We start from the raw sequence: 55,048 nt of genomic DNA on the forward strand, positions 1-55,048 counted from the left end.
CTGGCGCGGGAAAACTTCGGTTGCGGCTCCAGCCGTGAACACGCGCCGTGGGCCCTGGAAGAATATGGCTTTCGCAGCATCATCGCGCCGAGCTACGCCGACATCTTCTTCAACAACAGCTTCAAGAACGGCTTGCTGCCGATCATCTTGAGCGATGCCGAAGTGGACGAGTTGTTCAAGCAGGTCGAAGCCAATGTGGGCTACCAGCTGACCGTCGACCTGGCGGCGCAAACCGTGACCCGTCCGGATGGCAAGGTCTATCACTTTGAAGTGGATGCGTTCCGTAAGCACTGCCTGATCAACGGCCTGGACGACATCGGCCTGACCTTGCAGGACGGCGATGCGATTGCCGCGTTTGAAACCAAGCACCGGGCCAGCCAGCCTTGGTTGTTTCGCGATGCCTGATTTGCGGTAGGCCGTGCGGGCCCCATCGCGGGCAAGCCCGGCTCCCACATTGGAATGCATTCCAACTGTGGGAGCTGGCTTGCCTGCGATAGCGCCCGTACAACCACCCCAAAACTGAAGGAAAGCCACCATGACCAACACCGCCCACACCCAAGTCGTGCAAAAACAATTCGGCGAGCAAGCCTCGGCCTACCTGAGCAGTGCCGTGCACGCCCAGGGCACCGAGTTTGCGCTGCTCCAGGCCGAACTGGCCGGGCAGGGCGCTGCGCGGCTGCTGGATTTGGGCTGCGGTGCCGGGCATGTGAGTTTCCAGGTTGCGCCGCTGGTTAACGAAGTGGTGGCTTACGACCTGTCCCAGCAGATGCTCGACGTGGTCGCCGCTGCGGCGGCGGATCGCGACCTGAACAACATTCGCACCGTAAACGGCGCCGCCGAACGCCTGCCGTTTGCCGATGGCGAGTTTGACTTCGTGTTCAGTCGTTACTCGGCCCACCACTGGAGTGACCTGGGTGTGGCCCTGCGCGAAGTGCGCCGCGTGCTCAAACCGGGCGGCGTGGCGGCATTTGTGGATGTGTTGTCACCGGGCAGCCCACTGTTGGACACTTACCTGCAAACCGTCGAAGTGCTGCGCGACACCAGCCACGTGCGCGATTATTCCGCCGCCGAGTGGATGCAGCAGCTCAGCGAGTCCGGTTTGCACGTGCGCACCAGCAGTCGCCAGCGCCTGCGCCTGGAATACACCTCCTGGGTCGAGCGCATGCGCACGCCAGAAGTATTGCGCGCTGCCATCCTCGAGCTGCAAAAGGCGATGGGCCAGGAAGTACGCGATTATTACGAGATTCAAGCCGACGGCACCTTCAGCACTGACGTGCTGGTGGTGTTTGCCGAACGCTGATTAACTTTTCCCGACCTGCCCACGGGCAGGTCGCTTGATGAAATGAGGAACCCATGAGCAAGCAGATTCTGATTCTCCCTGGCGACGGTATTGGTCCGGAAATCATGGCCGAAGCGGTCAAAGTCCTGGAACTGGCCAACACCAAGTACAGCCTGGGCTTCGAATTGAGCCACGACGTGATCGGCGGCGCCGCCATCGACAAACACGGCGTGCCGCTGGCTGACGAAACCCTCGACCGCGCCCGTGCCGCCGACGCCGTGCTGCTCGGCGCCGTGGGTGGCCCGAAGTGGGACAAGATCGACCGCGACATTCGCCCTGAGCGCGGCCTGCTGAAAATCCGCGCGCAACTGGGCCTGTTCGGCAACCTGCGCCCGGCCATCCTCTACCCGCAACTGGCCGATGCGTCGAGCCTCAAGCCGGAAGTGGTCGCGGGCCTGGACATCCTGATCGTGCGTGAGCTGACCGGCGGTATCTATTTCGGCTCGCCACGCGGCGTGCGTGAATTGGAGAATGGTGAGCGCCAGGCCTACGACACCCTGCCGTACAGCGAGAGCGAAATCCGCCGTATCGCCCGTGTCGGTTTCGACATGGCCCGTGTGCGTGGCAAAAAAGTCTGCTCGGTGGATAAAGCCAACGTATTGGCCTCCAGCCAACTGTGGCGCGAAATCGTTGAAGAAGTGGCCAAGGACTACCCGGATGTCGAACTGAGCCACATGTACGTCGACAACGCCGCCATGCAGCTGGTGCGCGCACCCAAGCAGTTCGATGTGATCGTTACCGACAACCTGTTCGGCGACATCCTGTCCGACCAGGCGTCGATGCTCACCGGTTCCATCGGCATGCTGCCGTCGGCGTCGTTGGACACCAATAACAAGGGCATGTACGAGCCGTGCCACGGTTCGGCGCCGGACATCGCAGGGCAGGGCATTGCCAACCCGTTGGCGACGATTTTGTCGGTGTCGATGATGCTGCGTTACAGCTTCAATCTGAGCGAAGCCGCCGATGCCATCGAGAAGGCCGTGAGCCTGGTGCTGGATCAAGGTTTACGCACCGGTGACATTTGGTCACAGGGTTGTACCCGAATCGGCACGCAAGAAATGGGCGACGCAGTAGTCGCCGCGCTGCGGAATCTGTAATCTCTCGGGCCCGCTTGCAGTTGTTGCTGCAAGGCGGCCCACTTTTTAACAAGGTGTAGTTGCGATGAAACGTGTAGGTCTGATCGGTTGGCGCGGTATGGTCGGTTCCGTGCTCATGCAGCGGATGCTGGAAGAGCAGGATTTCGATCTTATTGAGCCGGTGTTTTTCACCACTTCGAACGTAGGTGGCCAAGGGCCGTCCGTGGGCAAGGATATTGCTCCGCTCAAGGACGCCTACAGCATTGAAGAGCTGAAAACCCTCGACGTGATTCTGACCTGTCAGGGTGGCGACTACACCAGCGAAGTCTTCCCCAAGCTGCGCGAAGCCGGCTGGCAGGGTTACTGGATCGACGCCGCCTCGAGCCTGCGCATGCAGGACGACGCGGTGATCATCCTCGACCCGGTGAACCGCAAGGTCATCGACCAGCAGCTGGATGCCGGCACCAAGAACTACGTGGGCGGCAACTGCACCGTCAGCCTGATGTTGATGGGCCTGGGCGGCTTGTTCGAAGCCGGCCTGGTCGAGTGGATGAGCGCCATGACTTATCAGGCGGCCTCCGGTGCCGGCGCGCAGAACATGCGTGAACTGATCAAGCAGATGGGCGCGACTCACGCCGCTGTTGCCGATCAACTGGCCGACCCGGCCAGCGCGATCCTCGACATCGACCGCCGGGTGGCCGAAGCCATGCGCAGCGATGCCTACCCGACCGAGAACTTCGGCGTGCCATTGGCCGGTAGCCTGATCCCGTGGATCGATAAAGAGCTGCCGAACGGCCAGAGCCGCGAAGAGTGGAAGGCCCAGGCCGAAACCAACAAGATTCTGGGTCGTTTCAAGAACCCGATTCCGGTGGACGGTATCTGCGTGCGTATCGGCGCCATGCGCTGCCACAGCCAGGCGCTGACCATCAAGCTGAACAAAGACGTGCCGATCGCCGATATCGAAGGGCTGATCAGCCAGCACAACCCATGGGTCAAGCTGGTGCCGAACAACCGTGATATCAGCATGCAGGAGCTGAGCCCGACCAAGGTCACCGGCACCCTGAATGTGCCGGTCGGCCGCCTGCGCAAGCTGAACATGGGTACTCAGTACCTGGGCGCGTTCACCGTTGGCGACCAACTGCTGTGGGGCGCGGCTGAACCGCTGCGTCGCATGCTGCGGATTTTGCTGGAGCGTTGATCGCTTAGCGCTGTACGAAAAACCCGCGACTGGTGACAGGCGCGGGTTTTTTATTGCGCGCTTATGATCGTTCCCGCGCTCTGCGTGGGAATGCCTCGCTGGACGCTCTGCGTCCGCTTTTTGGACGCGGAGCGTCCCTGGCTGCATTCCCACGCAGAGCGTGGGAACGATCAGCGATCCCAAGGTTAATTGCCTCACCCCCAGCCACCCGGTAAAGTGCCGCTCCCCCCGCAATGCCCGAGGCAGCCACCATGACCCAGACCTTTGAAATCGCCGTGATCGGCGCCACCGGCACCGTGGGTGAAACCCTGGTGCAGATTCTCGAAGAGCTGGATTTCCCGGTCGGCACCCTGTACCTGCTGGCGGGCAGTAACTCGGCCGGCGCCTCAGTGCCGTTTCGCGGCAAGAACGTGCGGGTCAAGGAAGTCGATGAGTTCGACTTCAAAAAAGCCCAGTTGGCCTTCTTCGCGGCCGGCCCGGCGGTCACCCTGAGTTTCGCCCCGCGCGCCACGGCGGCGGGTTGCTCGGTGATCGACCTGTCGGGCGCCTTGCCGGCCGATCAGGCCCCCCAAGTGGTGCCGGAAGCCAATGCGCACATTCTCAAGGGGCTGAAAAAACCCTTCCAGCTGGGCAGCCCAAGCCCATCCGCGACCAACCTGGCGGTGGTCCTGGCGCCGTTGCGCGGGTTGCTGGACATCCAGCGCGTCAGCGTTACAGCCAACCTGGCTGTGTCTGCCCAGGGCCGCGAGGCCGTCAGCGAGCTGGCTCGGCAGACTGCCGAGTTGTTAAACGTGCGCCCGCTGGAGCCAAAGTTCTTTGATCGGCAAATGGCCTTCAACTTGCTGGCACAAGTCGGCACACCAGACGCCCAAGGTCATACAGCCTTGGAGAAACGTCTCGTACACGAACTGCGCGCAGTGCTGGAAAAGCCTTTGCTAAAGATTTCCGCAACCTGCGTTCAAGCCCCAGTGTTTTTTGGCGATAGCCTGACTGTGTCATTGCAGTTGGGCGCGCCGGTCGACCTCGTTGCGGTCAACCGCGCACTCGAGGCGGCGCCGGGTATCGAGCTGGTGGAAGAGGGCGACTACCCCACGGCCGTTGGGGATGCGGTCGGTCAGGATGTAGTCTACGTCGGCCGAGTGCGTGCGGGCGTGGACGACCCGGCGGAACTAAATCTGTGGCTGACGTCAGATAACGTACGCAAAGGCGCGGCACTCAACGCAGTGCAACTGGCGCAGTTGTTGATAAAAGGCCTTGCGTAAAAGATACTTGGCGCCAATTTGTAGATTGATTCTAGCCAAGCGCTATGCTTGGCCCCAAGCGGAACAGAAGCGCGTCGGTAACCTATCGGCTCGCCATGCCTTATGGCAGCGGTTACCAACCTTCTCGCAGGCCGGGGAGTGTTCAAACAAAGGATGAGGCTATGGTTCAAGTTCGCAAACTGGTGTTAGCAATAGCGGCCGCCTCGGCGCTGTCCTCCGGTATGGCGCAGGCGCTGCAGCTTGGGGAGATGACCCTCAAGTCGAAGTTGAACCAGCCGTTGTCGGTGGAAATCGAATTGCTCGATGTCGGTGGCCTCACGGCTTCCGAGATTACCCCGAGCCTGGCGTCTGACCAGGCGTTTGTGGACGCGGGCGTGGATCGCCAGGCGTTCCTCAATGACCTGACGTTTACCCCGGTGGTCAACCCGAGCGGGCGCAGTGTGGTGCGCGTTACGTCCAGCAAGCCGCTGCCCGATTCCTACGTCCGTTTCCTGTTGCAGGTGCAATGGCCCAATGGTCGCCTGATGCGCGACTACAGCGTGCTGCTCGACCCGGCCAAGTTCGAGCAACCGGCGCCGACCGCTGCCGCGCCGGCACCGCGCTTGAGTGCGCCGACTAAAAACGCGCCTGCCAGCACGGCGCCCACTGTCGGCAAGCCTGCCCAGCACACCACGACCTCGCGCGATACCTTGTGGGAAATTGCCGCGAAGAATCGCAACGGGGCTTCGGTCCAGCAAACCATGCTGGCTATCCAGGCGCTCAACCCTGACGCGTTTATCGACGGCAATATCAACCGCCTGAAAACCGGCCAGGTTCTGCGCCTTCCGGATCGCCAGCAAGCCACCAGTTTGCCGCAGCCCGAGGCGATTGCCGAAGTGACCGCGCAAAACAACGCCTGGCGCGAGGGGCGTCGCACCGCGAATAACCAGGCCGCGGGCAAGCAGCAGTTGGATGCGACCAAGCGCACCCAGGCCGGCGATGCGCCGTCGAGCACCAATGCCAAGGACAACTTGAGCCTGGTCTCGGCCGAATCCGCCAGGAAAGGCGCGAAGGGCAAGGTCGGTGACAGTAATGCGCTGAGCGACAAGCTGGCGATGACCCAGGAAGAATTGGATACCACGCGCCGCGACAATGCTGAGCTGAAAAGCCGGGCGGCGGACCTGCAAAGCCAGTTGGATAAATTGCAGAAGCTGATTCAACTGAAAAACGATCAGCTGGCCAAACTGCAGGCGGCGAACGGAAGCCCGGCAACGGCGGCAATGCCCGCACAGTTGGCAGGTGAGCCTGCGACCACCGCGCCTGCCTCCGACGCGGCGGCGCCTGCCGTGGTGGCGCCTGCGCCCGAGCCGGTCACGCCAGAGGCCGCGCCTGCCAGCACCACCGAAGGTAAATTCAACGATCTGCTGACCAATCCGATTGTTCTCGGCGTGATCGGCGGTGCTGCCGGCTTGCTGGTGTTGCTGCTCCTGTTGCTGTGGGCGCGTCATCGCAATGCGCGCCTTGAAGAGGAAAAGCACCTGCGTATGGCGCGGGCGCTGGCTGAAGAGCCGCCATTTTCGCCGAACATTGATCACGACTTGCCAGCGGACAGCTTCGAAGGCCTCGAAGTGGCGCCGCCGAACGTCAAGTTGGCGGCCGCACCTGCCCCGGCTGCGGTTGCTGAGCCGGTCGTGGTGCCGTCGGTCGCTTCCGTGTTGTCGCCACTGGCCGCTGCCGTGGCCCCGCAGAATTCCAGCGATGCGCTGGCGCAAGCCCAATCCCATATTGATCGCGGTCACCTGAACCAGGCGGCCGACGTCCTTCAGCAGGCCATCAAGCATGAGCCAAAGCGCAGCGACCTGCGTTTGAAACTGATGGAAGTGTACGGCCTGCAAGGCGACAAAGACGGGTTCGTTTCCCAGGAGCGTCAACTGGTGGCCAATGGTGAAAACCATGCCCAGGTCGAGCAGCTCAAAAGCCGCTTCCCGGCCATGGCCGTGTTAGCGGCGGGCGTCAGTGCCGCTGTCGCCGCTGCAGCGCTGGACGCGCAATACGTCAAGGACTTGCTAGAAGACAAACCGGCCGCGCCAGTGGCGGAACCCGATGCCTTCGACACCGATTTCGACCTGAGCCTGGACGATCTGGAAGCAGCTTCGCCTGCCGTGGTTCGCCCGGAAGATGAGCCGAGCTTTGAGTCTGTCCTTCAGCGCCAGACCGAAGCCAAGGCCAGCCCGGATGACCTGTCGGACTTCGATCTGGACCTGCAGTTGGAAGCGCCGTCTTCCACGCACTCTGACGACGACTTCCTCTCGGGCCTTGAAGAGCAGATGAAGGACGTGCCGCCGGTTGAGCCGCCGACCCTCACGCCTGCCGCGCTGGATGATTTCGACTTGCCGGAGGACTTCGACCTGTCCCTGGCGGAAGAACCGGCCGCGCCGGCGTCGGCCAAGCCGGATGCCTTCGCCTCCGAGCTGGACGACGTCAATGCCGAGCTGGATCGTCTGTCCCAGAGCCTGGAACATCCGCCAATCGAGCCTTCCTTCACCGCTGAAGATGCAGCGTTGGGCGCTGATGAACCGGAATTCGACTTCCTCTCCGGCACCGATGAGGTCGCCACCAAGCTGGACCTGGCCCAGGCCTACATCGACATGGGTGATACAGACGGCGCGCGGGACATCCTGTCCGAAGTGCTGACCGAAGGCGACGAAACCCAGCGTGGCGAAGCCAAGGAAATGCTCGGCAAGATCTAAAGGTGCAACGCAGAACCAATGTGGGAGCTGGCCTTCACATGGCCACAACAAAAGCGCCCCACCTACGGCTGCCGCCTTTATAATGGCCGCCTTTGCGCAACTCATCGGGCTCTCAGTTCTTGGCAAATATAGATAACGCGGCCGCCGAAATGGCGGCCGCAGGCTTTAACCGCATCGCCCTGGGCGTGGAATACAAAGGCTCGCGCTACCGTGGCTGGCAGCGCCAGGCTTCCGGCGTGCTGACCGTGCAGGAAACCCTCGAAAACGCGCTGTCGAAGGTCGCCGACTCGCCGGTGTCGCTGATGTGTGCCGGGCGTACCGACGCCGGTGTGCATGCCTGTGGCCAGGTAGTGCACTTTGACACTCAGGCCGAGCGCACGATGAAAGCCTGGGTGATGGGCGCCAATATCAATTTGCCCCATGACGTCAGTGTCACCTGGGCCAAGGTCATGCCCGCGCATTTTCATGCGCGCTTCAAGGCCATCGCCCGTCGCTACCGCTACGTGATCTACAACGATCAAATCCGACCGGCGCACCTCAATCAAGAAATCACCTGGAACCACCGCCCACTGGATGCCGAGCGCATGGCTGAGGCCGCGCAGCATTTGGTCGGCGTGCATGACTTCAGTGCCTTCCGTGCCGGCCAGTGCCAGGCCAAGTCGCCGATCAAGGAAGTCCATCACCTGCGGGTGACCCGTCACGGCAAAATGATCGTGCTGGATATCCGTGCCGGGGCCTTCCTGCACCATATGGTGCGCAACATTGCTGGCGTGTTGATGACCATCGGCACCGGCGAACGGCCGGTGGAGTGGGCCAGGGAAGTGCTGGAAAGCCGCATTCGCCGTACCGGCGGCGTTACCGCGCATCCGTTCGGCCTGTACCTGGTGGATGTGGAGTACCGCGACGAGTTCGAATTGCCGGATCGCTTCATCGGGCCACACTTCCTCACAGGTTTCAGCGAACTTGGCGGCTGACGCCCGGAAAAGCTTTTGTTACCATCCGGGACTTTCTCGGTTCAACCCCTGAGGTTTTTACGACATGCCAGCCGTTCGCAGCAAGATTTGCGGGATTACCCGCATAGAAGACGCGCTGGCGGCAGTCGAGGCGGGGGCGGATGCGATTGGTTTCGTGTTCTATGCCAAGAGCCCGCGGGCGGTGAATGTGCTGCAGGCACGGGCGATCATCGCCGCGCTGCCGCCGTTCGTGACTACCGTAGGCTTGTTCGTCAACGCCAGCCGCTGTGAACTCAACGAAACCCTGGATGCCGTACAGCTCGACATGCTGCAGTTTCACGGTGACGAAAGCCCTGACGAATGTGAAAGCTATCAACGCCCGTATATCAAGGCGTTGCGCGTCAAGGCTGGGGATGACATCGCCGCCGCGTGCGCGGCCTACACTGGCGCTCGCGGGATTCTGCTGGACACCTATGTCGAAGGTGTTCCCGGTGGCACGGGCGAGGCGTTTGACTGGTCGTTGATTCCCGAGGGGCTGAGCAAGCCGATCATCCTGGCGGGTGGGCTCACCCCCACGAATGTCGGGGCGGCCATCGAGCAGGTCAGGCCCTATGCCGTGGACGTCAGTGGTGGGGTGGAGCAGGGCAAGGGCATCAAGGATCACCACAAGATTCGCGCATTCATGCAGGCCGTGCGCAACAGCAGCGGTGCGATGTGACGGCTGGCAGTCTGCCGCCGTCAGTAACTACCACTGTGTAAAACAGCACCGGCGCCGCCTGCGGGAGGCCCGGAAATGAAGTGGCAACCCTGCGCTGGCAGGTTGTCTGGAAGGCTGAGGATACAGGCAGGAAATGGCCGGTCGAACGTCTGACCCCGTCCAGCCTGTGTCATCGCCACATATGAATTTAGCTCAAGGGCATACGCGGGGCTGTGTTCAAGCCACCGGTACTGGAGAAAGAAAGCATGAGCAACTGGTTAGTAGACAAACTGATCCCTTCGATCATGCGTTCCGAGGTGAAGAAAAGCTCGGTTCCTGAAGGTCTGTGGCACAAGTGCCCATCCTGCGACGCGGTGCTGTACCGCCCCGAGCTGGAAAAGACCCTGGACGTTTGCCCCAAGTGCAACCACCACATGCGTATCGGCGCCCGCGCCCGCATCGACATCTTCCTTGACGCCGATGGCCGCGCCGAGCTGGGCGCTGACCTGGAGCCGGTTGACCGTCTCAAGTTCCGCGACGGCAAGAAGTACAAGGACCGCCTCACCGCTGCGCAGAAGCAGACCGGCGAGAAAGACGCGCTGATTTCCGTCAGCGGCAAGCTGCTGGGCATGCCAGTGGTGGTGTCGGCGTTTGAGTTCTCCTTTATGGGCGGCTCCATGGGCGCCATCGTCGGTGAGCGTTTTGTACGTGCCGCCAACTACGCCCTGGAAAACCGTTGCCCGATGATCTGCTTCGCCGCCTCCGGTGGCGCGCGCATGCAGGAAGCCTTGATTTCCCTGATGCAAATGGCCAAGACCTCCGCGGTACTGGCGCGTCTGCGCGAAGAAGGTATCCCGTTCATCTCCGTGCTGACCGACCCGGTCTACGGCGGCGTTTCCGCCAGCCTGGCAATGCTGGGTGACGTGATCGTCGGCGAGCCAAAAGCCCTGATCGGCTTTGCCGGCCCGCGCGTGATCGAGCAGACCGTGCGCGAAAAACTGCCGGAAGGCTTCCAGCGCAGCGAGTTCCTGCTGGAGCACGGTGCAATTGACATGATCATCGCCCGTGGCGAGCTGCGCCCACGCCTGGGTAGCCTGCTGGCGCAAATGATGGGCCTGCCGACACCTGTGTACGTCGCGCCTAAAATCGAGCCGATCGTCGTGCCGCCGGTGCCTGCAAACCTATGACCCAACGTACCCTTGGCGAATGGCTCGCCTACCTTGAGCAGTTGCATCCGTCAGCCATCGACATGGGCCTGGAGCGCTCGCAACAGGTAGCGGCCCGCCTTGGGTTGGGCCGGCCGGCGCCGCGCGTGATCACGGTGACCGGCACCAACGGCAAAGGCTCTACCTGTGCCTTTGTCGCGGCGCTGCTGCAGGCCCAAGGGCTGAAAGTGGGCGTCTACAATTCCCCGCACCTGCTGCGTTATAACGAGCGGGTGCAGCTCAATGGCGTCGAAGCCACAGACGAGCAACTCTGCGAAGCCTTCGCCGCCCTGGATGTGGGGCGCGGCGAGATTTCCCTGACTTATTTCGAGATGGGCACCCTGGCGGCGTTCTGGTTGTTCGAGCGTGCGCAATTGGACGTGGTCGTCCTCGAAGTCGGCCTGGGTGGGCGTCTGGACACGGTCAACGTCGTGGATGCCGACATGGCGCTGGTCACCAGCATTGGCGTTGACCACGCTGACTATCTGGGCAACACCCGTGAGTCGGTGGCCTATGAAAAGGCCGGGATCTTCCGCCAGGGCAAGCCTGCGCTGTGTGGTGACCTGGACCCGCCGCAACCCTTGCTCGACAAGGTGCGTGAGCTGGATTGCGCGTTTTTCCTGCGTGGTCGTGAATTCAATCTGGAAATCGGCACTCAGCATTGGCAATGGCGCGGGCGTGATGCACGTGGCCAGGTGGTCGAATTGCGCGACCTGCCGCTGCTGAACCTGCCGATGGAGAACGCTGCGCTCGCGCTGCAAGCCTATCTGTTGCTGGATCTGCCCTGGCAGGCCGAGCAGATTGCTGCCACCTTGCTGGCGACTCGGGTGGTGGGGCGTCTGGATCGTCGCACCTTCGAGTGGGAGGGCAAGCGCCTGAACCTGCTGCTGGATGTGGGGCACAACCCTCACGCCGCCGAATACCTGGCGCAACGCCTGTCGCGTACGCCTCCGGCCGGGCGTCGCCTGGCGGTGTTCGGGCTGCTGGCCGATAAAGACCTGGACGGCGTGGTTGCGCCGTTGCTCGGCGATGTCCAATCATGGGCCGTTGCGCCGCTGGACACGCCGCGCAGCCGCCCGGCCGCCGAGTTGGAAGTGGCCTTGCAGAACCTTGGTGCAGCGGTGGCGTCGTATGCAAGCGTCACCGCCGCACTTGAAGCCCAATGTGCGGTGGCCACGGCCGAGGACGAGATTCTGTTGTTCGGATCATTTTATTGTGTTGCCGAGGCGCTAGAGTGGTTGGCCCGGCGCTCCACGGAGGAAGCTGCACATGGCATTACTGGATAGCGCATACAAGCAGCGAATGGTTGGAGCCCTGGTGTTGGTGGCGTTGGCGGTGATTTTTCTGCCGATGCTGTTTTCCCGCCAGGACGAGCAGCGCCAGGTAGTCGTCGAGGCGCCCGCTGCGCCCCAGGCGCCAACGGTGCCTCATGTTCAGATTGAGCCGGTGGTGGTGCCTGAGCCGCAGGCGTTGCCGCAAGAGCCAGTGCCGGCCGACGAGGAAGTCGCCCAGCAACAGGCGCCGACTCAGCCCGTGCAGCCGAGTGTTCCGGTGGTCAAGCCGGCTCCAGCTGCGCCAGTTGTGGCTGCCAAGCCTGCTGCGCCAGCGCCTGCGCCCAAGCCGGTCGCGCCGCAGCCTGCCGCGCCAGGCAAGCCGGACGTGGGCCAAAGCCGCATCGACCCGAACGGCTTGCCGATCACTTGGTCGATCCAGCTTGCCAGCCTGGCCAATCGCGAAAGCGCCGAAGCCTTGCAGAAAAAGCTGCGCACTCAAGGTTATAACGCCTATATCCGCAGTGCCGATGGCAAGAACCGCGTATTTATCGGGCCGCTGATCGAGCGCGCCGAGGCGGATCGCCTGCGGGATTTGCTGGGTCGCCAGCAGAACCTGAATGGGTTTGTGGTGCGTTTCCAGCCTGAGCGCGGTTGAGTAACCGCCAGCTCTGGCTGGAATACAGGCCAAATGTGGGAGCTGGCTTGCCTGCGATAGCGGTGGCTCAGTCAACAGTGATGTTGAATGGGCCTGCCTCATCGCAGGCAAGCCAGCTCCCACAGTGGTTTTTGGTGGTCTTGAAAGGGCGTTCACTCTGCACAACCCATTGATTTGCAAAGCACCCGCAATCACAGCTTACCGATAGCCCGACGCTCTGCTAAAATGCGCCGCCTTATCCGTACGTAGGCTGCACTGTGCCATTTACCTGGGTTGATTGGGCGATCGTTGCAATCGTCGCCATCTCCGCTTTGATCAGTCTAAGCCGCGGCTTCGTAAAAGAAGCACTGTCGTTGCTGACCTGGATCATCGCAGGAGTCGTAGCCTGGATGTTCGGTGGTTCACTGTCGGTTTACCTGGCCGGGTACATCGAAACACCTTCGGCTCGCGTCATTGCGGGCTGCGCCATCATGTTCATCGCCACGCTGCTGGTGGGAGCAATGGTCAATTATCTTATTGGCGAGTTGATACGTGTCACCGGCCTCTCCGGGACCGATCGATTTCTCGGCATGGCCTTCGGCGCCGCGCGTGGCGGCTTGCTGGTGGTTGTGGCGGTCGGGCTGTTGAGCCTGGGGCCGGTACAGCAGGATTCGTGGTGGCAGGAGTCGGTACTCGTGCCAAAATTTCTATTGGTTGCAGACTGGTCCAAAAACCTCATTTTGGGGTGGAGCAGTCAGTGGCTGGCCAGCGGAATCAGCGTACCCGCTGATCTTCCGTTCAAGGAGCACCTCTTACCGGCCAAAACGCCTCAGTAAGTTGTGTTCAGTCAAGATTCATTAAGTAGGGGTTGCGTCGCATGTGTGGCATCGTCGGTATCGTCGGTAAGTCGAACGTGAATCAGGCGCTGTATGACGCGCTAACCGTCCTCCAGCACCGCGGCCAGGACGCTGCCGGTATTGTGACCAGCCACGACGGCCGGTTATTCCTGCGCAAGGACAATGGCCTTGTACGTGACGTGTTCCATCAGCGTCACATGCAGCGCCTCGTCGGGCACATGGGTATTGGCCATGTGCGTTACCCGACTGCCGGTAGCTCGACATCGGCCGAAGCTCAGCCGTTCTACGTCAACTCGCCTTACGGCATCACCCTGGCGCATAACGGTAACCTGACCAACGTTGAACAGCTGGCCAAGGAGATTTACGAATCTGACCTGCGCCACGTCAACACCAGTTCCGACTCGGAAGTGCTGCTCAACGTGTTCGCTCACGAGCTGGCCCAGCGCGGCAAGCTGCAGCCGACCGAAGAAGACGTTTTCGCTGCCGTGACTGACGTGCACAACCGTTGCGTCGGTGGTTACGCGGTCGTGGCCATGGTCACCGGTTATGGCATCGTTGGTTTCCGTGACCCGCACGGCATCCGCCCGATCGTGTTCGGCCAGCGTCACACCGACGAAGGCGTCGAGTACATGATCGCCTCCGAAAGCGTGTCCCTGGACGTGCTGGGCTTCACCCTGATTCGCGACCTCGCGCCGGGCGAAGCGGTGTACATCACCGAAGATGGCAAGCTGCACACCCGCCAGTGCGCGGTGGCGCCGAAACTTACCCCGTGCATCTTCGAACACGTCTACCTGGCGCGTCCTGATTCGATCATCGACGGCGTTTCGGTGTACAAGGCGCGTCTGCGCATGGGTGAGAAGCTCGCCGAGAAGATCCTGCGTGAACGTCCTGAGCACGACATCGACGTGGTGATCCCGATTCCGGACACCAGCCGTACCGCCGCGCTGGAACTGGCCAACCACTTGGGCGTCAAGTTCCGCGAAGGCTTCGTAAAAAACCGTTACATCGGCCGTACCTTCATCATGCCGGGCCAGGCGGCGCGCAAGAAGTCGGTACGCCAGAAGCTCAACGCCATCGAGCTGGAATTCCGCGGCAAGAACGTGATGCTGGTGGACGACTCCATCGTGCGTGGCACCACGTGCAAGCAGATCATCCAGATGGCCCGCGAAGCCGGTGCGAAGAACGTGTATTTCTGTTCCGCAGCACCTGCCGTGCGTTACCCGAACGTGTACGGTATCGACATGCCGAGCGCTCACGAACTGATCGCTCACAACCGTTCCACCCAGGACGTGGCCGACCTGATCGGCGCCGACTGGCTGATCTATCAGGACCTGCCTGACCTGATCGAAGCGGTGGGCGGTGGCAAGATCAAGATCGAGCAGTTCGACTGCGCGGTGTTCGACGGCAAATACGTGACCGGTGATGTCGACGAGGCTTACCTGAACAAGATCGAGCAGGCGCGTAATGACTCGTCGAAGATCAAGACCCAGGCGGTCAGCGCGATCATCGACCTGTACAACAACTGAGTAAACACCGGCCCTGAGGGGCCGGTTTTGTATCTTAAATAAAGAATTGAGTAAGGAGTCGCAGCATGAGTCAGGAATGGGATGCCGGTCGCTTGGACAGCGACCTCGATGGCGTAGCTTTCGATACCCTGGCTGTGCGCGCCGGCCAGCACCGCACCCCGGAAGGTGAACACGGTGACCCGATGTTCTTCACCTCCAGCTATGTGTTCCGCACCGCCGCCGATGCCGCCGCGCGCTTTGCCGGTGAAGTGCCGGGCAACGTCTATTCGCGCTATACCAACCCGACCGTGCGTGCATTCGAAGAGCGCATCGCGGCACTGGAAGGCGCTGAGCAGGCGGTGGCCACGGCAACCGGCATGGCCGCCATCCTCGCGGTGGTCATGAGCCTGTGCAGCGCTGGCGACCACGTGCTGGTATCGCGCAGCGTGTTCGGTTCGACCATCAGCTTGTTCGAGAAGTATTTCAAGCGCTTCGGTATTGAAGTGGACTACGTGCCCCTGGCGGACCTGTCCGGCTGGGATGCGGCGATCAAGGCCAATACCAAGCTGTTGTTCGTAGAATCGCCGTCCAACCCGTTGGCCGAATTGGTGGATATCGCCGCATTGTCTGAAGTGGCGCACGCCAAGGGTGCGATGCTGGTGGTCGACAACTGCTTCTGCACGCCTGCATTGCAGCAACCGTTGAAGCTGGGCGCTGACATTGTTGTGCACTCGGCCACCAAGTTCATCGACGGCCAGGGCCGTTGCATGGGCGGTGTGGTTGCCGGGCGTAGCGAACAAATGAAAGAAGTGGTGGGTTTCCTGCGCACTGCCGGCCCGACCCTGAGCCCGTTCAATGCCTGGATCTTCCTCAAAGGCCTGGAAACCCTCAGCCTGCGGATGAAAGCCCATTGCGCCAACGCCCAGGCACTGGCCGAGTGGCTGGAGCAGCAGGATGGTATCGAGAAGGTCCACTACGCCGGCCTCAAGAGCCATCCGCAACACGCGTTGGCCCAGCGCCAGCAGCGCGGTTTCGGCGCCGTGGTCAGCTTTGAAGTGAAGGGCGGCAAAGAGGGCGCCTGGCGCTTTATCGATGCGACGCGCCTGATTTCCATCACTGCCAACCTGGGTGACAGCAAGACCACCATCACCCACCCGAGCACTACGTCCCACGGCCGTCTGGCGCCGCAAGAGCGTGAAGCGGCCGGCATCCGTGACAGCCTGATCCGCATCGCGGTGGGCCTGGAAGATGTGGCTGACTTGCAGGCCGACCTGGCCCGCGGGCTGGCGGCCTTGTGATCGAGTGGTCCATGGAAGCTGCAGCGGTCGGTAACGGCCGCGTCGCACTGGTCACCGGCGCCGCGCGGGGCATTGGCCTTGGAATTGCTGCGTGGCTGATCAGCGAAGGCTGGCAGGTGGTGTTGACCGACCTGGACCGCGAGCGCGGTTCCAAGGTGTCCAAGGTGCTGGGCGACAACGCCTGGTTTATCACCATGGACGTGGCCGATGAGAAACAAGTCGCCCAAGGCGTTGCCGAGGTGCTGGGGCAATTCGGGCGTTTGGATGCGTTGGTGTGCAATGCGGCCGTGGCCGACCCGCGCAATATCACTCTGGAAAGCCTCGATCTGGCGTACTGGAACCGCGTGCTGGCGGTGAACCTCAGTGGGCCGATGCTGCTGGCCAAGCACTGTGCGCCGTACCTGCGTGCCCATGGCGGTGCCATCGTCAACCTGGCGTCGACCCGGGCGCGTCAGTCGGAGCCCGACACCGAGGCCTATGCCGCGAGCAAGGGCGGCCTGCTGGCGCTGACGCACGCATTGGCCATGAGCCTGGGGCCGGAGGTGCGGGTGAATGCCGTGAGCCCTGGCTGGATCGATGCGCGGGATCCTGCCGCGCGGCGTGCCGAGCCGTTGACCGATGCCGACCATGCCCAGCATCCGGCGGGCAGGGTGGGCACGGTTGAGGACGTGGCGGCGATGGTGGCGTGGCTGCTGTCGCGTCAGGCGGGGTTTGTCACCGGGCAGGAGTTCGTGGTGGACGGTGGCATGAGCAAGAAGATGATTTACAGCGAGTAGGGCGGATAGCCGTCTTGAAGCCATTTTGTCTTTTTCAGAAAAACTTCAAGCAGGCTATTGACTTAGGTCCGCTACCTGCGTAAATTTCGCGGCCTCAACGAAGCAAAGGGTGATTAGCTCAGCTGGGAGAGCATCTGCCTTACAAGCAGAGGGTCGGCGGTTCGATCCCGTCATCACCCACCACTTCTTGAGAGTTTTGCCTTAGGGCAAGACGCAACGTTAAAGGTTGCACCGACGCGCAGCGGTAGTTCAGTCGGTTAGAATACCGGCCTGTCACGCCGGGGGTCGCGGGTTCGAGTCCCGTCCGCTGCGCCATATTTTCCAGGTTCGACATGTCGGGCTTGAGATTGAACAGCCAAGGCTGATCGATCAGATGTTTAAAGACGGTTGAGGGTTTACGCTCAACTGGTCAAGCGATACGCAGCGGTAGTTCAGTCGGTTAGAATACCGGCCTGTCACGCCGGGGGTCGCGGGTTCGAGTCCCGTCCGCTGCGCCATATCTGCCTTAAGGCCCACTGAACGCCTTGAAGCACAAAGAAAGCCTCAGGTTTACTTTGATCCGATAGCAATGACCCTGGTCGAAAGACCGGGGTTTTTTGTTTCTGCGATTTGGCTTTATGTGGGAGCGAGCAAGCCCGCTCCCACAATTAGATTGTGGTCAGAACCCCAACTTATCTCGCAACCCGTAATACCACGCGCCCAGCGCGGCAAATGGCGTGCGCAAGAGTTGCCCGCCCGGGAACGGGTAGTGCGGCAGGTCGGCAAACGCATCAAAACGCTCTGCCTGGCCTCTTAACGCCTCCGCCAGTACCTTGCCTGCCAGGTGCGTGTACGTCACGCCGTGGCCGCTGCAGCCTTGCGAGTAATAGATGTTGTCGCCCAGTCGGCCAACCTGTGGCAGGCGCGACAGGGTCAGCAGGAAATTGCCGGTCCAGGCGTAATCGATTTTCACATCCTTGAGCTGCGGGAAGGCCTTGAGCATCTTCGGACGGATGATCGCCTCAATGTTCGCCGGGTCGCGCGCGCCATATACCACGCCGCCGCCGAAAATCAGGCGCTTGTCGCTGGTGAGGCGGTAGTAGTCGAGCAGGTAGTTGCAGTCTTCGACGCAGTAATCCTGCGGCAGCAGCGTCTTGGCCAGCTCATCGCCCAGCGGTGACGTGGTGATGACCTGCGTGCCGCACGGCATCGATTTGGCTGCGAGCTCCGGCACCAGGTTGCCCAGGTAGGCGTTCCCCGCGACGATGATGAACTTGGCCCTGACCTTGCCTTCGGCAGTGTGCACCACCGGGTTGGCGCCGCGCTCAATGCGCGCTGCTGCGGATTGCTCGTAGATCGTGCCGCCCAGGGATTCCACGGCAGCCGCTTCGCCCAGCGCCAGGTTGAGCGGATGAATGTGCCCGCCGCTCATGTCCAGCAGGCCACCGACGTAGTTGTCACAGGCCACCACTTCGCGGATGCGACGCTCATCCAGCAACTCAAGCTGCGTATGGCCATAACGTTCCCACAGGCGCTTCTGCGACTCCATGTGGCCCATGTGCTTGCTGTTGAGAGCAGCGAACACACCGCCGTCCTTCAAATCGCACTGGATCTGATACTTGGCCACCCGCTCGCGAATGATCTTGCCGCCCTCAAATGCCATTTGCCCCAGCAACTGCGCCTGCTTGGGACCGACACTGCGCTCGATCACGTCTATATCGCGGCTGTAGCTGTTGACGATCTGCCCACCATTACGGCCTGATGCGCCAAACCCCACCTTGGCAGCTTCCAGCACGGTGACGCGAAAACCGTTTTCCAGCAGAAACAGCGCGCTGGAAAGGCCGGTGTAGCCGGCGCCAATCACGCACACATCGGTTTCGACTTCGCCTTGCAGCACCGGGCGAGGCGGAACCGCATTCGCGGACGCGGCGTAATACGACTGGGGGTAGGGGGTGTTCGCCATCCTGGAACCTCTGTTTTATATTTTTTACGAGTGCCCAGATCCTACCTGAGTTAAAAATTGCCTGCCAGCCACCCGAAAATCCCGGGTGTACCCGTCGCAAATAAATAATTCGCATATTCATAGGGTTAGGTGCAAAAAAGATGTTGACACCCCTCCGGAATTCCGTAGAATGCCGCCTCACAGCAGGCACGTAGCTCAGTTGGTTAGAGCACCACCTTGACATGGTGGGGGTCGTTGGTTCGAGTCCAATCGCGCCTACCAAACAAAATCCGCTCTGCTGGGCGGTGTGAAGGGGAATCCGAAAGGGTTCCCCTTTTTCTTTGCCTAAGAAAACGTTCACAAATTATAGGCTTCGTTCACACAAGGCAATGTGAACGTGGATTCATGCCTGCCTCTGTTCACACTCAGATTTGTGAACGGCTCCATCTAACCCATTGATATACATGGCTCGTTCACTATCTTGTCTAGGTGGTGGTACGTTCGCAGGCTCACTCCCTTGCCCGTTGCTCGTGCCTCGCAAGGGCAGGCTTCTAACCAACTGAGCTATGTGCCTGCTGTGAGGCGGGTACGCCTGTCGGCCACGCTCAACGCCCTACGCTCTGTGGTGAATCCTGAACGCTCTGTGTGCTGCTGTAGGGCTGGCGGGGGTGTCTCTCTAGGGGTGGGGCAGGGGGGCGGGGTGGGGTGCTTATATATGCAATGGTGCTGCTGAATTTCTAGGGGAAACTCACGTTGTTTGAGTGCTGAGTTCATCAGCTAATTTCAAAGCGTCTTCAAGAAATAGGATGACTTCACTATAGTCCTCAACTGAGCCCCTAGAGCCGAGTGTGCCTTCTAGCTTTGCATCTAAAATAACTGATTCTATTAGACTGTAAAAATTTACAATTTTATATAGTTTTTTGCTTTCTATCATCCCAAGCTTGTCTAGGTTTGCCTTGTAGATTTTACAATAATCACTTGCAACGGTTACAACATATGTTTGGGTTACTTCGGACGGGTAAGTCTCGTCGTCATTGTGGGTGCTTGCAATCTAATTGTTGATCTCCGTAAGTTGAGATCGTATCAGTTTAAGGTGGTTCAGATAGTCTCGTTTTCTAATCATCGAAGCTATGTTTACAATTTCAACTTGTATCGATATTTGAACTGATTTGCGTGTTGAGTGTGACCTGAACAAAGCACCTATGGTCGCTGGTATTGTCGCAATCAAACCACCTACTATAGCTGACCACACAGGAATCCATGGATTGCTTACTGTTGTTAGCTCTTTGAGTTGCTTTAGAGCCTGGACATAGTGAGTGAAATCTTGAGGCGTAGGGTTATCCACTGTAGCGCTCCACTTTAAGCATCGAATGCGAGGGGCTTACCTCGTCTTGATATTGTAGTGGCTTTACGCTATAAGTCCATTGGGCAAACGGGCCTAGCAGATGCTGAACTGTACGTCTCAGAGAGCGAGACGCCTCAATGTCAGTAGGGTCATAGCGAACCTTCGATGGTGTAGTGGTGGCGTGAACGCTGAGAGGACAGTGCCGGTGGTTTGAAGACCGGTGGGAGTAGCCACGCTCAGGCGTGGAACGCTTACCCCTTCTGGCGTAGTTAGAAGGGCAGGTGACTGGTAGCTGAACTATCAGGCATAGAGGGCCGCTAGCCCCTGTGAAGAACGGCCAGTGTGGTAACGCATTGAGCACCCCTGAGGGGCATCTAGGTACGCCTAGAATCTGAGCATCACGCTCTATCTGCCTTTGCTATGTCCAATGCCCACTGTTTTAAATTGAACGCTAGCCTCCAGGGTCAATGCACCTCTCTTGTCTTAATAAATAATTATCTTGGTTTGCTGTCTACGAGCTTCATTCGTCGAATGTCTGCGTCATATTCTTCTTTAATGCGCTTGTCGATTGCAATTTCACGCTCAGCCTCTAATTTACGTGGGCGTCCTACAGGTCTTACGCCTCCTGTTACCTTTAGCATCTCCTTAACGGCAGCAATGTTTCCATTGACTAACTCTTGCTTCAATATCTCAATTGATTTGTCATGCCAATAGATACGGTGTTCCTCTTTCCATCCTTGTTCTTCTGCGTAGGTGTCGAGTGTAATCATGCTAACGCCCAAGCGCTTGGCTAGGGCGCAGTGTGAGTTTGTTTCAATGTATTCTGTCTTGTCTGTGTCTGTAAGGTTCATGGCTTGTCTCTGTATTTGATTGTTATCATAAGCGTAAGTAAATAACAGATGATGTTAAGTGTTATAGCTATGAAGCTATAGTCATGCATAATCTGAAGCACTACTAGCTGGGTATATTGTATGAGGAGTAGGGCGCTTAGGAGAAAGGTCACGTTCTGATAGCTGACGCTCTCTCTATTTCCTCTAGCGTACACCTTGATAGATAGCCTACTGCTTGAAGGGAGATGCCATGATTATATGATATGTAATACAGCGCTTGGTGGTCCTCATGCTTAGCAATAATCTCTTTGGCTAGGCCCCTTCGTATGGTGATGCTATGAATTACGAAAGAGGTTAGATCAGGTATTCTAATATTATCATTGTCTGACATTGTGTTGTCCTGGGTAAGTTGTCTTAACGTCACTGCGTGACAGAAGCAAAAGCAAGAGCACGCCACGGAGTGGCATACGCATAAAGAAAAGATCAAGAGCAATACACTGGTACATGCTCTGCTTTTGATTCTTCTTTAATGCGTGCTCTTTGTCAGCTTGCTGACGTTGCTCTTGATTTTCAGAGGGTAGAAGAAAGTGTGTAAAATCCCTTAAGACTCTCTAAGGAAAATTACACAGTCTGCTTAAGCCACAAGCTGACAGTTCGATTACTCACGCCCATAGCTTGAGCGATCCTCCTAGCAGACAAGCCTTCAGATGATAGTGCCTTAGCGGTAAGGATATTACTTTGAGTCTTGCCCTTCGCGTTGCTAGTTGGAGCGTGTCTAGTCAAATCTTTGAGGATGTAGTGACAACCCGTCAAGTCGAACGCTAGGTCTCGTCCCGATTCTTCTGTTGGTACAAAATGAATCGTAGGTCTGTCATTGCTGAAAGTCCTGATGCTGCTTCGTGTTGCCGCTTGGAATATGTATTCTCTGTAACGTTCATTACGTAATGCTTGTTTGCCTACAGTAATATCTACGGCCATCTTTGCTAGCATCTCAGAGTTATTCTGATCTTCGATAGGGTTGGGGTTGCCATGGATCAGTGAGAGCGTATGGTGTACGCCTGAGTATCCATTCAATCCCCTAGCATCAAAGGGCATGCGTATTACGTTGGGATAGTCTTCAAAGGGGAACTTGCACCAGTCATGTACCTGAGCAAGGAGGGGCTCCCCTTGAACGAACTGGATAGCATCACGTAACAGAGCATGCCCGTACACTTGTTCATTCCATTCCTCTGCTACATCACCATTGGGGAGCGTCAGTAGCATTGTCTTGCTTACCTTGCATCCCCCAATCAGTGGATATATGTAGCTCGGAAATTTGTAGCCTCTGTATTCTGGTGTGAACTTGGAGACTTCAAGCGTATATCCCTTGCTCAGAGCGTGTTGGTAAGCTAACGTGCCTGTGACGTTGGCACCTAGGATGTGTGTTTCCTGAGCGGTCTCATAGATCCCGCTTAAGTCAAAGTAATCAATTACCCTGACTTGCCACTTCCATCTGCTGTCTTTCTTGTCTACGTATTCTTTGATGAATACATCAGCCTTGCCCCTTAGAAGGGCGCCTAGGCAAGTGCAGATGGTTGACATGCCCTTGTCGTTTACCACGTCAGAGTAGGTGGCTCTGGCTTCCTTCGTCATTCCTAGTTTGATAGACGCTCTGGTGGATACGCTATCAATCTCAATGAATTTCTCTAGGAAGTTAGTGTAAGCGTGGTCGCCAATATCTTTGGTAAGATTATTAGCGACTGAGGGCACTTCATCAATGACTACAATCCAGTCTTGTAGGTAGCAAGGATCAAGGTCTAGCAAGGTTTTATGCGTAATGATAAGAACCTTGGGGTCATCTTCAAGGAGTGAGCATTCCACTGTATCAGTTACGTTTTTGTGGGTGTCGCTATTGATCACGTAGGCATGGATTATTCCGATTGCATGAATGCGCCTTACAACGTCTTTGGTAAGTACCTTGGTGGGTACAGCGTATACGTATCGCTTGTAGGGTGCTGCATCCAGTTCCTTGATGAACTGTTCCGTCTTGCCTGTGCCTGGGGTAGCTTCTGCTACGTATATGAACTTTGGATTATTTGGGCTCAATCAGTTTCCCTTCTGTGATTAAGTTATCTATCGTCCGGGTGATATGTCTAGCGTCTGTGAAGATGCCTTGAAGCTCTACAGGGAGTGAGTTGCTACCATGAACAGACAGCACCTGATATGCGCCATATTGGCTCATGCCATACTCACACTCTTTGTATTCTTTAATACCTGTGATGAGTTTGTTCTTCTGCTCGATGCTACAGTCGATAGCTCCTAGTGCTGAGCGACGTTGTTCCAGTGCTTTAACTTCTGCTGGTGTCAAGTCTACTGCTTTCATAGTTATTCTCCTTGGTTGTACATTGCGCGAATGGCTGCCATCAGTTCCGCTTGCTCTTTCTGGGTTGCACCAGTGAGGACGGATTTAGTGGTGCCTGTAATATTTCCAAACGCATCGCGTTGGACAATGCTTTGCTTGGCCTGCTGAGCAGATGAGTTATATGCGTTGTCCAAGTCAGTAAGCTGTCGGACAAGAGGGTCCGCTTTATAAAGCTCGTCTCGTACCTTCTGCTTAGACGCCTTCCACTGTGCTAATGCATCCTTAGAGGAAGTCAGCGGGTTGCCTCTAGGTGCAGGAGGTTCCTCGACCAACTGATAGCCACGCTCGATTAGATCCGTTAAAACCCCCATAGGAGTATTGCCAGTGCGGCGAGCCAGTTCGTTAACTTCATTCATTGTAATTGTGTTCATTTTGCATGCTCCAGAGGGATTGTTTTATATTGATTGTAAGTTGTGGACCCAAGACGAGACTTTCGAAGCGCAATGAGTTCATGTTCGACTAGGTGTTGAATGGTCTTGCTACATGAGCTAGGTGTTTTGCCTATCGCTGCGGAGAACTCTTCAAGCGAGATTTCACACCACCGTAACCCATCGTCACTCTTGTTCCTGATCATCACCCACACCAACTTACGGTCTGCTGTGTTTAGGTGCATGATCTTACTTTCTATGATTTCATCTATGTCCATCTTGGTTTTTCTCTAATTTCTTGTTGTGGAAAGCCCGCTATTTAGGCAATAAAAAAAGACCGCAACCTACTGACTCTGTGTAAGCAGTGTGAGGAAGCAATCTTTATGCTGGTATAAGCTATACTGGTTTTTCGAGGTAAAGTTCTACAAGGTGTGACGTAAATGTTTTTAGGCCCTATATCTTATATACTGTTTTTTGAGAGAAAACCCTACACGGATTCTCAAAAATAATGTCTATCCGTAACTCTCAGCCACACCCATTCCTTTACTCCTTGCCACTGTAAGCCACTATAAGGGGCTGCAGGCTTGCATGGCTATATGGGTGGCAGTTGATTGTCTATCGTCGCTCCTGTGCGCTTGCAGGTGGCTTAATCAATGAGATGAAGTACATCCTTCGCATTCAAATGTGAGTACCTAGCCACTGACCTAGTATCCCTATGTCCCGATACAATCATTATCTGAGCGTTGTTGAATCCTTTCTTGGCCACATTGGTGATACGTGTATGCCTTAACTGATGAAGCCTCACGCTACAGTCGAGTCCTGCTTTGTTCCTTGCCAGCCTAACGGCCTGTGACACAGCATGAGGCGTCACAATAAACAGTCTTCCTCTGTGTGCCTTGTTTGCTACAGCCAGCCGCTGTGCCTCTTTCAATAGCTCTATGGCTCGCATGGTCAGGGGCACAGACCTAGTGCCGTTCTTACCGTCCACTACATCCGCGATACGTTCATCCAGGTGAAGGCATTGGGTTGTGAGCTTGAGTATTTCTGAGCGTCTCATGGCTGTCTCATAGGCCAACTCCACGATGAGGGCCATGGTGGGGGATAGCTTGTTGAGCAACTGTCTAAGCTCGCCAGCACTGATTACCTTGTCGCTCGACTTGTCGGGCTTGGGTAGGGCTATGTCACTTACGGGGTTGTGTATGTCTATGAGCAGGCCACGCTTAGCGAACCTGAAGAAACGAGAAATGAACGCTAACTGTATGCGACAGGTAGCAGGCTTGACCGTTTGTAGGCGCTTCAGCTTGAAGTCATTGACTAGCTGAGGGGTGATGTCATGGATTGACTGAGGGAAGGCAGCAAAGAGCTGGTCAACAATCTTGATTGCGTGGTCATAGCTACCCTTGCCCTTGAGCATGGTTTCGCAATAGGTCATGCCAAGTGTGTAAAGGGTGTGCGTCTGATGCGTCTTGGTGACAGCCTCTAGCTGGTCAGCCCATGCTTGGGCCAACGCCTGAGTGGGGAATGTTTTGGATTGCGGGGGGCTTCCTCTCAACCGTACCTGAGCGTTCCAATTGCCAGAGGGAAGGGAGCGAATGTTAGCCATGGTTGACGCCTCATAATGTGAATGGGCGTTCTCTTAGGGCCATAGGCTACGTGGCCTAGCGCTTAGCAGGGTGGCTCTTGACATGGTGGGGGTCGTTGGTTCGAGTCCAATCGCGCCTACCAAATAAAATCCGCTCTGCTGGGCGGTCTAGAAGGGCTCACCGAAAGGTGGGCCCTTTTTTGTTGTCTGTGATTTGCAAAACTTTTGCAAAACTCCCACCTCAGAACGCCAATTCGGCGCCTGTGTGTCTAAACACCCGGCAAACTGGGAGTCTGCCGGGACTGACGAGCTATTAAGGCATTAAGACCGAATCTACAACGTGGATCACGCCGTTGGACTGCATCACGTCTGCGATGCTGATGCCAGCCTTACCGCCTTTTGCATCTACCACCCACAGCTTGCCGTCATGCAGCTTGATATTGAGCGATTCACCTTGAACTGTTTTCAACACCACGGTGCCGCCGTTCTTTTTCGCATCTGCCATCAGTTGCGCCGATGTGTGAGTGCCAGGCACGACGTGGTAGGTCAGAATTTTAGTCAGATCGGCTTTGTGTTCAGGCTTGACCAGTGTATCGACGGTCCCTGCCGGCAGCTTGGCAAAGGCTTCGTTCGTTGGGGCGAATACAGTGAAAGGGCCTTTGCTGTTAAGCGTATCGACCAATCCGGCAGCCTTGACTGCAGCTACCAGCGTCGTGTGGTCCTTCGAATTGACCGCGTTCTCGACAATGGTTTTGCTTGGGTACATCGCTGCACCTCCGACCATCACTGTATCGGCGGCAAAGCTGAGCGTGGCAGTGACGGAGAGGATCGCGAAGCAGGCTGCAGCAGCAAATTTTTTGTAAAAAGCGTGCATGATATATCTCCTTGGCTCTTATGCCCTCCGAGTGAGGGTATTGAATCTACGAGCCAGAAACCAAACCGGATGCACCAATTCACGAAATAATTTTTACGGGCGACTTGCGCCTGCTCACGCCTGTTGTTTGATGCCGCTGGCATTTCAACCACGCTGGATGCCTGGACAGGTCCGAGGTACAGTCCCTTCTTTCCTGGGGAGGACAACTATGAAAATTTGGCTGATGGCTCTGTCTGCTGCGATGCTCGCGGGCTGCGCGGACAGCGGACCGATCAAGGTCGGGCCTGATACATACACGATTTCAACTCGTGTTCCATTCGGTGGGCCTGCCTCCGCGAAAGGGCAGGCGCTCAAAGAGGCGAACGTATTCTGCGAGTCTCAAGGCCGGGAAATCCTGCTTGATCACATGCAGGCAAGTGAGTGCGCATTACACGGCGGCTGCGGTGAGGCAGAGATTTATTTCTTCTGTATGGCCAAGGGCGATCCGCAATTGAAGCGCCAAAAATACAGCCCAGATCCCACGCAGAAGATTGAAATCGATCAGCGATGATCAGTTAGCTGTGCTTGGTCCAGCAGCTTAGGTTGGCTACAGTCCCGCTAAATTAACGACATGCGTATTTTGATAGCGGCGGTAGCGCTGTGTGCTGGCCGCCGGCGCTGGGGCGGCGCGATCATCAGTTCCGAAATTTACGCGGAAGACCAAATGTAGTCCGCACCTGCTGAATAACGCCGCCCTCGAGGCGGTTTTTTATTGCCTGGAGGAAAGTATTGGCGCAGCACAGAAGCTCGGCATCTACGGCGCCAAGTGCGGCTCCGAAAAGCCCAAAACACCTACTGAAGCCCCAGACAGCCTGCGCTCTGTCGCTATCGCGATAATGCTGTGTTGTCCGGAATTCGGGCAACAGCTCATCCAGCCACCGTGTGGCTTGCTCTGAAGGAGGCGCGCGGGTCAGCAGAACAGCGTAGCCACCGATAACAGGCAGATGATCTGAACAACAATCTGGCAGCGTATTTCACCATTGGTTGTCGCCATATTCATTTGTCCGGCATACATAGTGGCTACCCTCATCGTCGGCGATTGTGCCGTTCGCCATGCGCAAGAATGCGCACCGCTCCCTTGAGTATAGGTCTGGAACAGGATTCTTCACGGTCAAGCCGCTCCGGTGCGATTGAGCACGCTTTCCCCGGCCCCCGCCGGCAACCGATACACATCGATCAACCCCAGCACACCGAGCAGTGCCACGCCTGCGAACGCCACCCGAAAATCCCCGGCGCTGGCGTGTGCCTCATGCCCTTGCGCAGCCATGGACGCGCGCAGCAGCAGTGCTGCAATCGACACGCCCAAGCCCATCGCCAGTTGAAACGCCATGCTGAACAGGGCCGATGCTTCACTCATGCGTGCCTTGGGCACATCGGCGAAGCCAATCGAGTTGTAGCAGGTGAACTGCATCGACCGCGATAGCCCGCCCACAAACAGCACTGCCGCAATCAGCGTCAGCGGCGTTTGCGCCGTAAACAAGGCGCAGGCGGCAACGAGGCTGACGCCGATCACGCCGTTGACGAGCAATACCTGGCGAAACCCAAAGCGCTGCATGATGGCTGTCGTGAAGGGTTTCATTGCCAGGTTGCCGGCAAATACCGCCAGCACCAACAACCCCGCATCCACTGGCGACAAACCAAAGCCCACCTGAAACAACAGCGGCAGCAAAAACGGCAGTGCGCTGATGGCCAGGCGAAATAGTGAACCACCCAAAATGCTGACCCGGAACGTCGCGATCGACAGCGTCTGCAGCGGCAATAACGGTTCGGCATGCCGACGGCAATGCTGCACGGCCCATACCGCAAGCGCTGCACCTGCCGCCGCGAGCGCGAAACCGGGCAGCAGTGTTTCACTGGTCTGGTTGCCCAGCCACTCCAGCCCGCCCAGCAATGCCACGCAGGCGCTCGCCAACAGCACAAAGCCTTTGCCATCGAATTGACGCACGCTCGCCCCACGGCCCTCGGGCACAAGCCACAGCGCTGCAACCAGGGCCAGCGCGCCCAGCGGCAAGTTCACGTAGAAAATCCACGGCCACGGTGCATGGGTCACGATCAATCCACCCACCAATGGCCCAAGAATCGGTGCCACCAAGCCGGGCCAGGTAATCACCGCAATCATGTTCACCAGGTCTTTCTTGTCGGTATTACGCAGCACCGCCAGGCGCCCCACGGGCACCATCAGCGCGCCGCCGATGCCTTGCAGCACCCGCGCGATCACGAACATCTCAAGGCTCTGGCTCAACCCGCAGAGCAGCGACGCCAGGGTAAACACGATGATCGCGCCAGCGAACACCCGGCGTGCGCCAAAGCGGTCTGCAATCCAGCTGGACGCCGGGATGAAAATCGCCACGGCCAGAATGTAGGCCGTGATGCCGATGTTCATGTCCACCGGCGTTACCCCAAAGGCGGCTGCCATGGTCGGCAGAGCGGTGGCGATCACCGTGGCGTCGAGGTTCTCCATGAAAAAAGTCACGGCGACCACCAGAGCGATCAAACGCATTTGCACGCCTGAGATGGGCGTAGCGGAAGAAGTCACCAGTGCCACCCCTTTTCAATGAAAATCGATTGCTGTCCACAATACCGGCTCAGTCCTGTGCTCGCACGTTTGAGTCGACGCGCCTGAGTCAGGCTCTTCCAAAACGTCGGATTATGCCGCTGCGCAAGCCAGAGTGAGCGAGTCATACTGACGGGTCATTGAGTTCTGCCTGGGAGCTTGAAGTGGAATGTGAAATGGAAGTGTCGTTCGACGTGACGGCGCAGGAGCGTGAGGACATCCTCAAACCGTTGAGGGCTTACAACACCCGCCATATCGGTGACATCAAGTTTGAATCGGTCGGCATTTTGTTACGTGATTCGACCAGTCGAGCGGTGGTAGGCGGGCTCTATGGGAGCATTTCTTTAGGATGGCTGTTCGTTGAACTCTTGAGCGTTCCGCAAGAGATGCGTGCCCAAGGTACCGGTAGGCGTTTGATGCGCGCCGCCGAAGCGTTAGCTCGGCAAAAGGGCTGCATTGGGATTTGGCTGGATACGTTCAGCTTCCAGGCGCCGGAGTTTTATCGAAAGCAAGGCTTCAGCGAGGTGGGTCATATCGCTGACTACCCTGCGGGCCACCAACGCTATTTTTTCCAAAAGCGTCTGGCTTGAATCCCCGCACGGCGCCGGATCACCTGGCGCCAATCACCCACAAAATTTATTGGTTTGCAGCAACAATTTTTCTTGTTGGACACCCCCCGGCCCCAAGCAGCAAAGTTGCCGCCACTGACGCTCGACCTTCCAGGTCAACAATAAAAACCGCGCCGGGCTGCACGCTATTTTCATGCTGTGAACCCGTTGTTCACATCCTGCCGTAATGGCGCCGCAGCGCGCATTCAAGGACCTCATCGTCATGCAAACTGTTGTGAACCTATGGCCGCTGATCGGCGTACTTGTCATCGTGGTTGGCTTCGTCTTGCGCTTCAATCCGCTGTTGGTGGTGACTGCTGCCGCCATCGCTACCGGGCTCGCCGCCCACTTCCCGTTGGAAAAAATCCTCGTCAGCATGGGTGATGGTTTCCTTCAGACCCGCGCGCTGCAACTGATTCTGTTATTGCCGCTGGCGGTCATTGGCCTGCTCGAGCGCCATGGCCTGCGTCTGCATGCGCAAAACTGGATCGCGCGTTTCGAGCGCGCCACGGTCGGGCGTTTGTTGATCATCTACCTGTTTGTGCGCGAGTCCACGGCGGCCATGGGGCTGACCAGCCTGGGCGGGCACCCTCAAATGGTGCGGCCGCTGCTGGCGCCGATGGCCGAAGGGGCGGCGGAAAAACGCTACGGCAAGCTGCCGGACAAACTGCGCCACAAAGTATTGGCCATGTGCGCGGCGACCGATAACGTCGGGCTGTTTTTCGGTGAAGACATCTTTGTCGCCTTTGGTGCGATTGCGCTGATGCACACCTTCCTGCTGGGCTCGGGCATTGACGTGGAACCGTTGCACATTGCGGTGTGGGGCATCCCGACGGCGATCTGTGCGTTTATCATCCATGCGATTCGCCTGCATCGGTTTGATCGAAGACTCACGCGTGAAATGACATCTGCCGCCACGCCTGCGGAGGCTGTGCAATGATCATCTCGATTCAATACCTGTATTGGCTTGCCGGTGTTTTGCTGCTGATTACTGCGGGCATGATCCTGCTCGACCGAACTCACCCGAAGCGCTGGTCGACCGCGTTGTTCTGGCTGCTGTTCGCTATTCCGTTCCTGGTCGGGGAGCGCTTGCCGTCGGTGGTTATCGGTGCCGGTGTGGTGGTGATGGCCTTGATTGCAGGCTTGGGCGGCGTCGGCCGCGGCAAACATGCCGAATTGCATGACAAGGCGTCTCGCGCGAGTGCCGGTCGTTTGGGGCACAAATTGTTTATCCCGGCGCTGGCCATTCCCCTGACCACGGTGATTGGTTCGGTACTGCTCAAACACACCGAAATCGGCGGCGTGCCGCTGCTGGACCCGAAAAACACCACCTTTGTGTCGCTGGGCATTGGTTGCCTGATCGCCCTGGGCCTGGCGTGCTGGCTGACCCGCGACACACCGGTACAAGCCTTGCGCGAGTCTCGGCGCCTGACCGAGGCCCTGGGTTGGGCCATGGTGTTGCCGCAAATGCTGGCGATGCTCGGGCTGCTGTTCAATGAAGCTGGAGTCGGCACGGCTGTCGCTCATGTCACCACCACTTATATCAACCTGGACTTCAAGTTGGTGGCGGTAATGGTCTATGTGCTGGGCATGGCCCTGTTTACGGTGATCATGGGTAACGGTTTTGCGGCATTCCCGGTCATGACCGGAGGTGTCGGCGTGCCGGTGCTGGTGGGCATCTATGGCGGTAACCCGGCGGTGATGGCGGCGATCGGCATGTTCTCCGGCTATTGCGGTACGCTGATGACGCCGATGGCGGCCAACTTCAATATCGTCCCGGCGGCGTTGCTGGAGTTGCCGGACAAAAATGCGGTGATCAAGGCGCAAATGCCGACGGCGTTGATGATGCTGGTGGTGAATATTGTCCTGCTCTACCTGTTGATGTGAGGACCGGATGCAAACAGTACTGCTGACGGGCTTCGAGCCCTTTGACCAAGACTTGATCAACCCATCCTGGGAGGCTGCGCGCCAGTTGGATGGCGTGCAACTGTCCGAGGATGTGCAGATTGTGGCGCGTCGCCTGCCCTGCGCGTTTGCCACGGCGGGGGAGTGCCTGGCCGAGCTGATCGCCGAGCTGCGCCCGGTGATGGTCATCGCCACGGGGCTCGGGCCTGGGCGCAGTGATTTATCCATGGAGCGGGTGGCGATCAACGTGAATGATGCACGTATCCCCGACAACCTCGGCGCGCAACCTGTAGACACGGCGGTGGTGGCCGGCGGGCCGGCAGCCTACTTCAGCACGTTGCCGATCAAGGCCATGGTCAAGGCCGTGCGCGAGGCGGGGGTTGCTGCGTCGGTTTCGCAGACGGCGGGAACCTTCGTGTGTAACCAGGTGTTTTACCTGTTGCAGCACGCACTTGCCGGTACGGCAATACGCAGTGGTTTTATCCATGTGCCCCCCATGCCGGAGCAGGTCACAGGCGTGGCGCAGCCTTCGATGGCATTGGAGACATTGGTTAAAGGTTTACGGGTGGCGGTTCAGGCGGCTTGGGGCACGCAAGTGGACATCGCGCGAACCGGAGGGCAGGTCAGCTGATCTTGCTTGGGAAAGCGGTAAGGTGGTGACAGACAATTTTTTTGCAAAACCAAGGTTCGGGCCGGGCGCTCTCAGTCTTCCCGCCGAGGAAAGAACAACTCAAAACATGTCACGCCGTCTTCACTGGTGACGCTGTAGCGACCGTTATGCAACTGCATGATGGTCGCGACAATCGACAGTCCCAATCCATTGGACTGTGCCGAACGTTCCCGCGACTCATCCACCCGGTAAAACCGCTCGAACAGCCTGGGCAGATGCTCGGCAGGAATCGTCTCGCCGCGGTTGCTGACACTCAGGCTGATGCCTTCAGCAGTGGCCGTCGCCTGGATCAACAGCTGCGAACTCGGCGCGCCGTACTTGATCGCGTTGGCACACAGGTTTGCCAGCGCCCGGCGCAACAGCATCGGTTCGGCCCAGATCACGCCTTCGCCCTGCGCAAGAATGCTGATCTGCACATCGCTCGCCAACCCTTCAAAGTAGTCAGCCATACGTTCCACTTCATCCGCCGCACTCAGTTCCTGGCGTTGGCGCAGCGCGCTGGCCGGGTCGGTGCGGGCGAGGAACAGCATGTTGTCGAGCATCCGCGCCAGGCGCTCGAGCTCTTCAACATTGGAGGCGAGTAATTGTTGATAGCTCTCGATGCTGCGGTGCTGTTGCAGGGCGACTTGGGTTTCGCCCAGCAGGTTGTTGATCGGCGTACGCAGTTCGTGAGCCATGTCGGTAGACACCTGGCCCAGTTGCACAAAACCCTTGGCCAGGCGCTCGAGCATGGTGTTGAACGAGTCGATCATTGGCAGCAGTTCTTTCGGCGTACCGTGGCTGTCGAGGCGTTCGGCCAGGTTGCCTACGCCGATGCCCTGGGCGTGCCTGGCCAGGCGCCGCAGCGGCAGCAGCCCACGGTGCACCAGCAGGTAACCGACCAGGGCGAGGATGACTGCCGCGATGCTGGCCAGCACAAACACACTCAAGCGATAGCTGGCGAGCATGGCCGTGCGCTCGGTCATCAAGCGCCCGGTGGTGACTTGCAGGCTGCCCAGGTCGCCGGTATCGATGGACGCGGCGACAGTGGCGAAGGGCACGCCATTTACGCCGGGTAAATGGTGCACATCGGAAAACCCCAACGTTTGGTTTTTTGGTACGGGCGTCACGTTCGGCATGTCAATGTTGCCCGGGTTGACCAGCAGTAACGGCTTTTGCCCCGGCGCCGCGATGCTCAGCACTGACTCGCTGTTGCCCAGCATGTTCTGGAACAGCTCCGGCTTGGTCTTGATCAGGTCCAGGGTGTTGCTGTCATTGAGCAGGTTGCGCAACTGGTCGGCGCGATAGATCAGGGCCGCATCGTCACGCTTGATCAGTTCCCGCTCAAGCTCGCGATACAGCGCGACCCCCAGCGTGGCCAGCAGGGCGAAGGCGAGCAAGGCGAAGATCAGCGCCAGGCGCAGGGTCAGTGAGTAATGCCGGCGATTGTTCATGGCTGGGTATCGAAGCGGTAGCCAATGCCGCGCACGCTGTGGATCAACTTGAGCTGGAACGGATCGTCGATTTTCAGGCGCAGGCGCCGTACGGCGACGTCGACCACATTGGTGTCGCTGTCGAAGTTCATGTCCCAGACCCGCGAGGCGATCATCGAGCGTGACAGCACTTGGTCTTGATGGGTCGCAAACAAGTGCAGCAGCGCGAACTCTTTATTGGTCAGGGTGATGCGCGTACCGGCGCGGGTGACGCGGCGTTTAAGCACGTCGATTTGCAGGTCGGCGATCTGCAGCTGTTCTTCTTCGCGGCTCGGGCCGCGGCGGGTCAGGGTACGCAAGCGCGCGACCAGCTCGGCGAAAGAGAACGGTTTGATCAGGTAATCATCGGCGCCCAGTTCCAGGCCCTTGATGCGATCAGCAATGTCGTCGCGAGCGGTCAGGAACAGCACCGGCGTATCGGCTTCTTTGCGCAGGCGGCGCAGCACCTCCCAGCCGTCCATTTTCGGCATCATCACATCCAGCACAATGACGTCGAATGGCGTTTCCAGCGCCTGGTGCAAACCGTCCACGCCATCGCGGGCAAGGCTCACGGAGTAACCCAATTCCTGCAGACCGTTGAGCAGGTAATTGCCGGCCTTGGGTTCGTCTTCGACTACGAGGATGTTCATGGGAGGAGCCCTGATGCTAGGTGTGGCGCAAGTGTAGCCCGATCAATTGTCACTGGCGCAGCCGATGCCTTGCACTTGGTAGTCCAGTACGTGTTCGCGGCCCTGGTGGTCCAGGTAGTCGAGGCGGGCAGGGACGATGCCGCATTGGCCGTAGGTGTCGGTGCTCGACAGCACTTTGTCGACATCCAGGTGCACGAAGAAGCCGGTTTTGTCGTGAATCACGTGAGTGGCAGCCGTGGTGTCGGCGGCAAACGCGGAACCGGTAGCCAGCAAAGCGGCAAAGCCCAGGATAAACAGTTTCATGGCAGTAGCTCTCTTTAAGGGTTGGCTGCCAGGCCCTGGCAGTGAGTTCACAGTAACCAGGCGCCCCAAACAGCCAACCAACAGGATCATGACAAGTTCGTAATGAAAGAATTAAGGCTGGCGACCGGACGCTTCGAGGATCAAGTCGGTGACTTCCTTGGCGTGGGACACCAGCGACAAGTGGCTCGATCGCAGCTCGATGGTGCTGGCGTTCATGCGCTTGGCGAGAAAGCGTTCCAGGTCCGGGTTGATGGTCTGGTCATTGCTCGACACCGCGTACCAGGACGGTTTGGTGTGCCAGGCGGCGTTCACCGTACGGCCGCTGAACAGGGTCTTGGTGATCGGTTGTTGCACCGCGTACAACTCCAGTGCCTTGGCGCGCGGCACATCGGCGGCAAAGTACTTGAGGAAGGCGTCCTGGCTCAGGGTCAGGTAGCCGTCGTGATCTTCCACGCCGGCACGCACCGGCATGGTTGGGTACTTGGCGGAAAGCGCGACGAAGTCTTCGTTGGCGTCCGGCGCACGGGCGGCCACGTACACCAGGGCGCTGACTTTCGGGTTGACCCCGGCGTCGCTGACCACGGTGCCGGCGTAGGAATGGCCGACCAGCACCGTAGGACCGTCCTGTTGATCCAGCACGCGATTAGTCGCGGCGACGTCATCGGCTACCGACGTCAGTGGGTTCTGCACAGCGGTGACGTGCAGGCCGGCGGCCTGGAGCCGGGTGATCACCTCGGACCAGCTCGAACCGTCAGCCCAGGAACCGTGGACCAGCACAACGTTATTGGCTTTGACCGGTGCGACGGTGCCGGCCATCGCGGTGCCGGTGCCCAGCATCAGCAGGCCGGCGGCGATCAGGCAGAGTTTGCTTGCAGGTTTCATCGGGTGGACCCTTTTCATCTGTGGGAAGTGGCGTCAACCGCTGTGGGTGACTGACGACTCCACTGTATGAAGTGAGGGTGCTGACAAGACTTACAGCTTGATTACAAGGTTGTAATGCAAGCGTATGGGGATCGGTGCGCAGCGTTTACAAGTGGGAAGGGGATCCGTAGATTGCATCGGGGTCAGCATTTGTTACCGATCAAAAGGAAAGCCAAGCCGTGTCCATTTCAGGCCCCGCCGCATTTACCCAACGCTTCCGCGCCTTTCTATTCGACATGGACGGGACCTTGCTCAACTCCATCGCCGCTGCCGAGCGGGTGTGGAGTATCTGGGCTGAACGCCATGGCCTGGATGTACCGGCCTTTCTGAGCACAATTCATGGCGCACGGGCCATCGACACCATCACCCGTCAGGCGCTCCCCGGCGTCGACCCTGAGGTTGAAGCGCAGTGGATTACCGAGGCTGAGCTGAATGATGTCGAGGGTGTGGTTGCGATTCCCGGCGCGGTTGAATTCCTGAACCGGTTGCCCGCCAGTCAATGGGCGTTGGTGACGTCTGCACCCAAGGAGCTGGCATTACGCCGGTTGCAAGCGGCGGGCATTTCGCCGCCGCAGGTGCTGGTCACGGCCGAGGATGTCGCTATCGGCAAACCGGACCCCGCCTGTTATGTGCTGGGTGCACAACGCCTGGGTGTACGTGTGCAGGACTGCCTGGTGTTCGAGGATGCGACGGTGGGAATTCGGGCCGGGGAGGCGGCGGGAGCAGCGGTGGTGGTGGTGACCTCAACGCACCTGAAGCCCATGGCGACGGCACATGCATCGATCGATGGCTATGAGCAGTTGCACGTCGAGCGCGATGATGACGGCCTGTTGAGTTTGCACAGCGTGGCGGACTGAAACGAAAAAAGCCGAGCGCGTTACCGGTCTCGGCCTTCTTCCCTGGCGTCGTGATTGGGTGACGCTTGCTGTCGGTTACTGCGCATGCCCTGGCGGGACATCACCATTTCCCTGAGGATCTCATTGGCCAGCCGGGCAATCGCTTCGGCGCCGCGATAATGCGCGCGCACAATGCCGGTAATTGCGAAATGGTCGGTTTCGGGGCCGCTCAAGATGGCTGAAAGGGTGCCGTCAGCATGCAGCGTGCAGGTGATCTTGTAGCTGGGCAGACGGGCCGCCAGTGCAGATTCGATGTCGGATTTGCTGAGGGTATCCATCTGCTTTAACGCCTTTCACTGATCGTGCACGCCCAAGCATAGATCTTGCTGTGAGGCTGTAAATACCGGCGATCAGATAGTGTATTAACGCCCATTAACCCGCAGGTTTGCGATGCGTAAGGTGGCTGGCTCGCTGGCACATTTTGCGTTGAATGATCGTCTGTATGGGCTTGAGGCAGAACACAAACAGGTAACCGCACAACAGCAGCACCAGGTCCAGCCAGGAGGGCGCATCCCAGGCGGCGGCACCTTCAATTTCGTATCTCAAGCCATATTCCACGCCGGCAAAGGCCAGCCCGATCAGCAGGGCGATCATCCAGGAACAGGCGACAAAGTGTTGCATAGAGGTGCGCCTCATCGACGTACTCCTGAGTGCGCTCAGTTGTCGGCAGAATGGCTCACCCGTTTTGGCTGTGCACCACGCGACAAGTTCCGAATTATGAAGACAGTTTCATCTTGCGTGGAAGATGAAGAGAGCGACGCTCTGGACGCAAAAGAGCGAACAGGCCTAAAGGGTCTTCGCCAGCCGTTACAGTAAACGAAAAGGCTGGCTACTGAGGGCGCTTCAAGGAGTCTGGTTTTTGTCCGGAGCAGTCAGGCCGGCCTGGATGCGCTGGTAAATCTCCTCGCGATGCACGGCAACGTCCTTGGGTGCGTTGATGCCGATTCGTACTTGCTGGCCGCTAACGCCCAGAATGGTGATCGTGATGTCATCACCGATGTTTATGCTTTCACCGACTTTGCGGGTGAGTATAAGCATGGACTTCTCCTTGATTACTTTTAAGGACACATGTTTCAGACAGGGCAGATGTCGGATGTGTGTAGCTTACTGCTAAGCGCTTCCCTGTGACTGCCTCTTTTAGGACGCATAGAGGCGACATTAATTCCCATGACGGCATCATACAGGTCTGCGATACATCATTCGCATTGTTTAAGCCAACGTTTATGACGGCCAGAATAGACAGTGAATGATAAAGTTGCCTCTTTATCCTTAAAGGAGCAGGGCAGTGCGTAAAGTAGCGATGGCAATGGCGGTGTTGGCATTGGCCGGTTGCGGTGAAGGCAAACCTGTCGAAGCGCCCAAGGCCAAGCCTGCCGTGACTGAAAGCCAGCCACAAACCGGTGCAATTGCCGCCCAGGAATGGGACGTATGGGTTGGGCCGCCGGACCACAAGCTGCAGGCGATCACCGACCTGGCCGCCTGGTTGCTGGAGCATGGTTTCAATTTTTATATCGTGAAGGAAGACGGCAAGGATCAGGTATTGCTGGGGCCGTTCGCCAGTAAGGCCGAAGCCGAAGCCAAGCAGGCGTTGTTGACCGAAAAACTGGCACGCGCCAAGAAAAACGACACCGAGTCGCAGGTCATCGAGCACAAGACTGCGCAGTAGCCGGCAAGTTGGGCGGGTGTCCCGCCCAGTTTCAACCGCAGGCCTTAAGGTTTACCGGGCCGACAAACTCATTCCCGCGCCCCATCACGCACGCTACGGTCTGGTTGCGCTGGCGTTCCCAGGCTTGCACCGGGTACGTCTTGTTCCAGGCTTCATACAGTTGCCGATCCTGTTTTGACAGGCGCAAGCCGTACTGTTTGCTCATATAGAAATACGTGCGGGCGATCATCCCGCGAATCGATGGGCGCGGCATGACCTTCTTGGCCTTGAAGTCCACCTGGGTCAGGCACGAACCGTACTGCCCACGTTGAACCGGCAGCCAGCCAAAACTGAAGTTGTTACGGTCGCCATTGACCTCGCCGATACTTGGCACCAGGTTGTGCAGGTCTGCTTCGGCGCGCTTGAACACGTCGTCGTGGCGCGTACAGTTTTTGCGCCCGCCGTTCTGCCAGCATTGGCGCTGATGGCCGATCTGCCAGGCCGGAACGATGTGTTCCCATTCGATGCGTGCGGCACGACTGGCATTTTTGCGCGGGATGTAACCGCAGGCTTTCAAGTTCACACGGTTGCCGGTGTATTTGCAGCCGCAGTAAAACTCCGTGGATTGTGGGGCGTATAGAGTCCAGGCGACTTTCTTGGCTTCGCTGAAAGTTCGCGGCGCCTGGGCGTGGGCTGTGACGGAAAGCAGTAAACACATCACAGCGATAAAGCGGACACTCATTGAATCAGTCTTCCTTCGGCACAACCCAGAAAATTTGCACACCGCCGTCATCCCGATAGGCAAGGGTGACGTTGTCGTTTTCAGCAATTTCTTCCAGTAAGCGTGCCCATTCCTCTTCCGGCTCTTCCGGCAAACGAAAGATCAAGGCCGCCTTGGCTTTCTGGGCGTTGGTTGAATTGATGATTTTTTGCACGCGAACGGCCAGGCGTTGGTAGGCGTCAGGTGGAGTTGGCGCTGCGGAAGAAGACTTTGCCACGGAGCATTCCTTAGTTTGCTGTATGTGTATACAGTATTTAACTGTAAGCAATTTCGCAACTGCTTAAAACTCAAGACCATCGTGTAAAAACGATTGGGGGCAAGGCGGGGGCTTACAGCGAGGGTATTTGGTGGGTGGTAGAGGCGGGTTAACCCGCCTCTACGCAGGTGTTACCAGGAATCAATATTCCCAGAACATCCGTTGCAGCTCTTTGCTGTCCTGGGTCTTGGTCAGCGCAACCATTGCCAGGATCCGCGCTTTCTGCGGGTTCAGGTCGTGGGCAGCGACCCAATCGTACTTGTCGTCAGGCTGTTCGGCGTTACGCAGCACGAAACCGCCGGCGTTCACGTGGGAAGAGCGAATGATCTGCACGCCTTGCTTGCGCAGTTCCTGCAGCGCAGGGACCACCTTGGACGACACCGAGCCATTGCCGGTGCCGGCATGGATGATGGCTTTGGCGCCAGCCTGGGCCAGGGCCTTGACCGCGGTGTCGCTCACGTTGCCGTAACCGTAGGCAATTTCCACATCCGGCAGGCTTTTGATGGTCTTGATATCGAACTCGGAATCCATGGTGTGGCGCTTGGCAGGCAGGCGGAACCAGTAGGATTTGCCTTCAACCACCATGCCCAATGGCCCCCACGGGCTCTTGAACGCTTCGGTCTTGATGTTGATCATCTTGCTCACGTCGCGACCCGATTGGATCTCGTCGTTCATGGTGACCAACACGCCCTTGCCACGGGCGTCTTTGCTACCGGCTACGGCCACGGCGTTGTACAGGTTGAGCATGCCGTCCGCCGACATGGCGGTGCCTGGGCGCATGGAGCCGACGACCACGATCGGCTTGTCGGTTTTTTCCACCAGGTTCAGGAAGTAAGCGGTTTCTTCCAGGGTGTCGGTGCCGTGGGTTATCACGATGCCGTCGACGTCTTTGCTGTCGGCCAGCTCCGCAACGCGGCGACCCAATTGCAGCAGGTTTTCGTTGTTGATGCTTTCCGAAGCAATTTGCATCACTTGCTCGCCGCGCACATTGGCGATCTGGCTAAGCTCAGGAACACCGGCAATCAATTGCTCGATACCGACTTTGGCCGCCTGGTAGGTGGCACTGTTGGCAGCGCTGGCGCCGGCACCGGCAATGGTGCCGCCGGTGGCGAGGATCACCACGTTGGAGAGTTTGGTCTTGGTTTCAGCTTCCTTTGCCTGGGCGGCAACGGGGAACAGCAGCAGTAGGGCGAGGGCGCCCGGAACAAAGGTTTTCAGTGCAGATTTCATTATTTTTCTCTCTGGTTTTTGATGAGTGCGGTAGCAGGTTCATCTAGAACACCCGGGCGGTTCTGAACGCCGCGTGGTGCTGAGAAAGAGCAGGATTTGTACCAAGCTGATTGTGTCTGGCCAGATAAATTAACGTGTTGATTTAAAACAACTTATGTTGATTTTTTCGGCTGGTTGGAAACGTTTGCGTCCGGCTTTCCGAACGTCGAGGTAGTATTGCGTTCGGTTGTCCGAAAAGCAGGGTGGAATATCGACCGGATGTGTATGACAAGTACATCGCTGCCTGTCGTTTTAGAGAACGACTGGAGGAGGGCAATGTTTAATCTCATCAACACCCTGGCTTAAAAGGCGGAGGGTGGAGGGCTTGGATGAAAGACGACGCTCACCCGTTGACAAATCTCGACAAGGTTCTCATAGTTTGAATAACGCAAACGTTTGCGAGATGTTTCACGGCGCGAGCGTTGCTCACAATAATCATAAGATCGGAGTGAACCCATGAAGCTGCCATTCGCTGGACGTCTTCTTGCTGTCGCTGTGCTTGCTGCCGCATCCGCTGCTCTACCTCTCTCTTCTGCCTTTGCTGATGACGCCGCCGCCAAACCCAAGGTCGGCCTGGTGATGAAGTCCCTTGCCAACGAATTTTTCGTGACCATGCAGGACGGCGCCAAGAAGTATCAGAAAGACCACTCTGCTGACTTCGACATGATCACCAACGGTATCAAGAACGAAACCGATACCAGCGCGCAGATCGACATCGTCAACCAGATGATCCTCGCCAAAGTAAACGCCATCGTGATCGCCCCTGCCGACTCCAAGGCACTGGTCACTGTGCTGAAAAAGGCCTCCGATGCCGGCATCAAGGTCGTCAACATCGACAACCGCCTTGACCCGGACGTGCTGAAAAGCAAAAACCTCGATATCCCGTTTGTAGGTCCGGACAACCGCAAAGGCTCCAAGCTGGTGGGTGACTACCTGGCCAAGCAACTGGCTGCGGGTGACAAGGTCGGCATCATCGAAGGTGTACCGACCACCACCAACGCCCAGCAGCGCACCGCAGGCTACAAGGATGCGATGGACACCGCCGGTATGAAAATTGTCTCCACCCAATCGGGTAACTGGGAGATCGACCAGGGCCAGAAAGTCGCCTCCGCCATGTTGAGCGAATACCCGGACCTCAAGGCACTGCTGGCCGGTAACGACAACATGGCGCTGGGTGCTGTGTCTGCCGTACGTGCAGCTGGCAAGGCCGGCAAAGTGCTGGTTGTGGGCTATGACAACATCGAAGCCATCAAGCCGATGCTGCAGGACGGCCGCGTGTTGGCGACTGCCGACCAGGCCGCTGCCCAGCAAGCCGTCTTCGGTATCCAGAACGCGCTCAAGCTGGTCAAGGGTGAGAAAGTCGATGCCAAAGACGGCGTGATCGAAACCCCGGTCGAACTCGTCCTCAAGAAGTAATCCTGGCAGTACCCAACAGCGCCCGCTCGTCCTGAGCGGGCGCCTGGAGATTTTTCTATGTCATCTTCCGCCCCGAACGTTGTCCTCTCGGTCAGCGGTATCGGCAAGACCTATGCGCAACCGGTTCTGTCCGACATCACCCTGACGCTCAATCGCGGAGAAGTGCTGGCACTGACCGGTGAAAACGGCGCAGGTAAAAGCACCTTGTCGAAAATTATCGGCGGGTTGGTCACGCCGACCACCGGCAACATGCAGTTCAATGGTCAGGATTACCGCCCCGGCAGCCGCACCCAGGCCGAAGAACTGGGCGTGCGCATGGTCATGCAGGAGCTAAACCTGCTGCCGACGCTGACCGTGGCTGAAAACCTGTTCCTGGACAACCTGCCCAGAAACTGCGGGTGGATCAACCGCAAGGAACTGCGCAAAGCTGCGATCGAAGCCATGGCCCAAGTCGGCCTGGATGCGATCGACCCGGATACCCTGGTTGGCACCCTGGGCATCGGCCATCAACAAATGGTCGAAATCGCTCGTAACCTGATCGGCGACTGCCATGTGCTGATCCTCGACGAACCCACGGCCATGCTCACCGCCCGTGAAGTCGAGATGCTCTTTGAACAGATCACTCGCCTGCAGGCCCGGGGCGTGGCGATCATTTATATTTCGCACCGGCTGGAAGAACTGGCCCGTGTTGCCCAGCGCATTGCAGTGCTGCGCGACGGCAAGCTGGTCTGCGTCGAGCCGATGGCCAACTACAACAGTGAGCAACTGGTGACCTTGATGGTCGGTCGCGAACTGGGTGAAAAGATCGACCTGGGCCCGCGCACCATCGGCGGCCCGGCCCTGACGGTCAAAGGGCTGACGCGCTCGGACAAGGTCCGCGACGTGTCCTTTGAAGTACGTGCCGGTGAGATCTACGGCATCTCAGGCCTGATCGGCGCCGGTCGCACTGAACTGCTGCGCCTGATCTTCGGCGCGGACCTGGCAGACAGCGGCACCGTCGCCCTGGGCTCGCCAGCCAAGGTCGTGAGCATTCGTTCGCCGGTCGACGCGGTGGGCCACGGTATCGCCCTGATCACCGAGGACCGCAAAGGCGAAGGCCTGCTGCTGACTCAATCGATCAGCGCCAATATTGCCTTGGGTAACATGCCGGAAATCTCCGGCGGCGGTGTGGTGAATAGCCGTGACGAAACCGCGTTGGCCAAGCGCCAGATCGACGCCATGCGCATTCGCAGCTCCAGCCCGGCGCAATTAGTCTCGGAGCTGTCGGGCGGCAATCAGCAAAAGGTCGTGATCGGTCGTTGGCTGGAGCGTGATTGCTCGGTGATGCTGTTCGATGAGCCGACGCGGGGCATCGACGTCGGCGCCAAGTTCGATATCTATGCCTTGCTCGGCGAATTGACGCGCCAGGGCAAAGCGCTGGTGGTGGTGTCCAGCGACCTGCGAGAGCTGATGCTGATCTGTGACCGCATCGGCGTGCTCTCCGCCGGGCGCCTGATCGAAACCTTCGAGCGCGACAGTTGGACCCAGGACGAATTGCTCGCCGCCGCCTTTGCCGGCTACCAAAAACGTGATGCGCTGCTCAACGACGCAGCGCTTAGGGATACCCCATGAAAACCACTACTTCCCCGGGTAAAACCGGCGGCAACTTCTACGGCCTGGGCACCTACTTGGGCCTGGCCGGTGCCTTGCTGGCGATGATTGCGCTGTTCTCGGTGCTGAGCGATCACTTCCTGTCCTATGACACCTTCAGCACCCTGGCCAACCAGATCCCGGACCTGATGGTGCTGGCGGTGGGCATGACCTTTATCCTGATCATCGGCGGCATCGACCTGTCGGTGGGCTCGGTGCTGGCACTGGCCGCGTCGGCCGTCAGTGTGGCTATTCTCGGCTGGGGCTGGAGCGTCCTGCCGGCCGCCGTGCTCGGCATGGGCTGCGCGGCGTTGGCCGGCACCATCACCGGTTCGATCACCGTGGCTTGGCGTATCCCGTCGTTTATCGTGTCCCTCGGCGTGCTGGAAATGGCTCGCGGCGTGGCTTACCAAATGACCGGTTCGCGCACCGCCTACATCGGTGACTCGTTTGCCTGGCTGTCGAACCCGGTGGCCTTCGGGATTTCGCCCTCGTTCATCATTGCCTTGCTGGTGATCATCGCCGCGCAGCTGGTGTTGACCCGTACGGTGTTTGGTCGCTACCTGATCGGTATCGGCACTAACGAAGAAGCCGTGCGCCTGGCCGGCATCAACCCCAAGCCTTACAAGATCCTGGTGTTCAGCCTGATGGGCTTGCTGGCGGGCGTGGCCGCTCTGTTCCAGATCTCGCGCCTGGAAGCGGCGGACCCGAACGCGGGCTCCGGCCTGGAACTGCAGGTGATTGCGGCGGTAGTGATCGGCGGCACCAGCCTGATGGGCGGGCGCGGCTCGGTGATCAGTACCTTCTTCGGTGTGTTGATTATTTCGGTACTGGCCGCAGGCCTGGCGCAGATCGGTGCCACCGAGCCCACCAAGCGCATCATCACGGGTGCCGTAATCGTGATTGCCGTGGTCCTCGACACCTACCGCAGCCAGCGCGCCAGTCGGCGGGGCTAAGCCATGGCAACGATCAAGGATGTGGCAGCGCTTGCGGGTATTTCCTACACCACCGTGTCCCATGTGGTGAACAAGACGCGGCCGGTCAGTGAACCTGTGCGGATCAAGGTTGAGGCGGCAATCAAGCAGCTCGACTACGTGCCGAGTGCGGTAGCGCGTTCGCTCAAGGCCAAGACCACCGCCACCATCGGCCTGCTGGTGCCCAACAGCCTCAACCCGTATTTTGCCGAGTTGGCCCGCGGGATCGAGGATTACTGCGAGCGAAATGGCTACTGCGTGATCCTCTGCAACTCCGACGATAACGCTGAGAAGCAGCGCAGTTACTTGCGTGTGTTGCTGGAGAAACGCATCGACGGCTTGATCGTGACCTCAGTCGGTGGCGACGACAGCGGCCTGGCTGCCGGCTTGAGCGCGGTACGCACGCCCATGGTGATTGTCGACCGTGCGTTGGACGGCATTGATGTCGACCTGGTGCGCATCGATCACGAGGAGGGCGCCTACCTGGCGACCCGGCACTTGCTTGAACTCGGTCATCGCGACATTGCCTGTATTGGCGGCCCCGGCCACACTCGCGTGGCGCAAATGCGACTGGCGGGCTACCACCGCGCGCTGCGAGAGGCGGGCGTTGAGGTGGCGGCTGGGCGCACGCGGGAAAGTGACTTCACCAGTACGGGCGGTTATGCCGCAGCGGTGCAACTGCTGTCGGACAACCCGCCCAGCGCGATTTTCGCCAGCAACGACATGATTGGTTTCGGCGTATTGCGTGCCGCGGCCGAGCGCAATATTCGCGTGCCCGGCGAGCTGTCGGTGATTGGCTTCGATGATATTCAAATGGGCCGTTACGTGTACCCGGCGCTGACAACGGTCGGCCAGTCGATCGTGCAGCTGGGCGAGACGGCGGCCGAGCTTTTACTGCGACGAATTGCAACACCCCAATTGCCGATCGATCAACGCATCGTGACGCCGAGTATTGTTTTGCGTGAGTCGACGGCGCCGTTTGCCGGTGTGTTCGCCCAATACCGCTGAACCGAATTGATGAGTACTGATGTATGCCAGCAAAAGTAGTGGTAATAGGCAGCTTGAACATGGACCTGGTCACCCGCGCCAGTCGCTTGCCGCGCGCCGGTGAAACCCTGATCGGCCAGACGTTCTCGACCGTCCCCGGCGGCAAGGGCGCAAACCAGGCCGTGGCCTCGGCGCGCCTTGGGGCGGAAGTGGCGATGATCGGCTGCGTCGGCACCGACGCCTATGGCATCCAACTGCGCGATGCGTTGTTGGTTGAAGGCATTGATTGCCAGGCCGTCAGCACCGTGGACGGCTCCAGCGGCGTGGCGTTGATTGTGGTGGATGACAGCAGCCAGAACGCGATTGTGATCGTGGCCGGCAGCAACGGTGAGCTGACGCCGGCTTCGTTGCAAACGGCTGATTCAGTGTTGCAGGCCGCCGACGTGATCGTCTGCCAGCTGGAAACGCCGATGGACACCGTAGGCCATGCCCTGAAACGCGGTCGTGAGCTGGGCAAGACGGTGATCCTCAACCCGGCGCCCGCCAGCGGCCCATTGCCGGTGGAGTGGTTCGCTTCGATTGATTACCTGATTCCCAACGAAAGTGAAGCCCATGCCTTGACCGGCGTGACCGTCGATTCCATCGACAGCGCCAAGGTCGCCGCGACGCAACTGATCAAGGCGGGCGCCGGCAAAGTCATCATTACCCTTGGCGCCCAGGGCGCCCTGTTTGCCGACGGCCAAGGCTTTGAGCACTTGGTAGCGCCCAAGGTCAAGGCGGTGGACACCACTGCCGCAGGTGACACCTTCGTCGGAGGTTTCGCCGCCGCGCTCGCCAATGGCAAGAGCGAAGCCGAGGCCATCCGCTTTGGCCAGGTAGCCGCTGCGTTGTCAGTGACCCGCGCCGGTGCGCAACCCTCTATTCCTACGCTGCACGACGTTCAAGGTTTTGTGCCCTCATGAAAAAGACACCTTTGCTCAATATCGCCCTGTCGCGCGTGATCGCGTCCCTCGGCCATGGCGACATCCTGGTCATCGGCGATGCCGGCCTGCCGGTGCCGCCCGGCGTCGAGTTGATTGACCTGGCGCTGACCCAGGGCATTCCCGATTTCATCAGCACCCTGCGCATCGTGCTCAGTGAAATGCAGGTGGAAAGCCATGTATTGGCCGAAGAAATCCTGCTCAAACAGCCGCCTGCGCTCACTGAACTCAACAGCCTGACCGAACAGGCCGCACTCGGCGAACGACGCCTGGTCAGTCACGAAGAATTCAAACAATTGAGCCGCAAGGCCCGCGCCGTGGTGCGCACGGGTGAATGCCAGCCTTATTGCAATATTGCGCTGGTGTCCGGCGTAACCTTCTAGAGTTCCCTACGACAAGGAGTGTTTCATGCAACGTAGTCTCCCTTCCCTGAAAAACCTGTTTCGGAGTGTCCTGCTTTTGTCCGCGCTCACCGCAGCCAGCGCCCACGCGGCGGAAAAAATCGACCTGATCATCGACACCGACCCAGGCGCTGATGATGTAGTGGCCTTGCTGTTTGCCATGGCCTCGCCGCAGGAATTGAATATTCGTGCACTGACCACCGTCGCCGGCAATGTGCGCCTCGATAAAACCTCGCGCAACGCGCGCCTGGCCCGCGAGTGGGCAGGGCGCGAAGACATTCCGGTGTATGCCGGTTCGCCAAAGCCGCTGCTGCGCACGCCGATCTACGCTGAGAATATCCACGGTAAGGAAGGTATTTCCGGCGTTGCCGTGCACGAGCCGAAAAAAGGCTTGGCCGAAGGCAACGCCGTTGACTACCTGATCAAGACCCTCAGCACCGCCAAGCCGCATAGCATCACCATCGCCATGCTTGGCCCGCAGACCAACCTGGCACTGGCGCTGACCCAGGCGCCGGAAATCACCCAAGGCATCAAGGAAGTGGTGGTGATGGGCGGTGCGCACTTCAACGGCGGCAACATCACGCCGGTGGCCGAGTTCAACCTGTTCGCCGACCCGGCGGCTGCCGAAATCGTGCTCAAAAGCGGGGTCAAGCTGACCTATCTGCCACTGGACGTAACCCATAAGGTACTGACCAGTGACGCGCGCCTGAAACAGATCGCCGACATCAAGAACAACGCCAGCAAAATCGTTGGCGATATTCTCAACGAGTACGTCAAAGGCGACATGGAGCACTACGGCATTCCAGGCGGCCCGGTCCACGATGCCACGGTTATTGCCTACCTGCTCAAGCCTGAGCTGTTCAGCGGCCGTGAAGTCAACGTGGTAGTCGACAGCCGTGAAGGCCCTACCTTCGGCCAGACCGTCGTCGATTGGTACGACGGCCTGAAACAACCGAAGAACGCCTTTTGGGTTGAAAATGGCGATGCCCAGGGCTTCTTCGATCTGCTGACCGAACGCCTGGCGCGTCTGAAGTAATGAGGTTGCCGGTCGGCGTTCGCCGGCCGGTTCTTACACGCGCTCGGGGTCGTGAGCGCCCATATGATCGGCCGGGTATTTCTCGAATATCTTGCCGATGAAAGTCTTCGCGGCTTGCGTGCCCAGTTCCTTGACCAGCAGGTCGATTCCGATGATTGCCAATTCCTCCGGGCTTCCGGGGCTGTAGGAACTTTGTCCTTGGGGCCACTTGGCTTTGATGTCGGCTTGGAGGGTCACAGTGGTCATGGGGGGCTCACGGTTGAAAGTACTGGGCAGTGCGCTAAAACGCGGTTCTTACCAAGGCAGTTAACCATTTTTGGCTGGGGTTTGGCACTGCTACTTAGGCATGAGGCATGCGCTGTGCGACACTGTGCCCCTGTCTAATTGCCGGGGAACACCAGGTGCAGATCGATTTGAACAACCCCGATAACCTGACGCTGGAGGCTGTTCGCCAGCTGCTGGCCAGTGCCAGTGACGACGAACACACTCAGTTGCGGGTGACCAAAGCCGGTATCGCTTATATCTCTTCTGGCAGGGCAGTAGGCGGTGTGGATATCGATGGTCTGCTGTTTCGCCTAGAAACCTGGGCCAAAGGCTCCGGTTACGTCGGTAACGTCGCAGCCAGTGATGAAGTTTGGGTCACGCAAATCTACAACGCGCTGAAGCAAAACTGGCCAACGCCGCCGTTTGACTACATCGACATCTACTGAGTGTGTTCATATCTGGTCACGATTGACTGGGCGAATGCTTGCCCTGAGTCAGGCAGACTTGCCTGTGGGCGATTTACGTCTTGAAACCAATCCGCCGGATCGCTGTCGCACGATCTCTGTTCATTTTTATCATAGGAGGCTTCATGCCTTGGAAGCTCGCTTCATTCGGTACTTTGTTGGCAGCACTCGCGTTGGCGGGTTGCAGCACCCCAGGTGCCTCTGAGCCAGCCAAAGACGCTGCCGTGGCTGATGCCGGTCATAGTCGCTGTGAGTCAAAAGCCGCCGACTTCGCGATTGGCCAGAAAGCCTCACCTCAATTGCTGGAGCAGGCGCGTACCCGTGCCGGTGCGCAGAACGCGCGGATCCTCAAGCCTAACGACATGATCACCCTGGAATACCGCTCCGACCGCCTGAACCTGAACACCGATGACAACCTGGTGATCACGCGGGTCAACTGCGGCTGATAACCTGGCGGCTTTTGTAGCGCGCACAAAAAACCCCGTCACATGGACGGGGTTTTTTTAGCTCAGCGGAGAATTACTCGCCGCGAACCTGTGCAGCTTGCATACCCTTTTGGCCTTTCTCAGCCACGAAGGAAACGGTTTGGCCTTCTTTCAGGCTTTTGAAACCGTCGCTTTCGATAGCTTTGAAGTGTACGAACAGGTCGTCACCGCCACCTTGAGGAGTGATGAAGCCGAAGCCTTTTTCATCGTTGAACCATTTAACGGTGCCGGTTTGGCGATTAGACATGGTGTATCTCCAAGAAACATATATTTTCAGTAGTGCTGTGCTGCTCAGGCCAACTGGGCACACAGGGCTATCATAGTCGAAATGTTCGACTTGGGAGCCCCCCCAAGGCATTGTTTGCTAATCAATAGCGTTGCGTTTAGTGCTTTGGTCGGCTGAAAGCCCCGATCTACGGGGCTTCGGCGCGAAATATCAGCTGTTAAAAAAAGCCGTAAAAGCTGCGTAATTTGTGAGAAATGGCAGTTTTCAGGCATTTATTTCAGCAAAACGGCCGTCTGATCAGTGGTCGATCTTACTTTTTCTTCACGACTTTGCAGGACGAAATGGCCGCGACAGCTTTGTTCTTGAGCACGGGATCGGCGTTCTGGTTGGTCATGAGTTCTTTGATTTCTGCCGTGCTCAATTCGGCGTTGATTTTGTCGGCGCCGCATTCGCAATGGTCTTTGGCGGTTTTGGCGTCAACGCTCTGCTGGGCTGCCGCGCTGCAATCTTTGACGAAGCTGTCGCGGGCTCCGGCTGGCCAGTTGGAAGGAGCGGCTGCCTGGGCGCCGAGAGACATGAAAGCCAGGGAAGCGGCGAGAGCGAGGGTCGAGGTGAAACGCATCATGTGGATGCTCCTTTGAGTCGAGGACGAACGGCGATTCTCGGTGGGTTTGAGGCATGTCGTACAGCTCAAGTTCACTTTTGCAGCTATAAAGCCGTGAATTTGCCTTTACACAAGGTGGCGCCACCGCGATGACCGTTCATCTGTGCTAGGATCCTTCGCTTGGCTATTTCCAGGCGCGCCGTTTGCCGCCATGCCATGTTTCTTTTTAGCTCACTCCAGTCACTCTGGTTCGATTATCGGTTGGCCGAAAGGCTCCTGCCGCTGTAAGGCAGGCGTTCATCATTGAACGGCCTGGTGTTGGATCTTGTACTGGCTCATCCCAACCCACGTGACCTTTGGTAGGGGTCACCACTAGGAGAGGAGGCGCCATGCCAACTATTACTCTACCCGACGGCAGTCAACGTTCATTCGATCACTCGGTTTCCGTAGCCGAGGTCGCCGCATCCATTGGTGCCGGCCTGGCCAAGGCCACTGTGGCCGGCAAGGTCGACGGCAAGCTGGTTGACGCCAGCGACCTGATCACCGGCGATGCCAGCCTGCAAATCATTACGCCCAAGGATCAAGAGGGGCTGGAGATCATTCGCCACTCTTGCGCGCACTTGATTGGCCATGCGGTCAAGCAACTGTACCCGACGGCGAAAATGGTCATCGGCCCGGTCATCGACGAAGGTTTCTATTACGATATCGCCTACGAGCGTCCTTTCACTCCGGACGACCTGGCTGCTATCGAAGCGCGCATGCACGCGTTGATCGAAAAAGATTACGACGTGATCAAGAAAGTCACGCCGCGCGCCGAAGTGATCGACGTGTTCACTGCCCGTGGCGAAGACTACAAGCTGCGTCTGGTGGAAGACATGCCGGACGAACAGGCCATGGGCCTGTATTACCACGAAGAATACGTCGACATGTGCCGTGGCCCGCACGTGCCGAACACGCGCTTTCTCAAGTCGTTCAAGCTGACCAAGCTGTCCGGTGCCTACTGGCGCGGCGATGCGAAGAACGAACAGCTGCAACGGATCTACGGCACTGCCTGGGCTGACAAGAAGCAGCTGGCAGCCTACATCCAGCGCATCGAAGAAGCCGAAAAGCGCGACCACCGCAAGATCGGCAAGCGCCTGAACCTGTTCCACCTCCAGGAAGAAGCGCCGGGCATGGTGTTCTGGCACCCGAACGGCTGGACCCTGTACCAGGTGCTCGAGCAGTACATGCGCAAGGTTCAACGCGACAACGGCTACCTGGAGATCAAGACTCCACAGGTCGTTGATCGCAGCCTGTGGGAGAAATCCGGGCACTGGGCCAACTACGCCGACAACATGTTCACCACGCAGTCGGAAAACCGCGACTACGCCATCAAGCCGATGAACTGCCCCTGCCACGTGCAGGTGTTCAACCAAGGCCTGAAGAGCTACCGCGAGTTGCCGATGCGCCTGGCCGAGTTCGGTGCCTGCCACCGCAACGAGCCATCGGGTGCGCTGCACGGCATCATGCGTGTGCGCGGCTTCACCCAGGATGACGCCCATATCTTCTGCACCGAAGAGCAGATGCAGGCTGAATCCGCTGCGTTCATCAAGCTGACCATGGACGTTTATCGCGATTTCGGTTTCACCGAAGTCGAAATGAAGCTGTCCACTCGTCCGGAAAAGCGCGTGGGTTCCGATGAGCTGTGGGATCGCGCCGAGGCAGCACTGGCCGCTGCGCTTGACAGTGCGGGCCTTGCGTACGATCTGCAGCCGGGTGAGGGCGCCTTCTACGGTCCCAAGATCGAGTTCTCGCTGAAAGATTGCCTTGGTCGCGTCTGGCAGTGTGGTACCCTGCAGCTCGATTTTAACCTGCCGATCCGTTTGGGAGCCGAATACGTCTCCGAAGATAACAGCCGTAAGCACCCGGTTATGCTGCACCGGGCGATCCTCGGCTCGTTCGAACGGTTCGTCGGTATCCTGATCGAGCACTACGAGGGAGCATTCCCTGCGTGGCTGGCTCCGACCCAGGCAGTGATCATGAATATCACTGATAAACAGGCCGATTTTGCCGCCGAAGTTGAAAAAACTCTCAACGAAAGCGGATTTCGTGCCAAGTCCGACTTGAGAAATGAAAAGATCGGCTTTAAAATCCGCGAGCATACTTTGCTCAAGGTTCCCTATCTTTTGGTTATCGGAGATCGGGAAGTCGAGATGCAGACTGTCGCTGTGCGTACTCGTGAAGGTGCTGACCTGGGCTCGATGCCCGTCGCCCAGTTCGCTGAGTTCCTCGCGCAAGCGGTTTCCCGGCGTGGTCGCCCAGATTCGGAGTAATTATTATTAAGCGTGAAATGAGACAAGATAAACGAGCTGCACCGAAAGCCCCGATCAACGAGAATATCTCGGCACGCGAGGTTCGGTTAATTGGCGCTGACGGCGAGCAGATTGGCATCGTCTCGATTGATGAAGCGCTTCGTATTGCTGAAGAGTCCAAATTGGACCTGGTGGAAATCTCCGCCGATGCAATCCCACCCGTTTGCCGGGTGATGGACTACGGCAAATCGATCTTCGAGAAGAAGAAACAGGTTGCCGCAGCGAAGAAGAACCAGAAGCAGATTCAAGTAAAAGAAATCAAGTTTCGTCCAGGGACGGAGGAAGGGGATTACCAGGTAAAACTGCGCAACCTGGTACGTTTCCTGAGTGATGGGGACAGGGCCAAGGTATCCTTGCGATTCCGCGGCCGTGAGATGGCCCACCAGGAGCTGGGGATGGAACTCCTCAAGCGGGTTGAAGCTGACCTGCTCGAGTACGGTTCTGTCGAACAGCATCCTAAGATGGAAGGACGCCAGCTGATCATGGTCATCGCCCCGAAAAAGAAGAAGTAATCAACAGGGCACGGCAGGCCTTCTGATTATGTTTATCAACTGAATGCGGAGTATCCGAACATGCCAAAGATGAAGACTAAAAGTGGTGCTGCTAAGCGGTTTCTGAAAACTGCTAACGGTATCAAGCACAAGCACGCTTTCAAGAGCCACATCCTGACCAAAATGTCGACCAAGCGTAAGCGTCAACTGCGCGGTAGCAGCTTGCTGCATCCGTCTGACGTGGCAAAAGTCGAGCGCATGCTGCGCCTTCGTTAATTTTTGGATCAAGACTAGAGGAAGTAACTCATGGCTCGTGTAAAGCGTGGCGTCATTGCCCGTAAACGTCACAAAAAAATTCTGAAACTCGCTAAAGGCTACTACGGCGCACGCTCACGCGTATTCCGTGTTGCCAAGCAAGCGGTAATCAAGGCAGGCCAATACGCCTACCGTGACCGTCGTCAGAAAAAACGTCAGTTCCGCGCTCTGTGGATCGCTCGTATCAACGCTGGTGCACGTGTTAACGGTCTGTCCTACAGCCGTTTCATCGCTGGCCTGAAAAAAGCGTCCATCGAAATCGACCGTAAGGTTCTGGCTGAACTGGCCGTGAACGATAAAGCGGTGTTTGCTGCGATTGTCGAGAAAGCTAAAGCCACCTTGGCTTAAGTACCCCCGACAGTCACCCTGGGTTGCTCCTGCAGCCCAAGGTGGTAAACGTCATAAATAGGGGAAGAGCCTTCAAGCTCTTCCCCTATTTTGTATCTGGAGTCTGTACATGGAAAACCTGGACGCGCTCGTCGCTCAAGCCCTTGAGGCTGTGCAAAGCGCTGAAGATGTAAATGCCCTGGAGCAAATCCGGGTTCACTACCTTGGCAAAAAAGGTGAATTGACTCAGGTGATGAAGACCCTGGGGAATTTGCCGGCTGAAGAGCGTCCGCAAGTCGGTGCGCTGATCAACGTCGCCAAGGAGCGTGTCACAGAGGTTCTCAATGCGCGCAAGGCGTCGCTCGAGGAGGCCGATCTTGCGGCCAAGCTCGCCGCCGAGTCCATTGACGTGACCCTGCCTGGCCGTGGCCAGGCGTCGGGCGGTCTGCATCCGATTACCCGGACTCTGGAACGTATCGAGCAGTTCTTCACCCACATCGGCTACGGCATTGCCGAAGGCCCTGAGGTCGAAGACGACTATCACAACTTCGAGGCGCTCAACATCCCAGGCCATCACCCGGCCCGGTCGATGCACGACACCTTCTATTTCAACGCCAACATGCTGTTGCGCACCCATACCTCGCCGGTACAGGTCCGCACCATGGAAGCGAACAAGCCGCCGATCCGCATCGTCTGCCCAGGCCGTGTGTACCGTAGCGACTCGGATATCACCCACTCGCCAATGTTCCACCAGGTCGAAGGCCTGCTGGTAGATCGCGACATCAATTTCGCCGACCTCAAAGGCACCATCGAAGAATTCCTGCGGGTGTTCTTCGAGAAAGAGCTGGCAGTACGTTTCCGTCCATCATTCTTCCCGTTCACCGAGCCGTCCGCTGAAGTCGACATGGAATGCGTGATGTGCAGCGGTAAAGGCTGCCGCGTCTGCAAGCAGACCGGCTGGCTGGAAGTGATGGGCTGCGGCATGGTTCACCCTAACGTGCTGCGCATGTCCGGGATCGACCCGGAAGAGTTCTCGGGCTTTGCTTTCGGCATGGGCGTGGAGCGTCTGGCCATGCTGCGTTACGGCGTGAACGACTTGCGTCTGTTCTTCGACAACGACTTGCGGTTCCTCGCGCAATTTCGCTAGTCGTAACGAATCTTTAGGAGAGCAGGATGAAATTCAGTGAACAATGGCTGCGTGGCTGGGTAAGCCCGCAGGTAGATCGCGACGAGCTGGTTGCTCGTCTGTCGATGGCCGGCCTTGAGGTCGATAGCGTAACGCCGGCCGCCGGTGTTTTCAGTGGTGTGGTCGTGGGCGAAGTGCTGAGCACCGAGCAACACCCCGATGCCGACAAATTGCGTGTGTGCCAGGTCAGCAATGGCGCGGAAACCTTCCAGGTCGTGTGCGGAGCGCCAAACGTGCGCCCGGGCCTGAAGATTCCGTTCGCCATGATCGGCGCAGAACTGCCCGGTGACTTCAAGATCAAGAAGGCCAAGCTGCGCGGCGTTGAGTCCAACGGCATGCTGTGTTCCCAGGCTGAATTGCAAGTGGGCGAGGGCAACGATGGCCTGATGGAACTGCCGGCTGACGCGCCGGTGGGCCAGGACATTCGTGTTTATCTGGAACTGGAAGACGCCAGCATCGAGGTCGACCTGACCCCGAACCGTGGCGACTGCCTGTCTTTGGCGGGCTTGGCCCGTGAAGTCGGCGCGCTGTACAACGCTCCCGTTACCCGCCCGGCTGTTGCCGCCGTGCCTGCCGTGCACGACGAAGTGCGCCCGATCGAGGTATTGGCACCCCACGCATGCCCGCGTTACCTGGGCCGCGTCATCCGTAATGTCGACCTGTCCAAGCCGACTCCGCTGTGGATGGTTGAGCGCCTGCGTCGCGCCGACGTGCGCAGCATCGACGCTGCTGTCGATATCACCAACTACGTGATGCTCGAACTGGGCCAGCCGCTGCACGCGTTCGATCTTGCCGAAATCAACGGCGGCATTCGCGTACGCATGGCTGAAGAAGGCGAGA

General features: G+C 58.3%; 58 protein-coding genes and 4 tRNA genes (2 of these 62 only partly in view). 41 read left to right on the forward strand and 21 right to left on the reverse strand.

What is annotated here, in order from left to right:
• The 18 genes from leuD to L8I05_RS03185 all read left to right on the forward strand — a co-directional run.
• Window positions 1–405: the 3' portion of a 3-isopropylmalate dehydratase small subunit gene (leuD, locus tag L8I05_RS03100; RefSeq protein ID WP_242167164.1), read on the forward strand. The gene continues 240 nt to the left of window position 1, outside the view; only the last 405 of its 645 coding nucleotides appear in the window; its start codon lies beyond the left edge, outside the window; its stop codon occupies window positions 403–405.
• A gap of 130 nt (window positions 406–535) precedes the next feature.
• A complete protein-coding gene (locus L8I05_RS03105; RefSeq protein WP_242167165.1) occupies window positions 536–1,300 on the forward strand; it encodes a class I SAM-dependent methyltransferase in 765 nt (254 codons plus the stop codon).
• Between the two features lie 53 nt (window positions 1,301–1,353).
• Window positions 1,354–2,436: a 3-isopropylmalate dehydrogenase gene (leuB, locus tag L8I05_RS03110; protein ID WP_242167166.1), complete on the forward strand. Its 1,083-nt coding sequence runs from the start codon at window positions 1,354–1,356 to the stop codon at window positions 2,434–2,436.
• A 64-nt stretch (window positions 2,437–2,500) separates the two neighbouring features.
• The gene (asd, locus tag L8I05_RS03115) at window positions 2,501–3,613 is read left to right on the forward strand and encodes an aspartate-semialdehyde dehydrogenase (RefSeq protein WP_058412147.1); all 1,113 of its coding nucleotides are present in this window, start codon (window positions 2,501–2,503) and stop codon (window positions 3,611–3,613) included.
• 251 nt (window positions 3,614–3,864) lie between these two features.
• Window positions 3,865–4,875 carry an aspartate-semialdehyde dehydrogenase gene (locus L8I05_RS03120; protein ID WP_177017526.1) on the forward strand — a complete coding sequence of 337 codons (1,011 nt, stop codon included), beginning with the start codon at window positions 3,865–3,867 and terminating at the stop codon, window positions 4,873–4,875.
• Window positions 4,876–5,036: 161 nt separating this feature from the next.
• The gene (locus L8I05_RS03125) at window positions 5,037–7,604 is read left to right on the forward strand and encodes a FimV/HubP family polar landmark protein (protein WP_242167167.1); all 2,568 of its coding nucleotides are present in this window, start codon (window positions 5,037–5,039) and stop codon (window positions 7,602–7,604) included.
• A 149-nt stretch (window positions 7,605–7,753) separates the two neighbouring features.
• Window positions 7,754–8,578, forward strand: coding sequence for a tRNA pseudouridine(38-40) synthase TruA (gene truA / locus L8I05_RS03130; RefSeq protein ID WP_159961557.1), 825 nt, complete (start codon window positions 7,754–7,756; stop codon window positions 8,576–8,578).
• Between the two features lie 64 nt (window positions 8,579–8,642).
• Window positions 8,643–9,275, forward strand: a complete 633-nt coding sequence (locus tag L8I05_RS03135) for a phosphoribosylanthranilate isomerase (RefSeq protein WP_242167168.1) — start codon at window positions 8,643–8,645, stop codon at window positions 9,273–9,275.
• A gap of 245 nt (window positions 9,276–9,520) precedes the next feature.
• Entirely contained in the window at window positions 9,521–10,441 is a 921-nt protein-coding gene (accD, locus tag L8I05_RS03140; RefSeq protein ID WP_159958180.1) for an acetyl-CoA carboxylase, carboxyltransferase subunit beta, read from the forward strand.
• Window positions 10,438–11,745: a bifunctional tetrahydrofolate synthase/dihydrofolate synthase gene (gene folC / locus L8I05_RS03145; protein ID WP_242167169.1), complete on the forward strand. Its 1,308-nt coding sequence runs from the start codon at window positions 10,438–10,440 to the stop codon at window positions 11,743–11,745. The genes accD and folC overlap by 4 nt, the downstream gene beginning before the upstream one ends.
• On the forward strand, window positions 11,729–12,388 hold the full coding sequence (locus L8I05_RS03150; RefSeq protein ID WP_242167170.1) for an SPOR domain-containing protein: 660 nt from the start codon (window positions 11,729–11,731) through the stop codon (window positions 12,386–12,388). Before folC ends, L8I05_RS03150 begins: the two co-directional genes overlap by 17 nt.
• Window positions 12,389–12,645: 257 nt before the next feature.
• Window positions 12,646–13,203: a CvpA family protein gene (locus L8I05_RS03155; protein WP_003212681.1), complete on the forward strand. Its 558-nt coding sequence runs from the start codon at window positions 12,646–12,648 to the stop codon at window positions 13,201–13,203.
• Window positions 13,204–13,244: 41 nt separating this feature from the next.
• On the forward strand, window positions 13,245–14,750 hold the full coding sequence (gene purF, locus L8I05_RS03160) for an amidophosphoribosyltransferase (protein ID WP_058426877.1): 1,506 nt from the start codon (window positions 13,245–13,247) through the stop codon (window positions 14,748–14,750).
• 65 nt (window positions 14,751–14,815) lie between these two features.
• Entirely contained in the window at window positions 14,816–16,027 is a 1,212-nt protein-coding gene (locus L8I05_RS03165) for an O-succinylhomoserine sulfhydrylase (protein WP_034116862.1), read from the forward strand.
• A gap of 11 nt (window positions 16,028–16,038) precedes the next feature.
• On the forward strand, window positions 16,039–16,803 hold the full coding sequence (locus L8I05_RS03170; protein ID WP_078827012.1) for an SDR family oxidoreductase: 765 nt from the start codon (window positions 16,039–16,041) through the stop codon (window positions 16,801–16,803).
• A gap of 107 nt (window positions 16,804–16,910) precedes the next feature.
• Window positions 16,911–16,986 (forward strand) — tRNA-Val (locus L8I05_RS03175).
• 55 nt (window positions 16,987–17,041) lie between these two features.
• Window positions 17,042–17,118: transfer RNA gene (locus L8I05_RS03180), tRNA-Asp, on the forward strand.
• Window positions 17,119–17,223: 105 nt separating this feature from the next.
• Window positions 17,224–17,300, forward strand: a tRNA-Asp gene (locus tag L8I05_RS03185).
• A gap of 161 nt (window positions 17,301–17,461) precedes the next feature.
• Here L8I05_RS03185 and L8I05_RS03190 read toward each other — a convergent pair.
• The gene (locus L8I05_RS03190; protein ID WP_242167171.1) at window positions 17,462–18,745 is read right to left on the reverse strand and encodes an FAD-binding oxidoreductase; all 1,284 of its coding nucleotides are present in this window, start codon (window positions 18,743–18,745) and stop codon (window positions 17,462–17,464) included.
• 184 nt (window positions 18,746–18,929) lie between these two features.
• Here L8I05_RS03190 and L8I05_RS03195 point away from each other — a divergent pair.
• A tRNA-Val gene (locus tag L8I05_RS03195) sits at window positions 18,930–19,006 on the forward strand.
• A gap of 1,557 nt (window positions 19,007–20,563) precedes the next feature.
• Here L8I05_RS03195 and L8I05_RS03200 read toward each other — a convergent pair.
• The 6 genes from L8I05_RS03200 to L8I05_RS03225 form a co-directional block, all read right to left on the reverse strand.
• Window positions 20,564–20,920: a hypothetical protein gene (locus L8I05_RS03200; protein ID WP_242167172.1), complete on the reverse strand. Its 357-nt coding sequence runs from the start codon at window positions 20,918–20,920 to the stop codon at window positions 20,564–20,566.
• Between the two features lie 600 nt (window positions 20,921–21,520).
• Window positions 21,521–22,984, reverse strand: coding sequence for a DEAD/DEAH box helicase (locus tag L8I05_RS03205; protein ID WP_242167173.1), 1,464 nt, complete (start codon window positions 22,982–22,984; stop codon window positions 21,521–21,523).
• Window positions 22,971–23,261 carry a hypothetical protein gene (locus L8I05_RS03210; protein ID WP_242167174.1) on the reverse strand — a complete coding sequence of 97 codons (291 nt, stop codon included), beginning with the start codon at window positions 23,259–23,261 and terminating at the stop codon, window positions 22,971–22,973. The genes L8I05_RS03205 and L8I05_RS03210 overlap by 14 nt, the downstream gene beginning before the upstream one ends.
• A gap of 2 nt (window positions 23,262–23,263) precedes the next feature.
• Window positions 23,264–23,671 (reverse strand): hypothetical protein, encoded by a 408-nt coding sequence (locus L8I05_RS03215; protein WP_242167175.1) that lies wholly within the window; start codon window positions 23,669–23,671, stop codon window positions 23,264–23,266.
• A gap of 643 nt (window positions 23,672–24,314) precedes the next feature.
• Window positions 24,315–25,271: a site-specific integrase gene (locus L8I05_RS03220; RefSeq protein ID WP_242167176.1), complete on the reverse strand. Its 957-nt coding sequence runs from the start codon at window positions 25,269–25,271 to the stop codon at window positions 24,315–24,317.
• Window positions 25,272–25,563: 292 nt separating this feature from the next.
• Window positions 25,564–26,124: a fasciclin domain-containing protein gene (locus L8I05_RS03225; RefSeq protein ID WP_197627428.1), complete on the reverse strand. Its 561-nt coding sequence runs from the start codon at window positions 26,122–26,124 to the stop codon at window positions 25,564–25,566.
• Between the two features lie 208 nt (window positions 26,125–26,332).
• On the opposite strand from L8I05_RS03225, the gene L8I05_RS03230 reads away from it, so the two are divergent.
• Entirely contained in the window at window positions 26,333–26,674 is a 342-nt protein-coding gene (locus L8I05_RS03230; RefSeq protein WP_242167177.1) for a hypothetical protein, read from the forward strand.
• A 600-nt stretch (window positions 26,675–27,274) separates the two neighbouring features.
• On the opposite strand, the gene L8I05_RS03235 is transcribed toward L8I05_RS03230, so the two are convergent.
• Window positions 27,275–28,663: an MFS transporter gene (locus L8I05_RS03235; RefSeq protein ID WP_242167178.1), complete on the reverse strand. Its 1,389-nt coding sequence runs from the start codon at window positions 28,661–28,663 to the stop codon at window positions 27,275–27,277.
• A gap of 230 nt (window positions 28,664–28,893) precedes the next feature.
• Here L8I05_RS03235 and L8I05_RS03240 point away from each other — a divergent pair, with 230 nt between their 5' ends.
• The 4 genes from L8I05_RS03240 (at window position 28,894) to pcp (ending at window position 31,861) form a co-directional block, all read left to right on the forward strand.
• Window positions 28,894–29,307, forward strand: coding sequence for a GNAT family N-acetyltransferase (locus tag L8I05_RS03240; protein ID WP_159958166.1), 414 nt, complete (start codon window positions 28,894–28,896; stop codon window positions 29,305–29,307).
• 241 nt (window positions 29,308–29,548) lie between these two features.
• Window positions 29,549–30,265: a DUF969 domain-containing protein gene (locus tag L8I05_RS03245; RefSeq protein ID WP_242167179.1), complete on the forward strand. Its 717-nt coding sequence runs from the start codon at window positions 29,549–29,551 to the stop codon at window positions 30,263–30,265.
• On the forward strand, window positions 30,262–31,212 hold the full coding sequence (locus tag L8I05_RS03250) for a DUF979 domain-containing protein (protein WP_177017537.1): 951 nt from the start codon (window positions 30,262–30,264) through the stop codon (window positions 31,210–31,212). The genes L8I05_RS03245 and L8I05_RS03250 overlap by 4 nt, the downstream gene beginning before the upstream one ends.
• Before the next feature lie 7 nt (window positions 31,213–31,219).
• Window positions 31,220–31,861, forward strand: a complete 642-nt coding sequence (pcp, locus tag L8I05_RS03255) for a pyroglutamyl-peptidase I (protein ID WP_242167180.1) — start codon at window positions 31,220–31,222, stop codon at window positions 31,859–31,861.
• A gap of 71 nt (window positions 31,862–31,932) precedes the next feature.
• Here the strand turns inward: pcp and L8I05_RS03260 are convergent, their stop codons facing one another.
• The 4 genes from L8I05_RS03260 to L8I05_RS03275 form a co-directional block, all read right to left on the reverse strand.
• On the reverse strand, window positions 31,933–33,333 hold the full coding sequence (locus L8I05_RS03260) for a heavy metal sensor histidine kinase (RefSeq protein ID WP_242167181.1): 1,401 nt from the start codon (window positions 33,331–33,333) through the stop codon (window positions 31,933–31,935).
• The gene (locus L8I05_RS03265; protein WP_016970977.1) at window positions 33,330–34,001 is read right to left on the reverse strand and encodes a heavy metal response regulator transcription factor; all 672 of its coding nucleotides are present in this window, start codon (window positions 33,999–34,001) and stop codon (window positions 33,330–33,332) included. Before L8I05_RS03265 ends, L8I05_RS03260 begins: the two co-directional genes overlap by 4 nt.
• A gap of 42 nt (window positions 34,002–34,043) precedes the next feature.
• The gene (locus tag L8I05_RS03270) at window positions 34,044–34,304 is read right to left on the reverse strand and encodes a DUF2790 domain-containing protein (RefSeq protein ID WP_242167182.1); all 261 of its coding nucleotides are present in this window, start codon (window positions 34,302–34,304) and stop codon (window positions 34,044–34,046) included.
• 111 nt (window positions 34,305–34,415) lie between these two features.
• Window positions 34,416–35,186, reverse strand: coding sequence for an alpha/beta hydrolase (locus L8I05_RS03275; protein WP_242167183.1), 771 nt, complete (start codon window positions 35,184–35,186; stop codon window positions 34,416–34,418).
• A 218-nt stretch (window positions 35,187–35,404) separates the two neighbouring features.
• Here L8I05_RS03275 and L8I05_RS03280 point away from each other — a divergent pair, with 218 nt between their 5' ends.
• Window positions 35,405–36,082 carry an HAD-IA family hydrolase gene (locus L8I05_RS03280; protein WP_242167184.1) on the forward strand — a complete coding sequence of 226 codons (678 nt, stop codon included), beginning with the start codon at window positions 35,405–35,407 and terminating at the stop codon, window positions 36,080–36,082.
• Between the two features lie 20 nt (window positions 36,083–36,102).
• On the opposite strand, the gene L8I05_RS03285 is transcribed toward L8I05_RS03280, so the two are convergent.
• From L8I05_RS03285 to csrA, 3 genes are all read right to left on the reverse strand, one after another.
• Window positions 36,103–36,399 (reverse strand): hypothetical protein, encoded by a 297-nt coding sequence (locus L8I05_RS03285; protein ID WP_242167185.1) that lies wholly within the window; start codon window positions 36,397–36,399, stop codon window positions 36,103–36,105.
• A gap of 94 nt (window positions 36,400–36,493) precedes the next feature.
• A complete protein-coding gene (locus L8I05_RS03290; RefSeq protein ID WP_242167186.1) occupies window positions 36,494–36,757 on the reverse strand; it encodes a hypothetical protein in 264 nt (87 codons plus the stop codon).
• A 207-nt stretch (window positions 36,758–36,964) separates the two neighbouring features.
• The gene (gene csrA, locus L8I05_RS03295; protein ID WP_003192511.1) at window positions 36,965–37,159 is read right to left on the reverse strand and encodes a carbon storage regulator CsrA; all 195 of its coding nucleotides are present in this window, start codon (window positions 37,157–37,159) and stop codon (window positions 36,965–36,967) included.
• Between the two features lie 262 nt (window positions 37,160–37,421).
• Here csrA and L8I05_RS03300 point away from each other — a divergent pair, with 262 nt between their 5' ends.
• Window positions 37,422–37,787, forward strand: a complete 366-nt coding sequence (locus tag L8I05_RS03300) for an SPOR domain-containing protein (protein ID WP_242167471.1) — start codon at window positions 37,422–37,424, stop codon at window positions 37,785–37,787.
• A 31-nt stretch (window positions 37,788–37,818) separates the two neighbouring features.
• Here the strand turns inward: L8I05_RS03300 and L8I05_RS03305 are convergent, their stop codons facing one another.
• The 3 genes from L8I05_RS03305 to L8I05_RS03315 all read right to left on the reverse strand — a co-directional run bounded on the left by L8I05_RS03305 (window position 37,819) and on the right by L8I05_RS03315 (window position 40,033).
• Complete coding sequence (locus L8I05_RS03305) at window positions 37,819–38,508, reverse strand: endonuclease I family protein (protein ID WP_177017545.1); 690 nt, start codon at window positions 38,506–38,508, stop codon at window positions 37,819–37,821.
• 4 nt (window positions 38,509–38,512) lie between these two features.
• The gene (locus tag L8I05_RS03310) at window positions 38,513–38,764 is read right to left on the reverse strand and encodes a DUF1654 domain-containing protein (protein WP_159958072.1); all 252 of its coding nucleotides are present in this window, start codon (window positions 38,762–38,764) and stop codon (window positions 38,513–38,515) included.
• 180 nt (window positions 38,765–38,944) lie between these two features.
• Window positions 38,945–40,033 carry an asparaginase gene (locus tag L8I05_RS03315; protein WP_159958070.1) on the reverse strand — a complete coding sequence of 363 codons (1,089 nt, stop codon included), beginning with the start codon at window positions 40,031–40,033 and terminating at the stop codon, window positions 38,945–38,947.
• A 495-nt stretch (window positions 40,034–40,528) separates the two neighbouring features.
• Between L8I05_RS03315 and L8I05_RS03320 the strand changes: the two genes are divergently transcribed.
• From L8I05_RS03320 to L8I05_RS03350, 7 genes are read left to right on the forward strand one after another with little or no spacing between them, the layout of a single operon-like run.
• Complete coding sequence (locus L8I05_RS03320) at window positions 40,529–41,488, forward strand: sugar ABC transporter substrate-binding protein (RefSeq protein ID WP_242167187.1); 960 nt, start codon at window positions 40,529–40,531, stop codon at window positions 41,486–41,488.
• A gap of 57 nt (window positions 41,489–41,545) precedes the next feature.
• The gene (locus L8I05_RS03325; RefSeq protein ID WP_242167188.1) at window positions 41,546–43,099 is read left to right on the forward strand and encodes a sugar ABC transporter ATP-binding protein; all 1,554 of its coding nucleotides are present in this window, start codon (window positions 41,546–41,548) and stop codon (window positions 43,097–43,099) included.
• A complete protein-coding gene (locus tag L8I05_RS03330) occupies window positions 43,096–44,073 on the forward strand; it encodes an ABC transporter permease (RefSeq protein ID WP_176998751.1) in 978 nt (325 codons plus the stop codon). Before L8I05_RS03325 ends, L8I05_RS03330 begins: the two co-directional genes overlap by 4 nt.
• A gap of 3 nt (window positions 44,074–44,076) precedes the next feature.
• Window positions 44,077–45,099, forward strand: coding sequence for a LacI family DNA-binding transcriptional regulator (locus L8I05_RS03335; RefSeq protein WP_159958062.1), 1,023 nt, complete (start codon window positions 44,077–44,079; stop codon window positions 45,097–45,099).
• 23 nt (window positions 45,100–45,122) lie between these two features.
• Window positions 45,123–46,040, forward strand: coding sequence for a ribokinase (gene rbsK, locus L8I05_RS03340; protein WP_242167189.1), 918 nt, complete (start codon window positions 45,123–45,125; stop codon window positions 46,038–46,040).
• Window positions 46,037–46,441 carry a D-ribose pyranase gene (gene rbsD / locus L8I05_RS03345; protein ID WP_242167190.1) on the forward strand — a complete coding sequence of 135 codons (405 nt, stop codon included), beginning with the start codon at window positions 46,037–46,039 and terminating at the stop codon, window positions 46,439–46,441. The genes rbsK and rbsD overlap by 4 nt, the downstream gene beginning before the upstream one ends.
• Before the next feature lie 25 nt (window positions 46,442–46,466).
• The gene (locus L8I05_RS03350; protein WP_159958056.1) at window positions 46,467–47,495 is read left to right on the forward strand and encodes a nucleoside hydrolase; all 1,029 of its coding nucleotides are present in this window, start codon (window positions 46,467–46,469) and stop codon (window positions 47,493–47,495) included.
• A gap of 33 nt (window positions 47,496–47,528) precedes the next feature.
• Here L8I05_RS03350 and L8I05_RS03355 read toward each other — a convergent pair whose 3' ends face one another.
• A complete protein-coding gene (locus tag L8I05_RS03355) occupies window positions 47,529–47,741 on the reverse strand; it encodes a hypothetical protein (protein ID WP_159958054.1) in 213 nt (70 codons plus the stop codon).
• Window positions 47,742–47,896: 155 nt separating this feature from the next.
• Here L8I05_RS03355 and L8I05_RS03360 point away from each other — a divergent pair, with 155 nt between their 5' ends.
• The gene (locus tag L8I05_RS03360; RefSeq protein ID WP_177017551.1) at window positions 47,897–48,205 is read left to right on the forward strand and encodes a hypothetical protein; all 309 of its coding nucleotides are present in this window, start codon (window positions 47,897–47,899) and stop codon (window positions 48,203–48,205) included.
• 143 nt (window positions 48,206–48,348) lie between these two features.
• Complete coding sequence (locus L8I05_RS03365; protein ID WP_159958050.1) at window positions 48,349–48,669, forward strand: I78 family peptidase inhibitor; 321 nt, start codon at window positions 48,349–48,351, stop codon at window positions 48,667–48,669.
• Window positions 48,670–48,742: 73 nt separating this feature from the next.
• On the opposite strand, the gene L8I05_RS03370 is transcribed toward L8I05_RS03365, so the two are convergent.
• Together L8I05_RS03370 and L8I05_RS03375 are read right to left on the reverse strand one after the other, a co-directional pair.
• Window positions 48,743–48,955 (reverse strand): cold-shock protein, encoded by a 213-nt coding sequence (locus L8I05_RS03370; RefSeq protein WP_003234260.1) that lies wholly within the window; start codon window positions 48,953–48,955, stop codon window positions 48,743–48,745.
• 289 nt (window positions 48,956–49,244) lie between these two features.
• Complete coding sequence (locus L8I05_RS03375; RefSeq protein WP_242167191.1) at window positions 49,245–49,559, reverse strand: hypothetical protein; 315 nt, start codon at window positions 49,557–49,559, stop codon at window positions 49,245–49,247.
• 368 nt (window positions 49,560–49,927) lie between these two features.
• Between L8I05_RS03375 and thrS the strand changes: the two genes are divergently transcribed.
• The 6 genes from thrS to pheT form a co-directional block, all read left to right on the forward strand.
• Window positions 49,928–51,850 (forward strand): threonine--tRNA ligase, encoded by a 1,923-nt coding sequence (gene thrS, locus L8I05_RS03380; RefSeq protein ID WP_159958046.1) that lies wholly within the window; start codon window positions 49,928–49,930, stop codon window positions 51,848–51,850.
• Window positions 51,850–52,401 (forward strand): translation initiation factor IF-3, encoded by a 552-nt coding sequence (gene infC / locus L8I05_RS03385; protein WP_015884933.1) that lies wholly within the window; start codon window positions 51,850–51,852, stop codon window positions 52,399–52,401. The genes thrS and infC overlap by 1 nt, the downstream gene beginning before the upstream one ends.
• A gap of 60 nt (window positions 52,402–52,461) precedes the next feature.
• On the forward strand, window positions 52,462–52,656 hold the full coding sequence (rpmI, locus tag L8I05_RS03390; RefSeq protein ID WP_002553160.1) for a 50S ribosomal protein L35: 195 nt from the start codon (window positions 52,462–52,464) through the stop codon (window positions 52,654–52,656).
• A 30-nt stretch (window positions 52,657–52,686) separates the two neighbouring features.
• The gene (gene rplT / locus L8I05_RS03395; protein WP_053257052.1) at window positions 52,687–53,043 is read left to right on the forward strand and encodes a 50S ribosomal protein L20; all 357 of its coding nucleotides are present in this window, start codon (window positions 52,687–52,689) and stop codon (window positions 53,041–53,043) included.
• A gap of 109 nt (window positions 53,044–53,152) precedes the next feature.
• Window positions 53,153–54,169, forward strand: a complete 1,017-nt coding sequence (gene pheS / locus L8I05_RS03400) for a phenylalanine--tRNA ligase subunit alpha (protein ID WP_003192486.1) — start codon at window positions 53,153–53,155, stop codon at window positions 54,167–54,169.
• Window positions 54,170–54,195: 26 nt separating this feature from the next.
• A protein-coding gene (gene pheT / locus L8I05_RS03405; protein ID WP_242167192.1) for a phenylalanine--tRNA ligase subunit beta crosses the window boundary here: on the forward strand, window positions 54,196–55,048 show its 5' end (the start). 1,526 nt of this gene lie beyond the right edge of the window; the window shows 853 of its 2,379 coding nt (coding positions 1–853); the start codon lies at window positions 54,196–54,198; its stop codon lies off the right edge, out of view.

Origin of the sequence: Pseudomonas sp. MONT-RG-20F-20-E-7-02, assembly GCF_022662395.1 — a bacterium.
Taxonomy (GTDB): domain Bacteria; phylum Pseudomonadota; class Gammaproteobacteria; order Pseudomonadales; family Pseudomonadaceae; genus Aquipseudomonas.

What these genes read in the sequence shown, in the direction of transcription:
- L8I05_RS03105 (WP_242167165.1), top strand. Translation starts at nt 536, where the DNA reads ATGACCAACACCGCCCACACCCAAGTCGTGCAAAAACAATTCGGCGAG.
- leuB (WP_242167166.1), top strand. Translation starts at nt 1,354, where the DNA reads ATGAGCAAGCAGATTCTGATTCTCCCTGGCGACGGTATTGGTCCGGAA.
- asd (WP_058412147.1), top strand. Translation starts at nt 2,501, where the DNA reads ATGAAACGTGTAGGTCTGATCGGTTGGCGCGGTATGGTCGGTTCCGTG.
- L8I05_RS03120 (WP_177017526.1), top strand. Translation starts at nt 3,865, where the DNA reads ATGACCCAGACCTTTGAAATCGCCGTGATCGGCGCCACCGGCACCGTG.
- L8I05_RS03125 (WP_242167167.1), top strand. Translation starts at nt 5,037, where the DNA reads ATGGTTCAAGTTCGCAAACTGGTGTTAGCAATAGCGGCCGCCTCGGCG.
- truA (WP_159961557.1), top strand. Translation starts at nt 7,754, where the DNA reads ATGGCGGCCGCAGGCTTTAACCGCATCGCCCTGGGCGTGGAATACAAA.
- L8I05_RS03135 (WP_242167168.1), top strand. Translation starts at nt 8,643, where the DNA reads ATGCCAGCCGTTCGCAGCAAGATTTGCGGGATTACCCGCATAGAAGAC.
- accD (WP_159958180.1), top strand. Translation starts at nt 9,521, where the DNA reads ATGAGCAACTGGTTAGTAGACAAACTGATCCCTTCGATCATGCGTTCC.
- folC (WP_242167169.1), top strand. Translation starts at nt 10,438, where the DNA reads ATGACCCAACGTACCCTTGGCGAATGGCTCGCCTACCTTGAGCAGTTG.
- L8I05_RS03150 (WP_242167170.1), top strand. Translation starts at nt 11,729, where the DNA reads ATGGCATTACTGGATAGCGCATACAAGCAGCGAATGGTTGGAGCCCTG.
- purF (WP_058426877.1), top strand. Translation starts at nt 13,245, where the DNA reads ATGTGTGGCATCGTCGGTATCGTCGGTAAGTCGAACGTGAATCAGGCG.
- L8I05_RS03165 (WP_034116862.1), top strand. Translation starts at nt 14,816, where the DNA reads ATGAGTCAGGAATGGGATGCCGGTCGCTTGGACAGCGACCTCGATGGC.
- L8I05_RS03170 (WP_078827012.1), top strand. Translation starts at nt 16,039, where the DNA reads ATGGAAGCTGCAGCGGTCGGTAACGGCCGCGTCGCACTGGTCACCGGC.
- L8I05_RS03190 (WP_242167171.1), bottom strand. Translation starts at nt 18,745, where the DNA reads ATGGCGAACACCCCCTACCCCCAGTCGTATTACGCCGCGTCCGCGAAT.
- L8I05_RS03200 (WP_242167172.1), bottom strand. Translation starts at nt 20,920, where the DNA reads ATGAACCTTACAGACACAGACAAGACAGAATACATTGAAACAAACTCA.
- L8I05_RS03210 (WP_242167174.1), bottom strand. Translation starts at nt 23,261, where the DNA reads ATGAAAGCAGTAGACTTGACACCAGCAGAAGTTAAAGCACTGGAACAA.
- L8I05_RS03215 (WP_242167175.1), bottom strand. Translation starts at nt 23,671, where the DNA reads ATGAACACAATTACAATGAATGAAGTTAACGAACTGGCTCGCCGCACT.
- L8I05_RS03220 (WP_242167176.1), bottom strand. Translation starts at nt 25,271, where the DNA reads ATGGCTAACATTCGCTCCCTTCCCTCTGGCAATTGGAACGCTCAGGTA.
- L8I05_RS03225 (WP_197627428.1), bottom strand. Translation starts at nt 26,124, where the DNA reads ATGCACGCTTTTTACAAAAAATTTGCTGCTGCAGCCTGCTTCGCGATC.
- L8I05_RS03230 (WP_242167177.1), top strand. Translation starts at nt 26,333, where the DNA reads ATGAAAATTTGGCTGATGGCTCTGTCTGCTGCGATGCTCGCGGGCTGC.
- L8I05_RS03235 (WP_242167178.1), bottom strand. Translation starts at nt 28,663, where the DNA reads ATGCGTTTGATCGCTCTGGTGGTCGCCGTGACTTTTTTCATGGAGAAC.
- L8I05_RS03240 (WP_159958166.1), top strand. Translation starts at nt 28,894, where the DNA reads ATGGAAGTGTCGTTCGACGTGACGGCGCAGGAGCGTGAGGACATCCTC.
- L8I05_RS03245 (WP_242167179.1), top strand. Translation starts at nt 29,549, where the DNA reads ATGCAAACTGTTGTGAACCTATGGCCGCTGATCGGCGTACTTGTCATC.
- L8I05_RS03250 (WP_177017537.1), top strand. Translation starts at nt 30,262, where the DNA reads ATGATCATCTCGATTCAATACCTGTATTGGCTTGCCGGTGTTTTGCTG.
- pcp (WP_242167180.1), top strand. Translation starts at nt 31,220, where the DNA reads ATGCAAACAGTACTGCTGACGGGCTTCGAGCCCTTTGACCAAGACTTG.
- L8I05_RS03260 (WP_242167181.1), bottom strand. Translation starts at nt 33,333, where the DNA reads ATGAACAATCGCCGGCATTACTCACTGACCCTGCGCCTGGCGCTGATC.
- L8I05_RS03265 (WP_016970977.1), bottom strand. Translation starts at nt 34,001, where the DNA reads ATGAACATCCTCGTAGTCGAAGACGAACCCAAGGCCGGCAATTACCTG.
- L8I05_RS03270 (WP_242167182.1), bottom strand. Translation starts at nt 34,304, where the DNA reads ATGAAACTGTTTATCCTGGGCTTTGCCGCTTTGCTGGCTACCGGTTCC.
- L8I05_RS03275 (WP_242167183.1), bottom strand. Translation starts at nt 35,186, where the DNA reads ATGAAACCTGCAAGCAAACTCTGCCTGATCGCCGCCGGCCTGCTGATG.
- L8I05_RS03285 (WP_242167185.1), bottom strand. Translation starts at nt 36,399, where the DNA reads ATGGATACCCTCAGCAAATCCGACATCGAATCTGCACTGGCGGCCCGT.
- L8I05_RS03290 (WP_242167186.1), bottom strand. Translation starts at nt 36,757, where the DNA reads ATGAGGCGCACCTCTATGCAACACTTTGTCGCCTGTTCCTGGATGATC.
- csrA (WP_003192511.1), bottom strand. Translation starts at nt 37,159, where the DNA reads ATGCTTATACTCACCCGCAAAGTCGGTGAAAGCATAAACATCGGTGAT.
- L8I05_RS03300 (WP_242167471.1), top strand. Translation starts at nt 37,422, where the DNA reads ATGGCAATGGCGGTGTTGGCATTGGCCGGTTGCGGTGAAGGCAAACCT.
- L8I05_RS03305 (WP_177017545.1), bottom strand. Translation starts at nt 38,508, where the DNA reads ATGAGTGTCCGCTTTATCGCTGTGATGTGTTTACTGCTTTCCGTCACA.
- L8I05_RS03315 (WP_159958070.1), bottom strand. Translation starts at nt 40,033, where the DNA reads ATGAAATCTGCACTGAAAACCTTTGTTCCGGGCGCCCTCGCCCTACTG.
- L8I05_RS03320 (WP_242167187.1), top strand. Translation starts at nt 40,529, where the DNA reads ATGAAGCTGCCATTCGCTGGACGTCTTCTTGCTGTCGCTGTGCTTGCT.
- L8I05_RS03325 (WP_242167188.1), top strand. Translation starts at nt 41,546, where the DNA reads ATGTCATCTTCCGCCCCGAACGTTGTCCTCTCGGTCAGCGGTATCGGC.
- L8I05_RS03330 (WP_176998751.1), top strand. Translation starts at nt 43,096, where the DNA reads ATGAAAACCACTACTTCCCCGGGTAAAACCGGCGGCAACTTCTACGGC.
- L8I05_RS03335 (WP_159958062.1), top strand. Translation starts at nt 44,077, where the DNA reads ATGGCAACGATCAAGGATGTGGCAGCGCTTGCGGGTATTTCCTACACC.
- rbsK (WP_242167189.1), top strand. Translation starts at nt 45,123, where the DNA reads ATGCCAGCAAAAGTAGTGGTAATAGGCAGCTTGAACATGGACCTGGTC.
- rbsD (WP_242167190.1), top strand. Translation starts at nt 46,037, where the DNA reads ATGAAAAAGACACCTTTGCTCAATATCGCCCTGTCGCGCGTGATCGCG.
- L8I05_RS03350 (WP_159958056.1), top strand. Translation starts at nt 46,467, where the DNA reads ATGCAACGTAGTCTCCCTTCCCTGAAAAACCTGTTTCGGAGTGTCCTG.
- L8I05_RS03355 (WP_159958054.1), bottom strand. Translation starts at nt 47,741, where the DNA reads ATGACCACTGTGACCCTCCAAGCCGACATCAAAGCCAAGTGGCCCCAA.
- L8I05_RS03365 (WP_159958050.1), top strand. Translation starts at nt 48,349, where the DNA reads ATGCCTTGGAAGCTCGCTTCATTCGGTACTTTGTTGGCAGCACTCGCG.
- L8I05_RS03370 (WP_003234260.1), bottom strand. Translation starts at nt 48,955, where the DNA reads ATGTCTAATCGCCAAACCGGCACCGTTAAATGGTTCAACGATGAAAAA.
- L8I05_RS03375 (WP_242167191.1), bottom strand. Translation starts at nt 49,559, where the DNA reads ATGATGCGTTTCACCTCGACCCTCGCTCTCGCCGCTTCCCTGGCTTTC.
- thrS (WP_159958046.1), top strand. Translation starts at nt 49,928, where the DNA reads ATGCCAACTATTACTCTACCCGACGGCAGTCAACGTTCATTCGATCAC.
- rpmI (WP_002553160.1), top strand. Translation starts at nt 52,462, where the DNA reads ATGCCAAAGATGAAGACTAAAAGTGGTGCTGCTAAGCGGTTTCTGAAA.
- rplT (WP_053257052.1), top strand. Translation starts at nt 52,687, where the DNA reads ATGGCTCGTGTAAAGCGTGGCGTCATTGCCCGTAAACGTCACAAAAAA.
- pheS (WP_003192486.1), top strand. Translation starts at nt 53,153, where the DNA reads ATGGAAAACCTGGACGCGCTCGTCGCTCAAGCCCTTGAGGCTGTGCAA.